Source organism: Streptomyces viridochromogenes DSM 40736, from assembly GCF_000158955.1.
GTDB lineage: Bacteria > Actinomycetota > Actinomycetes > Streptomycetales > Streptomycetaceae > Streptomyces > Streptomyces venetus.
Genome location: NZ_GG657757.1, coordinates 3,001,190 through 3,053,664, shown reverse-complemented (window position 1 = coordinate 3,053,664; position 52,475 = coordinate 3,001,190). Strand labels below are relative to the sequence as shown.

The window sequence follows — 52,475 nt, the reverse complement described above, 5'->3', positions numbered from 1 at the left end:
TGCTGGACCTGCCCCGGTGCCTGGGCCCGGGGCGTGGCCGGTGTGTCCGGTCGCCGGCCGTCGTTTCCCGGTCCGGCCCGGGGCCTGTGTCCCGGTCGTGGGCGAGGCTTCCGGGGCGCGGTCGTCCTGTCGGTCCTGCCCCGGCGTCGGTGTCTGGGGCGTGCCCGGCGTCGGTGTCAGGGGCGTGCCCGGCGTCCGGGTCCGGGGCGTGCCCGGTGTGCCCGGTCGGGGGTCGTCCTGCCCGGCCCGGCCCGGTACGCGTACCTCCGTCGCCCCCGACGGGGACAGCCGGCCGACGGTCCGCCAGCCCTCGCCCGGCACACGCAGTTGCACACTGCCCTCGGTGCCGGGGTCGGTGAGGACCGTCACGGCGGTCAGGTCCCGGGGGTGCGGGAAGCGCAGGGTGCGGCCGTCGCCCGGGTCGCCGGGGTTCGGGGGCGGCTCGTGGTGGATGCCCGACCAGGCCGCGTACGCCTTCTGCGCCTGCCGCAGGAACGGGTCCAGCACATCCGTGCCGACCTCGACCGGTGCCGGTTCCAGCCGGGCCCGCAGCGTGCCGAGCCTGCGGTACGCCGTCCAGGCCGCCGCCTTGTCGCCGGCGCGCTGCGCGTCCAGCATCTCGAGCGCGGCCATGCCCGCCTCGCCGTAGCGGGACAGCTGCTCGGCCCAGGGGGCGACCTCGGAGCCGAGGCCGGTGCCCGTCAGCCGCCGGGGCAGCTCGCGCAGCACGGTGAACGCCTCGCGCAGCCGCCGCCCGGCGTCACCGTCCGTCCCCGCTCCGCCCGTCGTACGGGCCCGCCAGTACGCCTCCGTCAGCGGGCGCAGATACGCGGACTCCTCACCGCCGAGCACCGACGACGCGTCGTTCCCGGCGAGCGCGGCCAGGGCCTCCTCGCGGTGCCGGTCCCCGCCCGCGAGGTCGGTGATCGCGGCCCGCCAGGACTCCCCGGGACGGTAGGCGCGCGGGTTCCAGGCGTAGTCGGCGGCGGTGAACAGCGGGATGCGGGACGCCTCCGGCTGCTGCATCGCGTTGGCGAGCAGGGCGGCCGAGCCGGAGGCCACGGCCGGTTCGCGGCCCTGGTAGGGGCCGAGGAAGATCCGGTCCGGCTCGTAGTCGTTGACCGGGTAGTTGTCCATCGTGACCAGCGGATGCCCGAACGCCTTCCGCGCGCCGGCCAGTTCGCCGCCCGTGATGGTGCGGGGCACCACCCCGACACCCGTCCAGGCCACCTCGACCTCGGCGTCCAGAGCGTCCGCGAGGGCCCGCCGGTAGTCGGTCGAGCCGTCCTCGTAGTACTCGGTCGGCATCAGGGACAGGGCCGCGGCGCCGGGATGCCGTTCCGCCAGGTGCCGGGTCACCGCGTTCGCCACCCGGGCCTGGGCCCGCGCGGCGGCCCGCGGGCCGGAGCCGAACCGGTCGGCGTCCGCGCCGCAGTGCCACTCGCTGTAGCTGACGTCCTGGAACTGGAGCTGGAAGGCCCGGAAGCCCAGCGCCCACATCGCGTCGAGCTTGCGCGTCAGCGCGCGCACGTCGGCATCCGAGGCGAAGCACATCGCCTGGCCCGGAGCCACCGCCCAGCCGAGGGTGACGTGGTTGCGGCGCGCCCGCTCGGCCAGCTCCCGGAACTCGGCCCGCTCCCGCGCCGGGTACGGCTCCCGCCAGCGCGCCTGCCGGTACAGGTCGTCGCTCGGGGCGTACAGATAGCGGTTCTGCTTGGTGCGCCCCATGAAGTCGAGCTGCCCCAGCCGCTCCCCGTGCGTCCACGCGGGGCCGTAGAAGCCCTCGGTGATGCCGCGCACGGCGGTGCCGGGCCAGTCGCGTACGACGGCCGCTGCCAGGGTGCCGTCGGGGCGCAGGAGCTGCCGCAGCGTCTGCACCGCGTGGAACAGTCCGTCCTGGCCGGTGCCGGTGAGGGAGACGCCGCCCGTGCCCACGGACAGCTCGTACCCCCCGGAGGGGAGGGCGTGCCGGTCGCCCCGGCGCACCGGTTGCGTCGACGCGCGCACCGTCAGCGCTCCCGGCCGCCGCTCGGCGGAGTCGGTGATCCTGCGGGCCCCGGCCTCGCGCAGCAGCTCGCGCAGGGCCTCGACGGCGTAGGGGTCGGCCCGGGGGCCGGTGATCAGGGCGACCTCGTCCGGCACCGCGACCGGGGCGCCGTTCCCGCGCAGGGACTGCGGCCGCGGCCAGACGGAGAGGTCCGGCCCGGCGCTGTCGGGGGTGGGCGTCGCGGTCCTGCCCGGGGCGGGCGGAGCTCCCACCGCGGCGGGCGGGATGCCGAGGCTTCCGGCGACGACGGCGACCGCGAGAGCCGCTGCCCGCTTCCCACGCCTCAGTCCCACAGGCCCCCTCCTGATGTGTTCGACCGGGAGAACGAGCCCACCACCCGTCGGTGAAAGTGTCAACGGGAGTGGCCGGTGTGGCCGATTTGTCGGATTCTGGAGGAAGTGGAGGGGAGTGGAATGTGAACAGAAGCACGATGTTCGGCCTGGGGCGTCTGTCCTCGCCTCGACTGGGTAGGGCTGCGATAACCCGTCGAACGATGAACCAGGCAAGGAGGCCCCCGTGGCTGCGATGACTTTCCTTCCGCTCCCGGCCCCGTCCAAACCCGTGGCGGACACGTCCGCCGACCTCGACCCGCACTACGACGATCCCCGCTACGACGACCCGCACTACTGCGTCTTCAGCGCCGAGAGCACCTGCGCCGAGCCCCCGCTGACCAGCGAGCCCCCGCTGCCCGACGCCGAGCCCCTCACCAGTGAACCGCCGCTCGCCGAATTCGCCCCCCTGACCAGCGAGCCCTCCGCCTTCGTCCCGGACTACATGAGGTCCTAGGGGGCCTGGATGACCGCATCCGGGCCGGCCGAACCGCCCTTTGAGGACCTGTCCCGCCTCGCCGACCTGTACGGCGTCGCCACTTCCTACAGTCCCTCCCCGGACCGTTCGGTCCCGGCCTCGGCCACCGCGGTCACCCTCACCCTCGCCGCTCTCGGTGTGGACGCGAGCACGCCCGGCGCCGTCCGCGCCGCGCTCGCCGCCCGGGAGCGGGAACTGGGCGCACGACTGCTGCCGCCCACGGTGGTCGGCTGGGGCTCCGGCCCCCCGGCCGCCCTGGCCGCGCTCCCCGACGGCACCCGGCTGCGCGTCGACACCGAGCAGGGCGAGACACACACCTCCGCCGAGCGGCTCCCGCCGGGCGTCCACCGCCTGACCGCCACCGCCCCCGACGGCCGCACGGCCACCGCCCACCTGATCGTCGCCCCGCCCCGTCTGCCCGCCGCCACCGCCCGCTCGCACGGACTCCTCGTCCAGCTGTACTCCCTCCTGTCCCGCCGTTCCTGGGGCATGGGCGACCTCGGCGACCTCGCGGAGCTGGCCGGCTGGGCCGGGAGGTCGCTCGGCGCCGGGTTCGTCCAGGTCAACCCGCTGCACGCCGCCGTGCCCGGCGCGCCCACCGATCCCTCCCCGTACCGCCCCTCCTCACGCCGCTTCCCCGACCCCGTGCACCTGCGGATCGAGGAGATCCCCGAATACGCCTACGTCGAGGACCACGAGCGGCTGCACGCCCTGCGGGAGGGGGCCGGCCGGCTGCGTGAGGCGGTGCTGGAGGAGGGCGCGCTGATCGACCGGGACGCCGTGTGGAAACTCAAGCGGGAGGCGCTGGAGCTGCTGTGCGAGGTGCCGCTCGGCCCCGGCAGGCGCGCCGCCTACTGCGACTTCCTCGCCGGGCAGGGCCAGGCCCTGGAGGACCACGCCACCTGGTGCGCGCTCGCCGAGGTGCACGGCTCGGACTGGCACCGCTGGCCGACCGGTCTGCGTGACCCCCGCTCGCCCGACGTCGCCCGTGCCCGGTCCGGCCTCATGGACCGGGTCGACTTCTGGACGCGGCTCGCCTGGCTCACCGACACCCAGCTGACCGCCGCGCAGCGCGCGGGCCGCGAGGCCGGGATGCGGGTCGGGATCGTGCACGACCTCGCGGTCGGCGTGCACCCCGGCGGCGCCGACGCCTGGGCGCAACAGGAGTACTTCGCCGCCGGGATGTCGGTGGGCGCCCCACCGGACGCCTTCAACGCACGCGGCCAGGACTGGGGCCTGCCGCCCTGGCGCCCCGACCGCCTGGCCGCCTCGGGCTACGCCCCGTTCCGCGAACTGCTCCGCGCCCTGTTCCGCTACGCCGGAGCCCTGCGCATCGACCACGTCATGGGCCTGTTCCGCCTGTGGTGGGTCCCCGAGGGGCATCCGCCCACGGAGGGCACCTACGTCCGCTACGACGCCGAGGCCATGCTCGCGGTCCTCGTCCTGGAGGCCTCCCGGGCCGGGGCCCTGGTGATCGGCGAGGACCTGGGCACCGTCGAACCCGGCGTCCGCGAAAAGCTGCGCGAACGCGGAGTGCTCGGCACGTCCGTGCTGTGGTTCGAACGCGACTGGGAGGGCGACGGCCGCCCCCTGCCCCCCGGCAGCTGGCGCTCCGACTGCCTGGCCACCGCCACCACCCACGACCTGCCCTCCACGGCCGCCCGCCTCACCGGCGAGCACGTCGAACTCCGCGACCGCCTCGGCCTGCTGACCCGCCCCCTGGCGGAGGAGCGCGCCGAGGCCGCCGCCGACACGGGGGAGTGGCTGGCCCTGCTCAACAGCCTCGGTCTGCTGGACGGCGGCACAGGCGGCACCGACCCGTCCTCGGAGGAGGCGGAGATCCAGGCCGTCCACCGCTTCCTGCTCCGCACCCCGGCCCGCATGATCGGCGTCTGGCTCCCGGACGGGGTGGGCGACCGCCGCCCGCAGAACCTCCCGGGCACGTGGGACCAGTACCCGAACTGGCGCCTGCCGATCGCGGACGCGCAGGGACGTCCCGTGACGCTGGAGGACCTGGCGGCATCGTCGCGGCTGTACGCGCTGATGGGTGTGCTCAGGGACGGCGGCGCGTGAGGCGAGGGCTTCGCCGGACTCCTTACGGCACCCCGGACGCGCGTCCCCACACGGCGTTGGATATTTTTGGCACCGTGGACAAGAAGAACGCCCTGCGCGCCGGCGCCCTGGCAGCCGGTACGACGCTGATGATGCTGCTCCTGTCGTCGCCCGCCTCCGCGCTCACGCGCGACGACGGTGACGACCCCGGTACGGGCCTGAGCGTCATCGAGACGCTGGGCCTCTTCGTCTTTCTGCCGATCGTGCTGTACCTGGTCATCGCCGGTCTGGTGATGGTCGGCGACAAGTCGCACAAGAAGAAGGACCCGACCAGCTCCAACATCACGACCAAGGCCGGAGCGCAGGCTGACGTCAAGGCCTGACCAGCGTTCCTCTTCGAGGGCGTCGTCGCGGTCACCGCGGCGGCGCCCTCGGTGTTTCAGAGCCGCTCCGTCCCCGCCAGCAGATCCCGCAGCAGGTCGGCCAACTCCCCGGGCCGCTCCCCCTCAAGGGCGGACAGCGCCTCCGTCTGGACGGCCAGACCGGCGACCACCGCCCCGTCGATGACGCGCAGTCCCTCCTCGGTGAGCGTCACCTGAAGGCCCCGCCGGTCGTGCGGGTCGGGGGAGCGGCGCAGGAGCCCGGCCCGCTCCAGCTTGTCCAGCCGCCCGGTCATCCCGCCCGTGGTCAGCATGAGCGTCTCCGACAGCCGTCGGGGCGAGAGCGTGTAGGGCTCGCCCGAGCGGCGCAGGGTCGCCAGCACGTCGAACTCGCCCGTGGCGATTCCGAACCGCCCGTACGTGTGCTCCAGGCGGCTCCCGATGGCCCGGGAGAGCCGGTGGATCCGGCCGAAGACCTCCATCGCCCGGGTGTCGAGCTCGGGCCGTACCGCCGCCCACTGGTCGATGATCGCGTCGACGGGATCCCTGCGTTGGTCGACGGTGTCCCTGCGCTGCTCACGGCTCTCGCTCATGCCCCGAGTATCCAGCCCCACTTGGTCACCCGCAAGAAAGTAGCTTGACGGAAAGTTGCTTAGCGCTAAGCTACTTTCTGCCGACCTACTTTGAAGGGTGTCTCCCATGGCCGTCTCCCGCCCGGCTCTCATCGCCCTCACCGCCCTCGCCCCCGTCTCCTGGGGCACGACCTACGCGCTCACCACCGAGTTCCTCCCGGCCGACCGCCCCCTGTTCACCGGGCTGATGCGCGCGCTGCCCGCCGGTCTGCTGCTGCTCGCCCTGAGCCGGGTGCTGCCACGCGGTGCCTGGTGGTGGAAGGCGGCGGTGCTCGGCGCGCTGAACATCGGCGCCTTCTTCCCGCTGCTGTTCCTCTCCGCGTACCGCCTGCCCGGCGGCATGGCGGCGGTCGTCGGCTCGGCCGGGCCGCTGTTCGTCGCCGGCCTCTCGGCGCTGCTGCTCGGGCAGCGGCCGACCCGGCGCACCCTGCTCACCGGGGCCGTGGCCGCGTTCGGCGTCAGCCTCGTCGTCCTGCGGGCGGCCGGGGCGCTCGACGCGCTCGGTGTGCTGGCGGCCGTCGCGGCCACCGCGTCGATGTCGACCGGCACCGTGCTCACCCAGCGGTGGGGCAGGCCCGAGGGCGTCGGCCCGCTGGCCCTCACCGGCTGGCAGCTGACCGCCGGCGGCCTGCTCATCGCGCCCCTCGCCCTCCTCGTCGAGGGCGCGCCACCGGCCCTGGACGCCCGGGCGGCCGGCGGTTACCTCTACCTCGCCGTCGCGAACACGGCGGTCGCCTACTGGCTGTGGTTCCGCGGCATCGGCCGCCTCACCGCCACCCAGGTCACCTTCCTCGGCCCGCTCTCCCCGCTCACCGCGGCCGTCGTCGGCTGGGCGGCGCTCGGCCAGGCGCTCACGCCCGTGCAACTGGTGGGCATGGGACTGGCGTTCGGGGCGACGGTGGCGGGACAGTTCACGACTCGGGAGGCACGCGTCGTCAGGTTCACCCGAAGGAACCCCCTCGACCGTGCGACGGACCTGACGGACACCGCACCGCGACGGTAGCCCCCCCGAGAACACCGACCGCCGAAGGGCAAGGACAAGGACAGGGGACAAAGGACAGGAGACAAAGGATAGGGGCGCCCGGCAAGTCGCCGGGCGCCCCTTCATGAGCGTGCGGTCGGCTACTCCGCAGCCGCGTCCGCCCGCTGGGCCCGCAGGGCGCGCTCCACGCCCGCCCGGGACTCCGAGACCAGCCGCCGCAGGGCCGCGTTCGGCTCGGCCGAGCTCAGCCAGGCGTCCGTCTTGTCCAGGGTCTCCTGCGAGACCTGGATCGTCGGGTAGAGGCCGACGGCGATCTGCTGGGCCATCTCGTGGGAGCGGGACTCCCAGATGTCCTTGACCACTTCGAAGTACCGGTCCGTGTACGGGGCGAGCAGCTCACGCTGGTCGGTCTGGACGAAGCCGCCGATCACGGCCTGCTGCACGGCGTTCGGGAGCTTGTCGGAGTCGACGACCGACGCCCACGCCTCCGCCTTGGCCTCCGGGGTCGGACGGGCCGCGCGGGCCGTGGCGGCGTGACGCTCACCGGCGGCCGTCCGGTCACGCTCGTACTCGCCCGCGATCTCCGCCTCGTCGAACCGGCCGACCGCGGCGAGTCGCTGCACGAACGACCACCGCAGCTCCGTGTCGACGACCAGACCCTCGATGGTCTGCGAGCCGTCCAGCAGCGCGTCCAGCACGTCCAGCTGCTCGGGCGTGCGGGCCGTCGCGGCGAACGCGCGCGCCCACGCCAGCTGGTGGTCGCCGCCCGGCGCCGCCGCCCGCAGGTGGGCCAGCGTCGCGTCCGTCCAGCGGGCCAGCAGCGCCTCCCGGGCGGCCGGGTCGGCGTACAGGTCGATCGCCAGCTTCACCTGGCGGTGCAGCGACTGCACGACACCGATGTCGGACTCCTTGCCGATGCCCGAGAGCACCAGGGACAGGTAGTCGCGGGTCGCGAGCTCGGCGTCGCGCGTCATGTCCCAGGCCGACGCCCAGCACAGGGCGCGGGGCAGGGACCACTCGAAGTCGCCCAGGTGCTCCGTCACGAAGGCCAGGGACTGCTCGTCCAGGCGGACCTTCGCGTACGACAGGTCGTCGTCGTTGAGCAGGACCACGGCCGGGCGGGGCCTGCCCACCAGCTGCGGCACGGCGGTCAGCTCGCCGTCCACGTCCAGCTCGACACGCTCCCGGCGGACCACCTTGCCGCTCGCGTCGTCGAGTTCGTACAGGCCCACGGCGATGCGGTGCGGCCGCAGCGTCGGCTCGCCCTTGGCGCCGGCGGGCAGGGCCGGGGCCTCCTGACGGATGCCGAAGGAGGTGATGACACCGTCCGCGTCCGTCTCGATCTCCGGGCGCAGCACGTTGATGCCGGCCGTCTGCAGCCACTTCTCCGACCACGTCTTCAGATCGCGCCCGGAGGTCTCCTCCAGCGCGCCCAGCAGGTCGGACAGCCGTGTGTTGCCGTAGGCGTGGCGCTTGAAGTAGGCCTGCACGCCCCGGAAGAACTCGTCCATGCCGACATAGGCGACGAGCTGCTTCAGGACGCTGGCGCCCTTGGCGTACGTGATGCCGTCGAAGTTGACCAGGACGTCGTCCAGGTCCCGGATCTCCGCCATGATCGGATGGGTGGACGGCAGCTGGTCCTGCCGGTACGCCCAGGTCTTCATGGAGTTGGCGAAGGTGGTCCACGCGTGCGGCCACCGGCTCCCCGGCGCGTGCGCCTGGCAGGCGATCGAGGTGTACGTGGCGAACGACTCGTTCAGCCACAGGTCGTTCCACCACTCCATGGTCACGAGGTCGCCGAACCACATGTGGGCCAGCTCGTGCAGGATGGTCTCCGCGCGCACCTCGTACGCCGCGTCCGTCACCTTCGACCGGAACACGTACTGGTCGCGGATGGTCACCGCGCCCGCGTTCTCCATCGCGCCCGCGTTGAACTCCGGCACGAACAGCTGGTCGTACTTCTTGAACGGGTACGTGTAGTCGAACTTCTCCTGGAACCACTCGAAGCCCTGCCGGGTCACCTCGAAGATGGCGTCCGAGTCGAGGTACTCCGCGAGCGAGGGACGGCAGTAGATGCCGAGCGGGACGGACTGGCCGTCCTTCTCGTACACGCTGTGCACCGAGTGGTACGGGCCGACGATCAGCGCCGTGATGTACGACGAGATGCGCGGCGTCGGCTCGAAGACCCAGACGTTGTCCTGGGGCTCCGGGGTGGGCGAGTTGGAGACGACGGTCCAGCCCTCCGGCGCCTTCACGGTGAACTGGAAGGTCGCCTTGAGGTCCGGCTGCTCGAAGCTCGCGAACACCCGGCGGGCGTCCGGCACCTCGAACTGGGTGTAGAGGTACGCCTGGTCGTCGACCGGGTCGACGAAACGGTGCAGGCCCTCACCGGTGTTGGTGTAGGCGCAGTCGGCGACCACCCGCAGGATGTTGCGGCCCTGGAGCAGGCCGCGCAGGGCGATCCGGGAGTCCGCGAAGATCTCGGCGGGGTCGAGGGAGTCCCCGTTCAGGGTCACCTCGTGCACCGCCGGGGCCACCAGGTCGATGAACGACTCCGCCCCGTTCTCGGCGCCGGCCTCCGCCGTGACGTCGAAGCGCACCGTGGTCACGGACCGGTAGGTGCCGCCCTCCTGCGCGCCGGAGAGGTCGAGTTCGATCTCGTACGAGTCAACGGCGAGCAGCTTCGCCCGCTGCTGCGCCTCCTCGCGGGTCAGGTTTGTGCCAGGCACGCGGTCATCTCCTCGGTATGGGTGGGTTGCGCCATCTTTCCACGGCGGCCTCGCCTCAGGCGACGACCTGGGCGTCTTCTAGGGATACCCCTCGGGAGGCGAGTGCCCGGCGGAACGCCACGTCGTACGGGCCGGACGCCCGGGGGAGAGCGACGTCCGGAACCCGCCGGTGATCCCGTCCCGCGCGCGCGAGCCTGAAGCCATGAAGACGACGACGTACACAGCCCGCCCCATCGCCCCGCCCGCCCTGAAGGAACTCCGCGAGACGGACGACGCGGGCCGCCCGACCTCCCCGTTCACCGACACCGAGGGCGGCGCCCCGCTCCGCTGCTGCCTGCGCCGCAGCGCACCGGGCGAACGCATCGCCCTGGTCTCGTACGCCCCACTGCGCCGCTGGGCGGCCGAACAGGGCGTCGACCCGGGCGCCTACGACGAACAGGGCCCCGTCTTCATCCACGCCGAGGAGTGCGCGGGCCCGGACACCGACGCCCTCCCCTTCACCGACAACCACCGCACGGTCCGCCGCTACTCGGCCGACGGGCATATCCTGGGCGGACGGCTGGTCGAGGACCCCGCCGCCTTCGACGAGGCCTTCACAGAAGCATTCGACGACCCGGCCGTGGAGCTCGTCCACGTCCGGGCCGTCGAGTACGGCTGCTTCTACTACGAGGTGCGCAGGCGCTAGCCCTTCAGCTCCGCCGCCACCAGCTCCGCGATCTGGACCGCGTTCAGCGCGGCGCCCTTGCGGAGGTTGTCGTTGGAGAGGAACAGGGCCAGGCCGTTCTCCACCGTCTCGTCGCGGCGGATGCGGCCCACGTAGGACGGGTCCTTGCCGGCGGCCTGGAGCGGGGTGGGGATGTCGGTGAGGACGACGCCCGGGGCGTCGGCCAGCAGCTCCGTCGCGCGCTCCGGGGAGATCGGGCGGGCGAAGCGGGCGTTGACCTGCAGCGAGTGGCCGGAGAAGACCGGGACGCGCACGCAGGTGCCGGAGACCTTCAGCTCGGGGATCTCCAGGATCTTGCGGGACTCGTTGCGGAGCTTCTGCTCCTCGTCGGTCTCGTTCAGGCCGTCGTCGACGATGCTGCCCGCCATCGGCAGCACGTTGAAGGCGATGGGGCGCTTGTAGACGCCCGGCTCGGGGAAGTCGACGGCCTCGCCGTCATGCGTGAGCTTGTCGGCGTCGGCGACGACCTTCTGCGCCTGCCCGTGCAGCTCGGCCACGCCCGCGAGACCGGAGCCGGACACCGCCTGGTAGGTGGCGACGACCAGGGCCTCCAGGCCGGCCTCGTCGTGCAGCGGACGCAGCACCGGCATGGCGGCCATCGTCGTGCAGTTCGGGTTGGCGATGATGCCCTTGGGGCGGTTCTTGATCGCGTGCGGGTTGACTTCGGAGACGACGAGGGGGACCTCCGGGTGCTTGCGCCACGCGGAGGAGTTGTCGATCACCACGGGGCCCTGGGAGGCGACCTTCTCGGCCAGCGCCTTGGACGTGGCACCGCCCGCGGAGAACAGCACGATGTCCAGGCCGGTGTAGTCGGCGGTGGACGCGTCCTCCACCGTCACGCCGTCCAGCTGCGAGCCCGCGGAACGGGCCGAGGCGAACAGGCGCAGCTCGGTGACCGGGAAGTTCCGTTCCGTGAGGATCCTGCGCATGACCGTGCCCACCTGTCCGGTGGCTCCGACGATTCCGACCCTCACGGTGACTCCCTCTCCTGCGTCTCTTCACGTGCTCGTTGCTTGGCCGAGGCTTTTCCATCATGCGGCCGACCACGGCCCGTCTGTCCACTTCTTTCACCGGTCTGCCCGGCCAGTGGGACGACGGGTCCCGCTCCATGGTTGCGGACGTCCGGTGTCCACCCCCGCTGAGCTGGAGGAATTCGTTCCCCGGGGGTCATGGGCCGCAAGGTCGCCTGCCCCTGTTGCTCTCGGCCACACGGGAGTGTGACGTACGCCTCGATCACTCCGTCGGAAAAAGGACCGAACGTTCCGGGCGGTGCCGGCGTCGTAGGAGAAACACGGCGAGGGGGGTGGCTTGTGCTGCTGCGCGGAAGGGCCCGGCGGGCCCGGGAGACGCCGCGGGACGGTACCGGCGACGATCCGCTGGAGACGGCTGATCCGTTGGAGGCGGCCGACCCACCGGACGCGGCTGATCCGCTGGACGCGGCACAGGAACGCCGGGTGCGGGCGGTGCTCGCGCTGGGCGGGGTGCCGCAGGCGGACCTGCCGGACGGGGTGCAGCAGGTCCGCCTGCGGCTGCTGGAGCGGGCCGCGAGCGGGCGGGAGGCGCCGCGGGACGTCTCGGCGTGGGCCGCGGTCGTCGCCTCCAACCTCGCCATGGACTGGCACCGGGCCAAACGCCGCCAGGAGCGCCTCGGGGAGCGGCTGGCAGCCCTGCGCCAACACGAGCACCCCTCCGGCGAGGACACCAGCGTGCTCTCCGTCGCCGTCGCCCAGGGCCTGGACGAGCTGCCCGACGCCCAGCGCCAGGTGGTCGTGCTGCGCTTCTACGCCGACCTGCCGGTCCGCTCCATCGCCGAGCAGCTCGGCGTCCCGGAGGGCACGGTCAAGAGCAGACTCCACACGGCGGTACGAGCTCTGCGCACCCGCCTGCACGAGGACGAGGTGGTGTGACATGACCGCCGAGCACGACAAGGGCGAGCACGACAAGGACGAGCACGGCGAGGCCGCGCTGCTGGCGGTGATCACCGGCGAAGTGCCACCGGACGATGCCCTCGCGGACGACGCCTTCATGGCCGAGTACCGCTCCGCGACCGCGGACGTGGCGCTGCTGCGCGAACATCTGGGCCTCATCGGGCAGACACTCGCCGAGCCCGAGCAGATCCGTGAGCCGGTCCGGGAGCCGGTCCGTGAGCCGGTCCCGGGGCCGGTCCCGGGGCCGGTCACCGGACCCGGGGCCGACGGCGCCTCCGTGACGCCGCTGTCCGCGCGCCGCACCCGGCCCGGGCCCCTGGCCGTGGCCGTGAAGGGCCTCGTCGCGGCCGTCGGGGCCAGTCTCGTCATCGGCATGGGATGGCTCGTGGTCCAGAGCGACGGCATGGGGGGCGGGGCCGATCAAGGCGGGTCGGCCGCCTCCGACAGTTCCGCGAGCCGGTCGCGGACCGACGAGGAATCCAAGCTCGGACACGCCGGGTACCTCGCCTGCGCCCGGATCGTCGTCGAGGGCACCGTCGCCGGGATCGAGGCCCTCCCCGGTACCGGCCAGGACCGGATCACCCTCGACGTGGCGCGCTGGTACAAGCCCGACAAGGGCCGGAAGCGGGTCACCTTCCCCATGGAGAGCGGCGCCGAGCCCCGGCTCCGCGCCGGTGACCGGGTTCTCGTCGGCATCTCCGGCGGGCAGGCGGAGCCCGACATGTGGGCGACGGGGGAGAAGGAGATCGTCCGTGACCGGGCGTGGATCACCGCAGCCCTGCCGGAGTCCCGCACGCTGCCCTGCCCGCAGGACCGATGAGAAAGGGCGGGCGCCCGTACGGACGCCCGCCCTCACCTGCTGTGGCCGTCGGTTACGGCACGACCTTCTCGATCTTCACGCTGCCCAGGCCCGCGACCGTGCCGCGCGCGTTGACCAGCTGCACCTGGCCGAAGAACTCGCGTCCCTCGGGGGCCGCCGCCGTGGCGGTGACGCTGCCCGAGAACGTCGCCGAGTCGCCCGTACCGAGCTTCACCGGCGCCGACCCGTCGACCGAGACACTGCCGAGGGTGGGAGCGAAGAACACGTCCCGGTAGTCGTACGCGGTCGTGCCGGCCGGCACCGCGTAGCCGACGACCTTGATCGTGTACGTGCCGGCGGCCGGGGACGGCACGGAGACCGACTCCTCCGAGTCACCGTCGGCGGAGCTGCCCACCTGTGTGCCGGCGGCGTTGTAGACCGCCAGATCCAGGTCGGCCGCGGCGTCCGAGACACCGCCGATGGCGACGTCCAGTGACTTGGCGCCCGCGGGCACCTCGACCGTGGTGCTCTGCGTCTCGCCCTGCTTGATCGACGGACGGGTCGCCTTCGCCGAACCGAGCGGGCCGCCGACGAGCTTGCCGTCGATCGCCGCGAAGCCGTTCGTCACCTTCCAGGAGGCGGCGGCCGGGGTGCCGACCTTCGCCTCGGGCACGGTCACGGTCTCCGGGTCGAAGGCCGCGCCGAGCACGGCGACGTCCAGCTGGTACGGGTTGTCGAGCAGCGGCGACGTACGGCGCGACTCGACCTCGATCTCCCACACGCCCGGCTGCGGGTCCGCGTACGAACGCAGGTCGGGGCGGCAGGTGTTGGCCGTGTTGGTGTAGTTCGGGTAGCAGTTGATCGTCGACGTCGGGTCGGACGGGACGCCGTACGGGTGGATGGAGATGAACCGGGTCTGGCTCTTGTCCTTCAGCCCGCTCATCGCGACCTCGAGCGACTTGGCGCCCTCGGGGACGGTGACGAAGTAGTGCTGGGTGCTGTTGCGCTGCACCGAACCCGACGCGGAGTAGGTGTACTTCAGCGGCGCCGAGACCACGACCGTGTTGAGGACCTGCTTGTCGATGCCCTCGGTCCGCGGGTCGTCGACCTCCAGGATCGCGCTCTTGATGCCCGCGGACTTCGGGGCCGCCTGGACCTTGACGGTCACCGGCTGGTTCAGCGGCAGCTTCACCTCGTCCGAGCCGACGATCCGGAACGTGCCGCCCGCGTTGTTCTCGAGGTGCAGCTCGTGCCGGATCGCCTTGTCGGCGCCGGACGTACGGGTGAGGGTGACCTCGTACGTCTTCTTCTGGCCGGCCTTCAGACCGCCCTCGCGGTCGTAGATGCCGGTGCCGTGGCCCGGGGTCTTCAGGAACTGGTCGATCGCGGTGTCGACCGGCGCCTTGACCGTGTAGTCGTGGGCGGTCGCGTCGTCGCGGATCGAGTCCCAGGCGTCCTCGATGTTCATGAGGCCCGCGCCCTCCTCGTACGCCTGCACACCCTTGATGTGGTCGGCGGTCGAGGTGAGGGCCGTGCGCAGGGTCGCCGGCGTGAGGTCGATCTTCTTCTGCTTCGCGGCCGACAGGAGCAGCGCCGAGGCGCCGGTGGCCTGCGGGGAGGCCATCGAGGTGCCCTGGAGCATCGAGTAGCCGGCCGGCAGGGAGTAGCCCGCCTCGGCGACCGGGGACCCCGGCAGCCAGGTCTGCGTGGTGTTGATCGCCGCGCCCGGGGCGACCAGGGTCGGCGTGAAGCCGCCGTCCTCACGCGGGCCGCGCGAGGAGAACGGCATCAGCGCGTACTTCTTCTCCACGACCGAGCCGTAGTTGGCGGCCCAGGTCTCCTTGGAGACGGACGCGCCGACCGAGATGACCTTCTCGGCCAGGGCCGGGTCACCGATGGTGTTGGCGCCGGGGCCGGAGTTGCCCGCGGAGATCACCAGCTGCACGCCGTAGGTGTCGATGAGGCGCGTGTACAGCTCGGCGCGCGCGTTGTTGCCGTCGTTCAGCGCCGGCAGGCCGCCGATGGACATGTTGACGATGTCGACGCCGCGCTTGGTGACGAGGTCGATCATGCCCTCGGTGAGGGCGACGTTGGTGCAGCCGCCGGACCAGGTGCAGGCGCGCGAGGAGACCAGCTTGGCGCCCGGAGCGGCACCGTTCATCCGCCCGCCGAACAGGCCGTTGGCGGCGGTGATGCCGGCGACGTGCGTGCCGTGCTCGGACTCGATGACGCCGATGTTGACGAAGTCGGACTTCTTGCCGACCCAGGAGCCGCCCAGCGGGTCCATCGGGACGTCCTTGCGGATCTCCACGACGAACGGCTGCCGCTCGGCGACGTCGGTCTTCGGGTCGTCGGTGCCGAAGTACCCGACCTGGTGGCCGTCCTTGTACGGCTTCATCGGGGCGTCGTCGCCGAAGTCGAAGTTGTTGTTCAGGTCGACCCGGACCGTGCCGGCCGCCGCGTCGTACAGCACGCCCCAGGCGTCGGTGGTGTCGCCGTCGCGGTTGGCGTCGCCCTTCGCGTCGCCGCCGGTGGTGTACGACTCCTTGAAGACGCTGACGGCGTACGAGCCCGACGGTGCCTTCCACGACTGGCCCTGGTAGGTGAACGCCGGGCCGGACACGGCCGTCACCATCGGGCGCCAGGTGTTGTCGCTGTCGACGATCGGGTCGGTCGCCGTCACCCAGTCGACGATCTTCCGCTCGCCGGTCGTGGTCTTCTGCAGCGCCGGGTGGCCGAGGTCCACGCCGGAGTCCAGGATGCCGATGGTGACACCGCGGCCGTCCGCCTTCGGGTGGTCCTCGACGAAGTCGACCGCGCCCGTCTCGAAGGAGGGGTTGTACGGGTTCTCGGCCGGGGTCTTCTTGCCCGGCGCCGGGTACGTGCCCGTCGCCTTGGCGCCCTCGGCGGTGTCCGCGCCCGGCGCCGGGTCGTCCAGCGGGATCTCCTCGCGCAGGTCGATGCCGTGCACGGAGGAGAGCTTGGCGGCGGCGGCGATCGCCGAGTCCGCCTTGGCCGTCGGGACGGTGGCGCGGACGTAGCCCAGCTTGTCGTCGGCCCGGCCCACCGAGCCGCCCTTGACCGCGTCCAGCTGCCCGGCGACCTGCTCGGTCTTCCCGGGCGCGGTGGCGATCATCATGGTGACGGTCTTGTCGCCGTCGGCCTTGGCCTCCGCGAGCAGGTCCGCGTCGTCCGAACCGAGCTTGTGGTGCGCGGACTTGACGTCGGCGTCGAACGGTGCGGACGCGCCCGGCTCGTCGGCGGAGAAGGCCAGGGGGACCGGTCCGGCCGCGGAGAGCGCGGCGACGAGCCCGGCGGCCACGGCTATGCGCGCCGCCCGTCTCCGGCTCGATATCGGATCACGCTGGGAGCTGTGGGTCATCGGCATCCCTTGCAGGTAAAGGAACGAGCGGGAAGCGACCGGGACCGATCGGCCCTGGTCGCGACGGTCCGGTACGCGAGCCCGGACGATCGCACAGCTTTGCGCACGGTGGGGTTCTTTGGGGAGGGTTGACCGAACCGAAATGGATGTATGGGGAAAACCCCCGATGCGTTTTGCGGGCATCGGTCCAGAAGGCGGCGAAATCGGGTAACGTCCCGGAGTGAGACAGAAGTTGAGGGTGGCGGCCTACGCCATATGTGTCCGTGACGGACAGATCCTGCTCGCCCGTTCCCCCGCCGCCGACGGCACCCCCGAGTGGGTCGTCCCCGGCGGCGGCATGGAACACGGCGAGGACCCCTACGACACCGTGCGCCGGGAGGTCGAGGAGGAGACCGGCTACCGCATCGAGGTCGCCGGACTGCTCGGCGTGAACTCCTCCCGCCACACCTTCCGCGACCGGTTCGGACGCCCCGTCGACCACCACAGCGTCCGGTTCGTCTACGAGGGCCGCATCATCGGCGGCGAACTCCGCAACGAGGTCGGCGGCTCCACCGACCTCGCCGCCTGGCAGGACCTGGACGCGGTGCCCGGACTGGTCCGGATCCGGCTGGTCGACATCGCCCTGCGCATGTGGCGGGAGCGGCCGGTCACCGGACGGCTCACCGACGCCGTGGAAGAAGAAGCAGTGGAATAGCTGCGACTACCCCGGAAAATGAACACCGCGTGACCGACTCCCGGACGTTCCAGGAGCGGCCGACGACGCGCAGGGTCATCCAAGATCCACGTACGGTGATCGGCGCTGCGCGTTGCCGCGTCGTTTACGCGCAGGTCATTCCCGGTGCCAACGATCCAGTAAGAGCGGGACGTTCGCACGTCGAACGCCCCGCGACCACTGCCGACGCGTTCGTACTCGGGGAGAGAAAGCGCATGTCGCGCACACGCTCAGTCGCCGGCTCCGGCCAGGGCATCCACCGTCGTTCCGTCCTCGCCGCCTCCGGAGCGGTCGCCCTCTCCGCGGGCGTCGGCTACGCCCTGCGGCCCAGCGACAGCCAGGCCGCCACGACGACCAAGGAGGCCACCGAGGCCGTCGCCGCCTCCTCGCGCCAAGCGCCCGCCGCGCCCCTGGCCCCCTACACCAAGGGCACGACCGTGGCCTCGGTCGCCACCCCGCGCAGCGGCTCCGGCTACCGGCGCCTGGGCGACGGACCCGGCTGGCAGCGGGTCGTACGCTCCGACCTGGCCGCGCCCAAGTCCGGCCGCACCGGACGCCGTACCGCCCTCGCCGCGTTCGTGCAACTCACCGACCTCCACATCATCGACGCCCAGCACCCGCTGCGTCTGGAGTACCTCCGCTCGGCCGACATACACGCCTGGCGGCCGCACGAGGCCCTCACCGTGCAGGGCGCCATCGCGCTGGTGGAGCGGATCAACGCCCTCCGGGGCGCCCCCGTCACCGGTTCTCCGCTGCACTTCGCCATGACCACCGGCGACAACACGGACAACAACGCCAAGTCCGAGCTGGAGTGGTTCCTGAAGATCATGAGCGGCGGGCGCATCACCCCCAACACCGGGGACCCGCGCCAGTACGAGGGCGTCCAGAACAGCGGCCTCAAGCAGTACTGGCAGCCCGACGCCGCCCTCCGCGACAGCGACAAGCAGGTCGGCTTCCCGCACCTCGACGGCTTCCTCAAGGCCGCCGTCCGCGAGGTCCGCAGCCCCGGCCTCAACCTGCCCTGGTACTCCACGGTCGGCAACCACGACTCCCTGCCGATGGGCTGCTACGCCTCGCACGGCGACTCCTACCTCACCGAACTCGCCGTCGGCGGCAAGAAACTGATGAACGTCTCCGCGGCCGAGGCGCAGCGGCTGCTGACCCTCATCAAGAACGCCGGCGACCCCAAGGGCGTCAGCTACCACGACTTCCTCAAGTCCCACGCCCGCGCGATGCGTTCGGTCACCCCCGACGAGAGCCGCGCCCCCTTCACCCCCGCCGAGTACCTCAGGGCGCACCTGAACCCGGCCTACCAGGGCGTCGGCCCGGCCGGCCACGGCTACTCCTCCGCGAACCTCGACGCGGGCACCCAGTACTACGCCTTCCGCATCTCCGACGACGTCATCGGCATCAGCCTCGACACCACCGACGCGGGCGGCCACTACGAGGGGTCCATCGGCACGGCCCAGTTGAAGTGGCTGGAGCGGACCCTGAAGGAGAACAAGGACTCCCACGCGGTGATCTTCAGCCATCACACCAGCAAGACGATGACGAACACCCGCCGCGACCCGGCCCGCCCGGGCGAGCGCCGCCACACCGGCCAGGAGGTCCTCGCCCTGCTCGGCGGCCACCGCAACGTGCTCGCCTGGGTGAACGGCCACATCCACAAGAACGTCATCACCCCGCACTCCACGTCGAGCGGCGGCTCCTTCTGGGAGATCTCCACGGCGTCCCACGTCGACTACCCCCAGCTCGCCCGGATCATCGAGCTGACCGACAACAAGGACGGCACGATCTCCCTGTTCACCACCCTCGTGGAGTCCTCCGCCCCGCACCGCACGGACTTCTCCGACCTCTCCCAGACCGGCCTCGCGGCCCTCTACCGCGAGCTGTCCCTCAACGCCCCCGGCGCGAAGGCGAACCTCGGCGGCGACCCGAAGGACCGCAACACCGAGCTGGTCCTGAAGAAGGGCTGAATCCGGCTCAACCGGCCGGGGGCGATCAACCCCCGGCCGTGCGGTCGAGGTCCCTCCCCGCGACACAGCTCCTTGGGACAGGTGACTGGGGGAAACGGGGACATGAAGAGACACGGACGCACGATCCTGACGGCGGCGACCGCGGTGGCACTGTCGGCGGCCCTGGCGGGCCCGGCCCTGGCGGCGGCCCCTGCCCATACCTCCGGCGGCCATGACGGGACCCGGCAGGCGGTGCGGGCCGCGGTCGTAGGCGGCGTGCCCGGCGTGGTCGCGCGGGTCCAGCGGGGACACGGGACGTGGGCGGCCACGGCCGGCGTCGGCAACCTGGAAACGGGCAAGCCGCGCTCGACGCGTGACCACTACCGCGTCGCCAGCATCACCAAGACGTTCGTCGCCACCGTCGTCCTGCAACTGGAGGCGGAGGGACGGCTGTCGCTCGACGACACGGTGGAGAAGTGGCTGCCGGGCGTGGTGCACGGCAACGGCCACGACGGCAGCCGCATCACCCTCCGTCAGCTCCTCAACCACACCAGCGGCATCTTCGACGTCACGGCGGACGAGGACGTCCAGCGCGCCTACTTCACGGAAGACGGCTTCTACCGGGTCCGCTACGACACGGTGACACCCGAGCGGATCCTCGGCATCGCCATGTCCCACGAGCCGGACTTCGAGCCGGGCACCTCCTGGAACTACTCGAACACCAACTACGTCCTGGCCGGGATGCTGATCGAGAAGGTCACGGGCCACCCGTACGGCGACGAGATCCGGCGCCGCATCATCAACCCCCTGCACCTGGAGGAGACCTCGGTCCCCGGGACGCGGGCCACCCTGCCCCGCCCCAGCAGCCGTGCCTACTCCAAGCTGGCCAGGACGGCGACGGGCCCGACGTACGACGTCACGGAACTCAACCCGTCCATCGCCGGCGCCTCCGGCGAGATGATCTCCGACTCGGCGGACCTCAACCGCTTCTACAGCGCCCTGCTGCGGGGCCGGCTGCTCCCTCCCGAGCAGCTGAAGGAGATGAGGACCACCGTCCCGACGAAGGAGAACGAGGCCTACGGCCTGGGTCTGCGGTCCTACGAACTGAGCTGCGGCACCACCGTCTGGGGCCACGGCGGCGACATCCACGGCTCCCACTCCAAGGCCCTCACCACCGCCGACGGCCGCCACTCCCTCGCCCTCAACTTCAACGGCGACTGGACGGGGGACAGCGACGCGATCGTCGAGGCGGAGTTCTGCGGCAAGTAGCGCCCCCATGACACGAGGCGGGGCCACCGGCATCCCCGGTGGTCCCGCCTCTCCCCTTCTCGTCGCGCCCCGGTCCGTCACTACCGGGGCAGTGCCACGACATGCGCGGCGGGGTCGCGGTCGGACGATGCCATCAGGGCTGTGCGGATCACCGTGGCCTGCTGTTCCATGTAGTCGCGGAGCTTCCTGGGCGTGATGTGGACGACCGTGATGCCGAGGCGCTCCAGGTGCTCGCGCTTGCGGGTGTACTCGGACCAGACGGTGTCGTCGGCCTGGCGGGGTGCCCGTGTGTCCAGTTCCAGTGCCACCGCCTGCTCGGGCCAGTAGGCGTCCAGTCCACCGAGGTAGGGCCCGCCGGGCAGGCGCAGGTCCACGTTCCACAGCGGGTCGGGCAGGTCGTACTCCCGGACCATGCGGTACAGGCGGTCCTCCGCGCGGGCCCGGCCCTCGGCCAGCAAGGACTCCACCGCGTCCACCACGTGCGGGCGGCTCAGCAGCCGCGCCTGGTTCAGTTCCCGTACGACCGCGGCCGCCTCGCAGTGGGCGCCGCGCACCGCCTCCGTCATCAGCCGGCGCACGACACCGGCGTCCTGGAGTTCCGCCACCGCGTCGGCCAGCGCGCGGGCGACCGGCGCCACCGGCAGGCCCGTGACCTGCTCGGGGGCGGGCAGTGCGGTGCCTCGGACGACGCGTGCGCAGCCGGCCGAGCGGAGCCGGCGCATGCGCGGGACCAGGACGTCGATCGCGTCCAGGGACGGCAGCGGGGGAGTGGAGGAGAAGCCGTGCAGCGTCAGCGCGGCCAGGCCCGTGATCATCGCGTCCGGGTAGGCGGGGGCGGGTGACTCGCCCGCCCCGGGCTGGGTGGGGACCCCGGTGCCGCGCTCCCGCGCCGCGTACATCAGCACCGCGTGCAGCCGCTCCTCGCTGGTCGGCGGCCCCGGGTGGAGCAGGACGACGCCCGGGAGGAACAACTGCCAGGGTCCGCCGGCGCGGCACTGCTCGTTCGTCCGGGCCGTCGGGACGCCGTGTGCGTGGAGCTGCGTGACCGTCATCACCCGGGGCCGGCCGTGGCCGGACAGGTCGTGCAGCGGGCGGGGGGAGAGCGGGGTGTTGTGGTTCATGACCCGGAATTTCCCGCGCCCGATCCCTTCTTTAACCGCTGTTACACGCCCGTCGACAAATGCGGACAAGCGCGCGCTAAAGGACGCATGTTCGGGTGCCGAAAACCCCTGGTCCATCCGGGTGCGGGCCAGGGGTTACGGCTGTGATTGCCTGAATTCAGTAACGGTGACGGAGCCTCAGATCCTTGGCCAGAGCTGTCAGTTCGCCGTCGCGTCGCACGCCTGGCCCCGCAGGGCGCGCGCCAGATCGTCCCGGGCCTCCAGCACCAGGCGGCGCAGAGCCGGGGCGGCCTCGCGGTGGGACTCCAGCCACGCGTCCGTGGCGTCGAGCGTCGCCGGGGACTGCTGGAGCGACGGGAAGAGGCCCTGCACCACGTGCATCCCGATCTGGATCGACCGTGTGGACCAGATCCGCTCGATCGCCGCGAAGTACCTGTCCGCGTACGGGGCGAGCAACTCCCGCTGCGAGCCCTGGACGAAGCCCGAGATGGTCGCCTCGACCATGGCGTTGGACAGCGCGTCCGACTCCACGACCTGCGCCCAGGCCTGGGCCTTGACCGACTCCGACGGGCGGGCCGCCAGGCAGCGCACCTGGTGGCGCTTGCCCGAGGCCGTGTCGTCCCTGGCCAGCTCCTCGGCCAGCGCCTTCTCGTCCACCGCCCCGTGTGCGGCCAGCGGCTCCAGGAACACCCAGCGCAGCTCCTGGTCCAGGTCGAGCCCCTCGACCGACGCGGTGCCCGTCAGCAGATCCCGCAGCAGCCCGAAGTCGGCCTCGGCGGTGGCCGTCCGGGCGAAGAAACGCGCCCAGGCCAGCTGGTGCTCGCTGCCCGGCTCGGCCGCGTACAGCTCGCGCCGCGCGCCCTCGGCGAGCAACCGGCCGCCGGTCTCCCGCCAGTCGTCCGCCGCGTAGTGCGTGAGGGCCGACTCGGCCCACGCGTGCAGCATCTGAAGGACGCCGATCCCGGACTCGCGGCCCGCGAAGCGCAGCACCAGGTCCACGAACCGCCGCGCCGGGAGCAGCGCGTCGCGCGTCATGTTCCACAGCGCCGACCAGCACAGGGCGCGCGCCAGCGGATCCGTGACCGAGCCCAGGTGTTCACTCAGCGTCGCCAGCGAGGTCTCGTCGAAGCGGATCTTGCAGTAGGTGAGGTCGTCGTCGTTGACCAGGACCAGGTCGGGGGCGTCGGCGCCCGCCAGGTCCGCCACGACCGTCCGGGCGCCGTCGACGTCCGTCTCGGTGCGCGCGTACCGCTCGACCGTCCCCGCTTCCGTCACCCGGTACAGACCCACCGCGACCCGGTGCGGCCGGAGTTCGGGATGCGACTCGGCGGCCTCCTGCACGACGGCCAGCTCCTCGACGCGGCCGTCCGCGCCCAGCAGCACCTGCGGCGTCAGCGCGTTCACGCCGGCCGTCTGGAGCCAGGAGCGCGCCCAGCCGCTGAGGTCCCGGCCGCTGGTCTCCGCCAGCACCGACAGCAGGTCACCGAGGCGCGTGTTGCCGTACGCGTGCCGCTTGAAGTAACGCCGGGCGCCCTCCAGGAACGCGTCCTCGCCGACATAGGCGACGAGTTGCTTCAGCACCGACGCGCCCTTGGCGTACGTGATGCCGTCGAAGTTCAGCTTGGCGTCCTGCAGGTCGCGGATGTCCGCCGTGACGGGATGCGTGGAGGGCAGCTGGTCGGCGCGGTAGGCCCACGCCTTGCGGCGGTTGGCGAAGGTGACCCAGCCGTTCTTGAAGCGGGTGGCGCCGACCAGCGAGAACGTCCCCATGAAGTCCGCGAACGACTCCTTCAGCCACAGGTCGTCCCACCACTCCATGGTGACCAGGTCGCCGAACCACATGTGCGCCATCTCGTGCAGCACGACGTTGGCCCGGCCCTCGTAGGACGCCTGCGTCACCTTCCCGCGGAAGATGAACTCCTCCCGGAACGTCACCAGACCCGGGTTCTCCATCGCGCCGAGGTTGTACTCGGGCACGAACGCCTGGTCGTACTTCCCGAACGGGTACGGGAAGTCGAAGTGGTCGTGGAAGAAGTCCAGGCCCTGCTTGGTCACCAGGAACACGTCGTCGGCGTCGAAGTGGGGCGCGAGGCCCTTGCGGCACAGGGCGCCGAGCGGGATCTCCAGCGTCGTGCCGTCCGCGAAGGTGCGGGAGTACGAGTCCGTCACGTAGTGGTACGGACCCGCCACCACACAGGTGATGTACGTCGAGATCGGCTTGGTCTCGGCGAACCGCCACACCCCGTCGGCCCGCTCGCCGGCCCCGTTGCTCCACACCGTCCAGCCCTCCGGGGCCCGCACCTCGAAGCGGTACGGCGCCTTGAGGTCGGGCTGCTCGAAGCCCGCGAAGACCCGCCGGGAGTCGGCCGGCTCGTACTGGGTGTACAGGTACACCTCGCCGTCCTCGGGGTCGACGAAGCGGTGCAGGCCCTCGCCGGTGCGGGAGTAGGCGCACTGGGCGTCGACGACCAGCTCGTTGTCGGCGGCCAGGTCCTCCAGGGCGATCCGGGAGCCGTCGAAGACCTCTCCGGGGTCCAGATCACGGCCGTTGAGTGAGATGGACGTCACACTCGGCGCGATCAGGTCGGCGAAGCTGCTCGCGCCGGGCTCGTTGCAGCGGAACCGGACGGTCGTGACGGACCGGAACGTGCGGGGCCCGTCGGTGTCGTCCTCCCCGACCGCGGACCGCAGGTCGAGGGACACCTCGTACCCGTCGACGCCGATCAGGGCGGCCCGCTCCCGGGCCTCGTCGCGGGACAGATTCTCACCGGGCACGGGCAGCACTCCTCGGTCGTCGGATACGGCTGAGCAGCACCGATCCTGCCACGTGCCCCTGACGCGGGGGAGCCGGGAATGAGCGGGACGAGCGGCGGCGTTCCCCGGAGAAACGGTTTCCTCATGAGGAGAGACATGTCGGACAAGACCCCGGTCGACTTCTGGTTCGACCCGCTGTGCCCCTGGGCGTGGATGACCTCCCGTTGGGTGCTGGAGGTGGAGAAGGTCAGGGACATCGAGGTCCGCTGGCATGTCATGAGCCTCGCCGTCCTCAACGAGGACAAGCTCGACCAGCTGCCCGAGGAGTACCGGGACCTGCTGGAGACCAAGGCGTGGGGCCCGGTCCGCGTCGTCATCGCCGCACAGGAGGAGCACGGCGCCGAGGTGCTCGGTGACCTCTACACCGCGCTCGGCACCCGCTTCCACAACCAGGGCGAGGGCCCGACGAAGGAGGCCGTCGCCGGCGCGCTGAAGGACGCCGGCCTGCCCGAGTCCCTCCTCGACCACTGGGACGCCACCCCCTACGAGCCGCAGCTGCGCGCCTCCCACAAGGAGGGCATCGACAAGGTCGGCCAGGAGGTCGGCACCCCGGTCATCGCCGTCCCCGGCGCCGACGGCGAGCAGCTCGCCTTCTTCGGCCCGGTCGTCACCCCGGCCCCGCAGGGCGAGGAGGCCGCCCGCCTCTGGGACGGCACCCTCGCCGTGGCCTCGGTCCCCGGCTTCTACGAGATCAAGCGCACACGCACGAAGGGCCCGGACTTCAGCAACCTCTAGGACTCACTCGGCGACGGCGGGCTCCTCCCGGAACCTCTCCGGCAGGAGGCCGCCGCCGTCCGTGTGCAGATAGGGCTGGTACCAGAGGCAGCCCCGCACGGTGCAGCGCCAGAGGTTGTCCACGTAGTGGCGGGGGTCCTTCCGCTCCTCACGGACCGCCGCCCGCTCCTCCTCGTTGAGCTTCCGGAAGTCCTGCATGGTGCCGCATGTCCGGCAGGCTCTGCGAATCATCAGCCCCTCCTCGCCATCACCGCCAAGTCGGGGAAGTCGGTCACCACGGCGTCGACTCCCCAGCGGTAGTACAGCGCGTACTCGGCGAACGCGTCCCCGAAATCGTTCGCTCCGCTCCCGTGCCGGAACTCCGCGGGCAGGAACTGGTTCTCCGCCCGGAAGGTGTACGGACCGATCCGCAGCCCCGCCGCATGCGCGTCCGCGACGAGGGAGCCGCCGGCGACCGACGACTTGTCCGGGCCGATCCACTCCGCGTACTCGGCGATCTCCGCCAGACCCGCCGGCGTCATCATGTCCCGGTAGGCCGTCGAGGGCAGGTCGTACGGCCCGCCCGTCGTGCCCAGCGCCTGCCACAGCGGTACTCCCAGCCCCGCCATACGCTTCAGACTGGTCGGCTCGAAGGACTGGACGACGCACTCGCGCCGGCCGAGCCGGTTGCGGCGGATCGCGGCCGCGAGCTTCGGCTCCAGCGGCAGGCCGATCGAGCGGAAGTACGTGGGGTGCTTGGTCTCCGGGAAGACGGCGACCGTCCGGCCGTACGTCCGCGACAGCCGCCGCGCCAGGTCCACCACCTCCTGGAACGTCATGACCTCCTCGCGACCGTCGAAGACGGTGTTCCGGTTGCGGACCGCGGGCAGCCGCTCCACCGCCCGCAGGGTCTTCAGCTCGGCCAGCGTGAAGTCCTCCGTGAACCAGCCGGTGACCGTCCTGCCGTCGACCGTCTTCGTCGTGCGGCGGTCCGCGAACTCCGGGTGCCGTGCCACGTCGGTCGTCTGGGAGATCTCGTTCTCGTGCCGGACCACCAGCACGTGGTCCTTCGTCGGCACCAGGTCGGGTTCGATCCAGTCGGCGCCCGTCTGCACGGCGTACGTGTACGAGGCCGCCGTGTGCTCCGGGCGCCAGCCGGCCGCGCCGCGGTGGCCGATGACGACCGGGCCGCCCGTGCGGGGCCCGGCCGCCGCCGGGGTGGCCGTGGCCGCTCCGGCGGTCCCCGCGGCCGCCGCGAGCAGGAGAGATCTCCGTCCGAGCTGCATGTGACTCCCTTTCTCCTTCTTTCACGAAGCTTCAGGGCGTGGAGGGGTTCAGGCTCGTGTCCGGGCCCGCGCCTGCGTCAGCCGGGCCAGGTGCTCCTCGTAGCCTTCGGCGTAGAGGGCCGCCCGGCCCGGGTCCGGCTCGACGACCGCCGTCGGCCGCGTCCACTGAGCCGCGTCCAGGCCCACCCCGTACCGCTCGGCCGCCGCCAGGACCGCGCCCCGCGCGCCCACCTCGCCCTCGACCACCCGCAGCGGCCGGCCGAGCACGTCCGCCAGCAGCCGCATCCAGGCGGGGCTTCGGGTACCGCCGCCGCACACGGCCAGCGCACCGGTCAGCCCGGCCGCCTCCAGGCAGTGCCGGGCGGCGTAGCCGATGCCCTCGCAGGTGGCGCGGACCAGGTCACCCCGGGTCGACTCCAGGGAGACCCCGGTGAGTTCGGCGCGCAGCCGTGGCTCGACGAAGGGGGCGCGTTCCCCGGAGGGCGCGAAGTAGGGCAGCACGCGGACGCCGTTCGCGCCCGGCGGGGTCTTCGCGAGCAGGGCGTCGACCTCGTCGTGCCGCACCCCCGTCGTCGACAGCACCCAGTCCAGGGCCGCCGTACCCACCATCGCGGGCATGGCGCGCAGCCAGTGACCGGGCCGGTCCGTGGAGATGTACAGGCCGGCCGGTTCGCCGGTCAGGTCCAGCTCGGTCGTGGCCACCAGGCTGGCCAGGCAGGTGCCGAGGATCAGCAGGCCGTCCCCCGGGGCCGTCACCCCGGCGCCCAGCGCGCAGGCCGGCAGGTCGTACGGGCCGTTCGCGATCCGGGTGCCGGACGGCAGGCCCTCCCCCAGGGCCTCGGCGGTGGCGAGCGGGTCGCTGACCGGGGCGAGCAGACCGCGCCGGTGCGTGAGGCCCAGCAACTCCACGACCCGGTTGTCGTAGGTCCGGGTACGCGGGTCCAGGAAGGGCATCGAGGCGTCCGACACGTCGGTCGTCGGGCCCGCGCCCGTCAGCCGCTGGAACACCATGTCCTTGCAGTACAGGGCGGCTTTCGCGGCGTCCAGGGCCTTCGGTTCGTTGCTGTCCAGCCAGGCCAGCAGCGGTCCCGGGCAGCCCGGGAACATCGCGCTCCCGGTGCGCCGGAACACCGTCTCGAACGTGCCGTCCGACAGCCACCGGTCGACCAGTTCGTGCGCCCGGCCGTCCATCCAGGAGGCCGCGGGCCGCACGGGCCGCCCCTCGCCGTCGACCAGCCACACCCCGTCGCCCTGCCCCGTGAGACCGGCGAGCTCGACCGCCTCCGGGACGCGCTCCGTGACCTCCCCGAGCACGGCGACGACCGCCCCGTACACCTCGTCCATGTCCTGCTCGACGACCCCGCCGTGCAGCGACAGGCCCACCGGCCGGGACGCCACGGCCAGTTGACGGCCCGTGGGGTCGAAGGCCGCCGCCTTGACCATGGACGTGCCCACATCGATACCGACGTACATGCGGCTCCCTCCGGTCCTCAGGTCAGACAGTGCGCGAGCGGCTCGCCGCGCACCCAGCGGCCCACCTCTTCGGCGGCGATGCGGGCCGCCTTCTCCGCGACCGCGCGTGAGGCGCCCCCCAGATGGGGGGTGAGCACCACACGGTCGGAGAGCCCCGGCAGCCGGGAGCCGGCCGGCAGCGGCTCCCGCTCGTACGTGTCGAGCGCCGCCGCCGAGACCTGACCGCTCGCCAGCGCGTCGCACAGCGCGTCCTCGTCCAGCAGCGGCCCACGCGCCACGTTCACCACCACCGCGCCGGACGGCAGCAGCCCCAGTTCCCGGGCGCCGATCAGGCCCCGGGTCTCGGGGGTGAGCCGGGCGTGCAGGGTGATCACCTGGGAGCGGCGCAGCAGTTCGTCCAGCGAGGTCACGCGCAGTCCGTGGATCTCGCCGTGCACATACGGGTCGTACACCATCACCCGCGCCCCGAACGCGCACAGCACCCGGGCGACCCGGCTGCCGACGGCCCCGTATCCGACGAGCCCGACAGGCAGGTCCTCCAGCTCCAGACCGCTCTGCTCGTACGTGTAGTACGTCGCCCCCTCCCAGCTGCCCTGCCGGGCGAGCGGGTCGTGGGCCTGGGGGATGCGGCGCAGGGCCGACAGCATCAGGCCGACGGTGAACTCGGCGGTGGCGGCGGCGTTGCGGCCCGGCGCGAAGCACACCCGCACGTCACGGTTCTTGGCCGCGTCCAGGTTGACGTTCACCGGTCCGCCCCGGCAGACCACGACCAGCCTCAGGTCCGGGCAGGCGGCGAGGACCCGTTCGGTCACCGGCCCCATCTGCGTGACCAGGACCTGCGCCCCGGCCAGCGCCTCGATCATCTCGTCCTCGGCGTCACTGGCCTCCTGCACCTCGGCGACCGGCCCGAACGGCTCCAGGGGCCAGCCGAGTTTCACCTCCCTGACGTCGGCCCGCTCCACCTCGTGCGCCACCGCCCGGCTGATCAGCGACGGCAGCACGAAGTGGTCACCGGCGGCCACGACTCGCACGCTGTTATCGGAGGTCATCGCAGGGCTTCTCCTGTCTCGGAGTCGAAGACATGGGTGTGCTGGGGATCGGCCGCGACCCGGACGCGCTCGTCGTGGGCGAGCCGCACCTCGGGGTCGGTGAGGACGAGCAGATGCCGTTCGACCCCGTCCAGGGCGAGGGTCGCCAGGCCCGCCTCCAGGAGCGGCTCGTGGGCGACGACCCGGGCGGGCAGACCGCCCTCGGCGGTGAGCCGGACGTCCTCCGGGCGGATCCCGACCACCACCTCCCGGCCCTCCTCCACCGGCACGGGCAGGGCGATCCGCACCGGGCCGGAGAGACGGGCCTCGCCGTCGCCGGTGGCGATGCCGGGCAGCAGGGTGATCGCCGGTTCGCCGACGAAGTCCGCGACGAACACGTTGGCCGGGCTGTCGTAGATCTCGTAGGGGGTGCCGAGCTGCTGGATGACGCCGTCCTTCATCACGGCGATCCGGTCGGCGAGGGAGAGGGCCTCCTCCTGGTCGTGGGTGACCAGGATCGTGGTGTGGCCCAGGTCCTTCTGGATGCGTTTGAGTTCACGGCGGGTGGTGTCGCGCTGGGCCGCGTCCAGATGGGACAGCGGCTCGTCGAGGAGCAGCACGTCCGGCTCGCGGATCAGGGCCCGGGCCAGCGACACACGCTGCTTCTGACCGCTGGAGAGCCCTGCCGGACGGGCGTCGAGGAAGCCGGTGAGACCGACCCGTTCGGCGATCTCCTTCACCTTGCGGTCGACCTCGTCCCTGGAACCCCGGGCGGCCTTCTTGCGGGCCTTGAGCCCGAACGCCAGGTTCTCCGCGACCGACAGCGGCGGATACAGCGCGTAGTTCTCGAACGCGACCCCGATGTTGCGCTGCTGCGCCGGCCGGTCGACCACCGACGCCCCGCCGACGAGGATGTCCCCACCGGTCACCGACTCGAGACCGGCGATCATCCGCAGGGTCGTCGACTTGCCGCAGCCGGACGGCCCGAGCAGCCCGAGCAGCTCGCCTGAGCGCAGGCTCAGGTCGATGCCCCGGACGGCGTCGACCGCAGGCCGTCCCCGCGACCGGTACGTCTTACGGAGGTCACGCAGCTCCAGTCCGGTTCCCGTCATGGTCGCCCTTCTTCACGCAAACCTCGTAACGGACCTTGTGCTCGTCCAGATCCCGCAGTTCCTCCGGCGACGCCCCGTCGTCCACGAGGACCGTGTCGAAGCGGGACAGCGGGACGACCCGGTGCAGGGCGACCCGTCCGAGCTTGGTGTGGTCGATCAGCAGGACGTTCCGGGCGGCCGCATCGAGCATCGCCCGCTTCACCGACACGATGTGCTGCTCCTGGTGGTAGGCGTAGCCCCGGTGCACCGCCGACGTCGACGCGAAGCACAGGTCCACGCGCAGCTGCTCGACCGCCTCCACGCACGACACCCCCAGGAACGAGGAGTGCAGCGGGTCGTAGTCGCCGCCGAGCGCCATCAGGTGGATGCCCCGCTGGTCGGACAGCAGGTTGATCGCCTCCAGGAAATTGGTGACGACCGTCAGCGGCGTGACCTCGCCCGTACGCAGCCGTCTGGCTATCTCCAGCGTGGACGTGGAGTCGTCCAGCAGGATCGCCATGCCGGGCTCCACCATCCGCAGCGCGTGCTCGGCGACGGCGGCCTTCTCCGCCCGCATGGTCTTCAGGCGGTACTGCACGTTCGACTCGAAGACCCCCGACGGCTGCGCGGTCACCCCGCCCCGGAACTTCCGTACGATGCCCTGCCGTTCGAGCTCGTCGAGGTCCCGGTGGATGGTCATCAGGCTCACCCCGAACCGCTCGGCGAGCTCCGCCGCCGTCGCCGAACCGTCGGCCAGCACCTGCTCGGCCATGGCCGCCTGCCGCGCCGCGGGCCCCTGCTGTCCACCACTGCTGCTGCTCATCGCTCTGTCTCTATCCGTCGTCCCGGTCGCTCCGGCCGGTCGGCCTCGAACAGCAGCAGGTTCTCAGGCCGGACCACCAGCCGTACCGGATCGTCCGGACGAAGGCGCGCCGCGTCCGCCCGGGGGGCCACGAGCGACACCCGCCGCTCCCCGGTCCCGAGCCGGACGGTGACCTCCACGGACCGGCCGAGCACCTCGGTGACGTACACGGTGCCGGTCAGCTCGTGACCCGGGCCCCGCAGCGCGAGGTCCCGGGGGCGGAGGCCGACGAGGACGTCCGTGCCGGGGGTGGCCCGCGACCGGACCGGCAGCTCGACCCCGCCGTCCGACCGCACCCCGCTCTCCGTCACCACCCCGGGCAGCAGATTGATCCGGGGCCGCCCGAAGGCCCGGGCGACCTCGGTGTCGTAGGGCTGGTACCAGATCTCCTCCCGCGTGCCCGTCTGCACGATCCGCCCCTCCCGGACGACCCCGATCCGGTCGCCGAGCGCCAGTGCCTCGACCGAGTCGTGCGTGACGTACAGGGTGGTGGTGTGCCGCACCTCCCCGATCGCCTTCAGTTCGGCCCGCATCTGCTGGCGCAGCTTGGCGTCCAGGTGGGAGAGCGGCTCGTCGAGCAGGAAGGCCTTGGCCGGGCGGACCAGGACCCGCCCGAGCGCCACGCGTTGCCGCTGCCCGTTGGACAGCCGGCCCACGGGCCGGTCCAGCAGGGCGGAGATGCCGAGCAGTTCGGCGACCGCGCCGATCCGCTGCCGGGCCTCGGCGGCCGGGAGACGGTACCGGGGGGAGCGCAGGGGTGAGGCGAGGTTGTCGTAGACGGAGCGGTGCGGGTAGAGGGCGTAGCTCTCGAAGCACATCGCCACACCCCGGTCGTACGGCTCCACGCCCCGCATGTCCTCGCCGCCGAGCAGGACCGTGCCGGAGTCGGGCTGTTCGAGCCCGGCGACGGTCTTGAGCGTCGTCGTCTTGCCGGCTCCCGACGGGCCCAGCAGACAGAAGAACTCGCCTTCCCGCACCTCCAGTTCGAGTCCGTCGAGCGCGACGGTCTTCCCGTAGGTCTTCCGTATCCCGCTCAGCGTGATCATGACTTCACCGCCCCGAACGACAGGCCACGCACCAGATACCGCTGGATCGTCAGCGCGAGCAGCAGCGGCGGTACGACGGACACGAGCGCTGCGGCGGCCGTGAGGTTGTACTTGGGCCGGTCCCCGCCGAGGAAGGACAACGCGCCCACGGTCACCGTCTGGGCCTCGTTGGAGGTGAGGATCAGCGGGAAGACGAAGTTGTTCCAGGCGAAGATGAACGCCAGCAGCGACACGGCCGCGATGCCCGGCTTGACCAGCGGAAGGGCGACGCGGAAGAAGGCCTGCTTGCGGGTGTAGCCGTCCAGCAGGGCCGCCTGCTCCAGCTCGGGTGTGAGGTCGGCGAAGTAGGACCGCATGATCCACACGATGAGCGGCAGCGTCACCAGTTGCAGCACCCACACCATGCCGACGTACGTGTCGAACAGGCCGAGCTTCTGGTACAGCACGAACAGCGGGATGATCACGGTGAGTTCGGGCGCGAACCGGAACGACAGCAGCGTGAACATCAGGTTCTCCGAGCCCTTGAACCGCCACCGCGCCGAGGCGTACGCCGCCGGCAGCCCCACCACCAGGGACAGCACGACCGCCCCCACCGACACCACCAGGCTGTTGACGAAGAACCGCACGAACGGGATGCCCTCGCTGTCGCCGAGGACCGTGCGGTAGCCGTCCAGGGTGGGGGAGAAGGAGAAGTAGGTGGAGAAGAGCTGGTCGGTCGGCTTCAGCGACAGGATCACCATCCAGGCGATCGGGAACAGCGCGAAGACGAAGTAGAGGACGAGGGCGGCGTCGCACACCCACCCCGCCAGGCGTTTCCTCATGTGGTGACCTCCGCGGCCTTCCGCTGGATCTTCCCCAGGTGCTTCACCAGCACCATCGCGGCCAGGTACACCACGGCCCACAGCACGATCGTGTAGCTGATCCCGAAGGAGTACCGCTGGAAGCGGATGGCTTCGAGGTACGCCCGGATCTGCAGCACCACCGTCGAGTCACCCGGCCCGCCCTCCGTCAGGGCGTAGATGATGTCGAACACCTTCAGCGAGTCCATGAACCGGAAGATCACCGCGACCAGCACGTACGGCCACAGCATCGGCAGGGTCAGCCGCCGGAAGGTGTACCACCACCCCGCGCCGTCCACGGCCGCCGCCTCGAACGGGGAGGTGGGCAGCGACCGCAGACCGGCGAGGGCGAGGATCGCCACGAACGGCGTGTAGACCCACACGTCCACGGCGATCGACGACAGCAGGGCGCCCGTCGGCGTGTCCGTCCACTGCACCCCGCCGAGACCGAACGGTTTCAGCAGGTGGTTGACGACCCCGACCGACGGCTGGAGCATCAGCTTCCAGATGATCGCCGCGATCACGGGGGCGATCATCAGCGGCAGGATCAGGATCTTCTCCAGGACCCTGCCGACGAGCGTCGGCCGGTGCAGCAGCAGGGCGACGGCCACGCCGAGCACGGTCTCGACGAGCGCCGCCCCGACCGCGTACAGCACGGTCACCCACGCCGAGTTCCAGAAGGCCTCCTGCGTGAACACCGTCGAGTAGTTCTCGAACCGCACCATGTCCGGCTGCGGTTTGCTCGCCGAGAAGTCGAACAGCGTGTAGTACAGCCCGAGCCCGAACGGGTAGAGGATCCCGCAGGTCAGGAGCAGGGCGGGGACGATCAGGACGTACGGGCGCAGGGTGAGCCGCCACCCCATGGGCTAGCCCACCTTGCCGGCGAGGTCGTCCGCCAGCCCGTCCAGGACCGACTTCGCGCCCTTGCCGCCGTAGATCTCCTGGAGGGCCGCCGCCCAGCTGGTCGTCGCGTCGAAGAACTGCGCCTGCGGAGTGAACTGGATCTTCGTCTGGTCGACGACCGTCTCGAAGGTCTCCAGGAAGCCCGGCAGATGCTTCATCTTGTCCTTGTAGGCGGCGTCGTCCGCCACCGACTTGCGCACCGGGTCGATGTGGTTGTGGGTGATCGCGCTCTTGCGCAGGTGCTCCTTGCCGGTCGCCCACTGCAGGAACAGCCAACTGGCGCTCTTCTTCTTGCTCTTGGCGTTCATGCCGAGCGACCAGATCCACATGTTGGTGGCGAGCGAGCCGTCCGGGCCCTTCGGCCCGGGGTGGAAGGCGATCTTCCCCGAGGCGGGGCTGGCGCCCTTCACCGCCTGGAAGTAGGCGGCCGTGTCGGCGTCGAACAGCATCCCGGCCTTCTTCGCGCCCAGGTCGCTGGAGCACTGGTACCAGGTGTACGACGTCCAGGACGGCGGCCCGCCCCGCTTGACCATCCGCGCCCAGTCCTCGGTGAAGGCGACGGCCTCGGGGCTGTTCATGGCGGGGGTGAGCTTCCCGCCGTCGACCGTGAAGTCCTTCAGCCCGTTGCGGGCGTACATCGTCATGAAGCCCGGGTGGATGGTGGCCCAGCTCCTCGATCCGCGTACGGCGATCCCGTACATCCCGTCGTAGCCGGCGCCCGGCGCCTTGCGCTTGATGGTGCCGGCGAGTTCGGCCAGCTCGTCGAAGGACTCGGCGGGTTTCAGGCCGAGTCTGACGAACAGTTCGGTGTTGTAGGCGACGACGTTGGTCTCCCAGCCCCACGGCAGCGCGTACTGCCCGCCCTGGCCCAGCGGAGCGCCCGCCTTCAGCGACCACTGGTCGGCCTGGAGCAGGTTCGGGAAGAAGTCCGCCTGGTCCCACTCGGCGCCCGTCGCCGAGGAGTTGCGCATCCAGGGGCCGAGGTCCTCCAGCCAGCCCGGCGGCCCGTACTGCCACACCATGTACGCGCCCAGCATGAAGACGTCGTAGGAGGCCCGTCCGCTGGACAGGTCCACGGTGAGCTTGTCGAAGTAGTTGTCCTCGGGGAAGACGTCGTACTCGACCTTGATGCCGGTCCTCTCGGTGAAGGACTTCAGGTCGGCTATGAGGGCGTCGGTGTACGGGTGCTTGTTGAGCAGCGCCTTGACGGTGGTGCCCTTCTCCCGCTTCCAGTCGAAGGAGCCGGTGACGTCGTCCGCGGCGGAGCCGTCGCTCTTGCTGTCGTCCCCGCCGAACCCGGCACCGCAGGCCGTCAGCAGGGGCGCCGCGGCAGCCCCGGCGGCGAGCGCGAGGAACCTCCGGCGGTCGTGCACGTGCGTGTCCATCCGTACCTCCACGTGGGGGCTGGTTAACACGTCGAGTCGACTCGTTAACAGAGGGTGGAACGGCTGAAGTTGGGCGTCAATCCCTCGCGCACGGGAAAATATCGGGGCACAGTGAGAAGTTCACAGATCCGGCTGCGACGGCGTGGGAGGTTCCGGATGGTGGACGAGGGTGCGGGCGAGGGTGCGGGCTGGCTGGGCGTCGACCTGGGCACGCAGAGCGTCCGCGTGCTGCTCGTCACCGCCGACGGCACGGTTCTGGGCAGCGGCTCGGCCCCGCTGTCCGGGCGGCGGGACGGTGTGCGGCACGAGCAGGACCCGGTGCGGTGGTGGGCGGCGCTGCGCACGGCCTCCCGGGCGGCCCTCGGCTCCGTGCCCCCCGGCCTGCCGATCGGCGGCCTCGCGGTCTGCGGCACATCCGGCACGGTGCTGCTGACGGACGGTTCGGGACGGCCGGTGAGCCCCGCGCTGATGTACGACGACGGACGCGCGGCGAAGGAGGCGGCCCGGGCCCGGGAGGCGGGGCTCGCGGTCCAGGACACCTGGGCGCTGCCCAAGGCGCTGTGGCTGCTGCGGGAGTACGGCCCCGGCCTGCGCCTCGCCCACCAGCCCGACCTGATCATCGGCCGCCTCATCGGCGAGGTGCCCCCGGCCGACTCCAGCCACGCCCTCAAGACCGGCTACGACCTGCAAAGCGAGGCATGGCCGGAGGCGGCGCTGGCCCAACTCGGCGTCCCCGACCGCCTCCTGCCGGGCGTCGTACGCCCCGGCACACGCCTCGGCGAGGTGTGCGCGGCGGCCGCGGACGCCACCGGCGTCCCCGCCGGCACCCCCGTGTTCGCCGGGATGACGGACGGCTGCGCGGCGCAGATCGCCTCGGGCGCGCTGCGCCCCGGCTCCTGGAACTCGGTGCTCGGCACCACTCTGGTGCTGAAGGGCGCCGCCCGCGACCCCGTCCGGGACCCCACCGGCGTGGTCTACAACCACCGTGCCCCGGACGGCACCTGGCTGCCCGGCGGGGCGTCGAGCGTGGGCGCCGGAGCCCTCACGGCACGGTTCCCGGACGCCGACCCCGCCGCGATGGACGAGCGGGCCGCGGCCTTCGAACCGTCCCGGGCGGTCGCCTACCCGCTGGTGTCGACGGGGGAGCGGTTCCCGTTCCGGGCACCGGAGGCGACGCGGCTCGTCCTCGGTGAACCCGCGGACGACGCCGACCTGTGGGCCGCGCTGCTCCAGGGCGTCGGGTTCGCGGAACGCCTGTGCCTGGACTACCTGCACCACCTCGGCGCGCCCCTCGACGGCCCGCTCACCTTCACCGGCGGCGGCGCCCGCAGCCCGTACTGGAACCAACTCCGCACCGACATCCTGGGCCGCCCGGCCCGCGTCCCGGAGCAGACCGAACCGGCCCTGGGCATGGCCGCGTTGGCCGCCTACGGGGCGTCGGAGGCCGGAGCACTCGCGGACGTCGCCGAGCGCATGGTCCGCCTCCGCACGGTCGTCGAACCCCGCCCCGACCGCACAGCCCGCTACGCGGAGCCGTACGCCCGCCTCGTCGACGCCCTCCGGGAACGCGGCTGGCTGCCCGGACCCGTGGCGGAACACGCGCGGAGCCGTCTGCGCAGGGACACTGGGGAATCATGACCACCACCCTCCTGCTGGCCCGGCACGGGCAGACCGTCTGGCACGCCGAGAACCGGTACGCCGGCGTCAGCGACATCGATCTCACCGACACCGGCCGCGCCCAGGCCGAGGCCCTCGGCCGCTGGGCCGCCGCCCACCCCGTGGACGCGATCCGGACGTCCCCGCTGTCCCGGGCCGTCGCCACCGCCGACCCCGCCTGCCGCGCCCTGGGGCTCACCCCGCGGCTCGAACCGGACCTGCGCGAGTGCGACTTCGGCGTGGTCGAGGGCCGTACGCTCGCCGAGTTCGAGACGGAGGATCCGGAGTGGGCCGCGGCCTACCGCACCGACCCGGTGGCTCATTCCTTCCCGGGGGCCGAGGACCCGTCGGCCGCGGCGGCCCGGGCGATCCGCGCCCTGCGGGAGATCACCGCCGAGCATCCCGGCGGACGCGTCCTGGTCGTCGCCCACAACACCCTGCTGCGCCTCGTGCTGTGCACCCTGCTGTCGATCCCGGTCCGGGAGTACCGCAGGGTGTTCCCGAGGCTGCGGAACGCGGCGATCAGCGAACTGCGCATGAACCCCGACGGTTCCGCCGCACTCCTCTCACTCAACGTGCCGTGCGAGGTGGACGCGCCGTAGCACGATGGAGCCCGGCGCGGCGGCCTGGGCCGCCCGAAGCCCCACACACGGGAAGACCCCCGCGAGTCATGTCCTCGCGGGGGCCTCCTTCTTTCCGCCCGCCGCCGTGAAGGGTGAGAAGACGATCACGAGGCAGGACGCTCCGAGCGGCCTCAGGGGGCCAGCAGCAACACGTCCGCGCGGGACTTGGCGGCCTCGTAACGGCGGGCCACGTCCTGCCAGTTGACGACCTGCCACATCGCCTCGATGAAGTCGACCTTCTGGTTCTTGTACTGCAGGTAGAAGGCGTGCTCCCAGGCGTCGAAGACCAGGATCGGCGTCGAGCCCTGGCCGACGTTGCCCTGGTGGTCGTAGACCTGCTCCACGATCAGCCGCCCGCTCAGCGGCTCATAGGCGAGCACGCCCCAGCCGGACCCCTGCGTGGTCGCGGACGCCTTGGTCAACTGCGCCTTGAAGTTCGCGAACGCCCCGAACGACTCGGTGATCGCGTCCGCGAGCTCACCCACCCCGTCCCGCGCCAGCGGCTCCCCGCCACCGTCCTTCGGGCCGGTCATGTTCTGCCAGTAGATGCTGTGCAGGATGTGCCCGGAGAGATGGAACGCCAGATTCTTCTCCAGCCCGTTGATCGCCCCCCAGCTCTCCTTGTCCCGCGCCTCGGCCAACTGCTCCAACGTGTCGTTGGCCCCTTTCACATAGGCCGCGTGGTGCTTGTCGTGGTGCAGCTCGATGATCTCGGGACTGATCACGGGGGCGAGCGTGGAGTAGTCGTACGGGAGCTCGGGCAGCGTGTAGACGGGCATGGCAGGACCCCTTCGAACCTCTTATTGCAAGTTAATTGCAAGTGCAGGCTAGCAGCATCAAGGTCGCGGAGGTGGGAGGGTCGAAAGCGTTGCGTGAATGCGTTCGGCAGGCCCAAAGGAGGCGACCTACCATCGGTGGGAACGCGACAGGGGGATGCCGTGGGTCCGGAGATGGCCGAGCTCGCCAGAACGGCGGGTACGACGATGGTGACGCTGATGGCCACCCAGGCCTGGGAGTCCACCCGCGAGGGAGTTCTCACTCTCTGGCGGCGCTTCCAGCCCGACCGGGCCGAGACCGTGGGCGGTGAACTCGAGGCCACTCGCGAGGACCTGCTGCTCGCCCGCGAGTCGGAGACACCGACACCGAGGCCGAACTCACCGCCGAATGGCAGGCGAGGCTGCGCCGCCTCCTGGTGGCCCGGCCCGAGGTGGCCGACGAACTCCGGCGGATCCTCGCCGAGTTGAACCCCGAGCTCCCCCCGGCCCACACGACGGTGGAGGTCCGGCTGCGCGCCGAGGCCTCCGGCAGCGGCCGCGTCTACCAGGCCGGCCGCGACCAGCACATCACCGAACGATGAGCGAACTCGGCGCCCGGGCCTCGGGGCAGGGGCGGATCTTCCAGACGTCCGGTGACCAGTACATCGAGGAGCACCACCATCACTACGGCGCCGGCGGTCAGCTCTTCGGGCCCCAGATCGTGCCACCGGCGACGCCGGGGTCGGCCGCCCCGGACTCCGTGCGCATGCCCCTCGTGGGCCGTGCGCCTGGCATCCTGCGCAACCGCGAGGAACTTCGCGAGGTCCTGGGAGCGGCCGTCGCCGGCCCCGGCGGTGACGTCCATGTCGTGCACGGCATGGGTGGCTGCGGCAAGACCGCACTGGCGTACTGGCTCTTCAACGAGGCGGTGCGCGAGCACGGCCGCGTCGGCTTCTGGGTCAACGCGTCCGAGTTGATGTCGCTGCGCGCCGGGATGCTGGCGGTGGCCGGCGACCGTGGTGCGCAGGCCGGTGAGCTCGCAGCCGCCGCGGCGGGCCGGCGCGCTGCCGCCGACCTCGTCTGGCACTACCTCGACCACTCCGCCGACCCCTGGCTTCTCGTCCTGGACAACGCCGACGATCCGACGGTCCTGGGGAGCGGTGCGTGGCTCCGGCCCAGCGGTCGCGGCACCGTACTGGTCACGACCCGCCATGCCACGTCGCCGCTGTGGCGGGGGCCGGGCGTGCACCGGCACGCCCTGGGCCTCCTGCCGTTGGAGGAGGCGGCCCAGGTGCTGTGCGACCTGGCGCCGGACGCGGGCGACGTGGAGTCGGCACGGAAGGTCGCCGAGCGCCTTGGCCGCCTGCCCCTCGCGCTCACACTCGCCGGGTCCCACCTTGCCCACCAACTTCTGGAGTCGTGGTCCATGGACGAGTACGACCGCAAGCTCGGCGAGGAGTCGACGGTGATCGTCGACAAGGGCGCGGCCGGGCGGGGCGGCAGCCAGTCCCGCCAACTGGTGGGCCGGACCTGGCAGCTGTCACTGGACGCGCTGGCCGGACAGGGGCTCCCCGAGGCGACGACGCTCCTGCGGCTGCTGTCGTTCCTGGCGGCGGACCCCGTGCCGCTGAGCGTGCTGCTGCCGGTCGCCCGTGCAGAGGTGACCCTCGGCGGACTGGAACCCGTCCTCGGGGCACAGCAGTTGGAACCGGCGCTGAAGGGGCTGATCGACCATTCGCTGACCGAACTGGTCAACGTGGACGGGGTGCGCTGCGTGCGGGCCCACGGAGTGCTGCTCGACAGCGTCGCCGCGGGAGTGCCGGACGACCGGCGGGCGGCCGTCGCGGAAGCGGCGGCTTCCCTCCTGGAGGCCGCCCTGCCCGAGGAGGGCGCCGACTCTCCCGAGAGTCGCCGCCGGCTCGCGCTGCTGGCCCCGCACGCGACGAGACTGCTCGCGGTGGCCGCGGACGAACGGACCGCGACCCTCGGGGTGCGGGTCCTGCGGCAGGTCTACGACTCGGGGGACTACGCGGCGGCACTGGCGCTCGCGCCCACGGTCGTCGAAGCAGTGCGGGGCGTCCTCGGCGCTGAGCACAGGCTGGTTCTGAACGCCCAGCACCTTCAGGGCACGGCACTGTTCCGGATGGGGCGGTTCGCCGAGGCCGAGGCGCTGCATCGCGGGGTGCTGGAACGCCGGGAGACCCTGCTGGGCGCCGAGGACGTGGACACGCTCCACAGCTGTGCCGCGCTCTCCCAGGCGCTCGATCTGCTCGACCGGGACGAGGAGGCCGAAAGCTGGGGCAGGCGGGCGCTGGACGGCTACCGGCGGACGCTGGGGGAGGACAGCGCGGAGGCCTTGTTCATCTGGTCCGGGCTGATCGAGATCCTGCCCCAGCTCGGCAAGGAACGGGAGTTCGCGCAGGAGGGCCTCGCGCTGGTCGAGGCCTGCGAGCGGGCCCTGGGGCCGGACCATCCCACGACGGTGCTGGCCCGGCACGACTACGCCGGTGGCCTGTTCGAGTTCGGCCGCCATGAGGAGGCCGAACCCATGGCCCGCCAGGTGCTGGCGGACCGGATCCGGCTCCAGGGCCCGGACCATCCCCTCACTCTGTCGGCCACGTCCCTCACCGCACGGATCACCCACGGTCTGGGCAGGATCGACGACGCCGTCCGGATGATGAAGGAGCTGTCCGAACACCGGGCGCGGGTGCTCGGCCACGAGCACCCGTTCGCCGAACACGACCGGGCCTGGGTCGCCGCCTGGCAGGCCGAGGCCCGGGGCTGATCAGCCCTGGGCCCTGGCGCGCGCCCTCTGCCAGGCGTACCCCACGGCCGCCAGCGCCAGCGTCATGCCGCCCGTCGAGTACAGCTGCACCCGGGTGTCCGGCTCGCGGGCCATCAGGACGAAGACCGTGACCATGCCGGCCAGGGCGATCCAGGTCAGCCACGGGAACGCCCACATGCGGACGACGAGCTTGTCGGGGGCCTCGTGCTCCAGGCGGCGGCGCAGGCGCAGCTGGGAGACGGCGATGAAGATCCAGACGACCAGGATCACCGCGCCGATCATGTTCAGCAGCCAGGCGAAGACGTCGTTCGGGCGCCAGTAGCTCAGCAGCACGCAGAGGAAGCCGAAGACCGAGGAGGCCAGCACGGCGATCCGCGGTACCCCGCCGGAGACCCGGCCCAGCGCCTTCGGGCCCTGGCCGCGGTGCACCAGCGAGTAGGCGATGCGGGAGGCGCCGTAGACGTTGGCGTTCATGGCGGACAGCAGGGCCACCAGCACGACCACGTTCATCAGCTGGCCGGCGCCGGGGATGCCGAGCTCGTCGAGGGCGGCGACGTACGGGCCCTTCTCGACGACCTCCTTGGAGTCCCAGGGGACCAGCGTGACGATGACGGCCATCGAGCCGACGTAGAACAGCGCGATGCGCCACATCGCCGTACGGACCGCGCTCGCCACACCCTTGACGGGGTTCTCCGACTCGGCCGCCGCGATGGTGACCGTCTCCAGGCCGCCGTAGGCGAAGACCGAGGCGAGCAGGCCGATGACCAGGCCCTCGCCGCCGTTCGGCATGAAGTCGTCGAGGTGGCTCGCGCCCGGCGAGTCCGTGCCGGGCAGGACGCCGGCGATCGCCAGGATGCCGAGCACCAGGAACAGGGTGATCGCGCCGACCTTCAGGGCGGCGAACCAGAACTCGAACTCCCCGAAGTTCTTCACGGCCGCGAGGTTCGTGCCGCAGAAGACGACCATGAACAGCGCCACCCACACCCACTCCGGGGTGCCCGGCAGCCAGCCGCTGACGATCTTCGCGGCGCCGATGCCCTCCAGGCCGACGGCCGTGCAGAGCAGGACCCAGAAGGACCATCCGGCGGTGAACCCGGCCCAGGGGCCGATCGCCCGCTCCGCGTGCGCCGAGAACGACCCCGACGAGGGATACGCGGCCGACATCTCGCCGAGCATCCGCATCACCAGCATCACGAGGAGACCGGAGAGGGCGTAGGCGACCACGATCGACGGACCGGCGGCGGCGATGCCGGCACCGGAGCCGACGAACAGACCGGCGCCGATCACGCCACCGAGGGCGATCATCGACAGGTGGCGCTGCTTCAGGCCATGGGAGAGGGAGACGTCTTCCCGGTCGGGCGATGTCTCCGTGGTGGTGCTGGGCATGGGAGCGGTTCGTCCAATGCGTGAGAGGCGTGGATGGGCAAAAACGCCGACAGTCTCGGCTGCCTCTCCGCCGGAGCGAAGAGGCAGCCCAGCATATGGACGGTCGCGTAGCTCTCCGTGGCTACGCGGCGACCGGTGTGTAGTGCGAGGCGTCGCCCTCGATGACGTAGCTCTCCTTACCCTCGATCCCGACGGGGATGTCCCCCGCGACCGTGACCCGGTGCAGGCGGCGCGGCCGGCCGTCGTAGTTGTCGACGGCGTAGTGCTGGGTGATCCGGTTGTCGAACAAGACGAGCTGGTTCGGCGACCATCGGTGCCGCAGGATGTTCTCCGGCCGGGTGACGTACGCCTGGAGCAGGTCGAGGATCTTGCGGGACTCGCCGGGCGAGAGGCCCACGATGCGCTGGGCGAAGCCGCCGATGAACAGGCCGCGCTCGCCGGTCAGCGGGTGGACGCGCACCACCGGGTGGACCGTGCGGTACTTGATCGAGGTGAACTGGGCGCGCCGGGCGGCCTGCTCGTCGTCGACGGACTCCTCGGGGACGGCGTAGTCGTAGTCGTTGGTGTGCTCGGCCCACAGCGTGTCGGCGAGGCTGCGCAGCGAATCGGGCAGGTTCCGGTAGGCGGCGGCCGAGCTGGCGATCAGCGTCTCGCCGCCGTAGGGCGGGACCGTGATGCTGCGCAGGCTGCTGGCCTGCGGCGGGTTGAGGACGAAGGTGACGTCGGTGTGCCAGTGGTTGGCGGCCCGGCCGCCCTCGCTGTCGACGGGCAGGACGTTCGGGGCGCCGTCGACGGCGGGCACCGTCGGGTGGGCGGTGGTGATGTCACCGAAGTGACGGACGAAGGCCTGCTGGCCGGCGTCGTCCAGGCCCTCCGCGTCGAAGACGAGGGCCTTGTGGGCGTTGAGCGCCTCACGCAGGGCGGTGTACGTCTCCTCGTCGAGGGGCCGGGTGATGTCGACGCCCTCGACTCGGGCGCCGATGTTCGCGGTGACCTTGTGGATCTCGATGGCCATGACGGGTTCCTTCCGTATCAGACGAGAGCGGGGGCGAGGACGTGCTGGTTGGCGGGGCGCGGGAGGCCGTAGCGCTCCCGCAGGGTCCGGCGCGAGTCGCCGTACTCGGTGCGGAGCAGGCCCCGGGCGCGCAGGATCGGGACGACGTGCTCGACGAAGGCCTCCAGGCCGGACGGCAGCACCGCGGGCATGATGTTGAAGCCGTCGGCGGCGCCCGACTCGAACCAGAGCTGGATCGTGTCGGCGACCTGCTCGGGCGTCCCGGCGAAGGTGAGGTGCCCGCGTCCGCCGCCGAGCCGTCCGATGAGCTGTCGCACGGTGAGCCGGTCGCGCCGGGCCAGCTCGACGACGAGCGTGTACCGGCTCTTGGCGCCCTCGACGGCGCTCTCCGGCGGCAGGTCGGAGGGGAGCGGGCCGTCCAGATCCAGGGTTCCCGGGGCCAGTTGCAGCAGCCGCTCCAGGTGGTTCACTCCGTGCGTGTGCACGATGTGGTCCTCCAGGACCTGTTCGTTCGCCCGCGCCTCGGCCTCCGTCGAGCCGATCACCGGGACGATGCCCGGCAGCACCTTGATGTGGTCGGCGTCGCGGCCGGCCGCGACCGTCCGGGACTTGAGGTCGGCGTAGAAGGCCCGCGCGTCCTCGACGGTCTGCTGGGCGGTGAACACCGCCTCCGCGTACCGTGCGGCGAACCGCTTGCCGTCCTCGGAGGAGCCGGCCTGCACCAGCAGGGGATAACCCTGGGGCGTACGGGGCACGTTGAGCGCCCCCTCGACGCTGAAGTAGCGGCCCTTGTGCCGCGGCGGGTGGATCTTCGCGTCGTCGCCCCACAAGCCCGCCGCCTTGTCGGCGACGATCGCGTCGTCCTCCCAGCTGTCCCACAGCTTCAGCGCCACGTCGAGGAACTCGGCGGCCCGCGCGTACCGCTCGGCGTGCGCCGGCTCGGCGTCCAGACCGAAGTTGCGGGCGGCCTCGGCACCGGCGGTGGTGACGATGTTCCAGCCCGCCCGGCCGCCGCTGATGTGGTCCAGCGTGGCGAACTTGCGGGCCAGGTTGTACGGCGAGTTGTACGAGGTGGAGGCCGTGGCGATCAGGCCGATGTGCTCGGTGGCCGTGGCCAGGGCGGTCAGCAGCGTGATCGGCTCCAATGCTCCGGCGGGCCGCTGGGCCACACTGCTCCACAACTGCGGGCCGTCGGCGAGGAACAGCGAGTCGAAGGTGCCGCGCTCGGCGATCCGGGCGAGCCGCACGTAGTGGGCCAGGTCCACGTGGGCGTACGGGTCGCTCTCCGGCAGTCGCCACGACGCCTCGTGGTGGCCGGTGGTCATCAGGAACGCGTTGAGGTGCAGCTGTCTGCGGGTCATCGGTGGTCCTCCGTGACACCGAGCGCGGCCAGCAGCCGCTCCCGGTACTCGCCGAGCAGGGGATCGCGGTACGACCGGGGGTGCGCGCGGTCGATGGTGAGGTCGAGGCCGATCCGGCCCTGGTCGAGGACGAGCACCCGGTCGGCGAGCACGATCGCCTCGTCCACGTCATGGGTGACCAGCAGCACCGAGGGCCGGTGGCGCTCCCACAGCTCCCTGAGCAGGCCGTGCATCCGGATCCGGGTGAGCGCGTCCAGCGCCCCGAACGGCTCGTCGGCCAGCAGCAGTTCCGGCTCGCGCACGAGGGACCGGGCCAGGGCGGCACGCTGGGCCTCCCCGCCGGACAGTTCGCCCGGCCAGGCCCGCTCGCGACCCTTCAGCCCCACCTCTTCCAGGGCCTCACGGCCGCGCCGCTCGGCGTCCTTTCCGTCGAGTCCCAGCAGGACGTTGGCGAGCACCCGCCGCCAGGGCAGCAGCCGGGAGTCCTGGAAGACCACCGACACCCGCTCCGGGGCGCTGAGCTGCCCGCTGCCGGTGACGCCGTGGTCGAGTCCGGCGATCGCCCGCAGCAGCGTGCTCTTGCCGGAGCCGCTGTGCCCGAGCAGGGCCGTGAGCTGTCCGGCCGGCAGATCGAGGTCGATGCCGTCGAGGACCGTGCGGCCCTCGAACGACCGGGTCAGGCCCCGCAGCTGGACGGCGGGCCGGGTCAGCTGCTCAGTGTGCGGCGCCATGACAGCACCCTCCGTTCGATGATGCGGACCGCGCTGTCGGAGAGGAGGCCGAAGACGCCGTAGACGACCAGGCCGACGAGGATGACGTCCGTCTGGCCGTAGTTCTGCGCCTGGAACATCATGTAGCCGAGGCCGCTGGTGGCGTTGATCTGCTCCAGCACCACCAGGCCCAGCCAGGAGCCGGTCACGCCGAGCCGCAGCCCGACGAAGAACCCGGGCAGGGCGCCGGGGATGACGACCTGCCGGATGAACTGGACCTTCGACAGGTCCTGGACCTCGGCCAGTTCGACGAACCGGCTGTCGATGCCGGACAGCGCGGCGTGCGTGTTGAGGTAGATCGGGATGTAGACGACGATCGCGATGATGGCGATCTTGAAGGTCTCGCCGATGCCCAGCCAGAGGATGAACAGCGGGATCAGGCCCAGGGTGGGGATCGCCCGGTTGAGGTTGACCGTGCCGTCGATCAGCGCCTCGCCGGTCCGGGTGAGCCCGGACGCCAGCGCGAGAAGGATCCCCCCGGTCAGACCGATGGCGAAGCCGGTGGCCGCGCGCTGCAGCGAGGTCAGGATGTCGTCCGGCAGCGTGCCCGCGTCCCACAGACGGCTGCCCGTCTCCAGCACCGTCCACGGCGCCGGGATCGCGCTCGGGTCGAGCAGTCCGGCCGCGGAGGCGACGACCCACAGGGCGAGGACGACGGCGGGCCCGATGAGCCGGGTGGTGGGCAGCCGCCTGCCCGGGGCCAGTCGCCGGCGCCTGCGCACCTGGCGGGCCTCCTCGACGGGGGCGAGCGGCGCGGCGGCGGTCGTGTGCGTGGTCGTGGTCGTGTGCGTGGTCACGATGGTCACCTCCGGTACTCCGCGGGTACGGCCTTCGCCGCGAGGGACTCGAATCGGTGGTCGAAGAGCTCGGAGACGTCGAACTTCTTCACGAAGCCGCCCTCCGCGAGCAGATCGGCGGTCTCCTGCTCCCACTCGATCGCCTCGTCCCAGCGCGGCGGGAACAGCGGCTTGTTGGCCAGCGCGGTGATCCCCTTCGCCTGGGCCAGGGTCAGGTTCTGCGTGCCGACGTAGAACTGCTCGTTCCACTCGTCGGGGTGCTCGTACGTCCACACCGCGCTCTTCGCCCAGTACGGGATGTACGCGGCGACCGCGGCGGCCTTCGCCTTGTCGTTCAGCACCGAGACCGGCGCCCACAGCAGGTTGAGCAGGTCCACCACATCCGTCTTGATGGTCCGGGCGGACTTGTACTGCGCCAGGTACGCGGGCGCCTGCGTGTTGCCGAGCGGGGCGATGTCCACCTGCCCGGACTGCAGGGCCGTGAGGAACTGGTTGCTGGTCAGCGGCACCAGCTCCACATCGTCGTACGCGAGACCGGCCTTCTTCAGCGCCCGCAGCAGCACGACGCCCTGGGCCTGCCCCTGGGAGAACGCCAGCCGCTTGCCCTTGAAGTCGGCGACCTCACGGATGTCGCTGCCGGGCTTGGTGGCGAAAAGGTAGTTGGGCTTGCGGGTGATGTTGATTGCGACGATCTTCGCGTCGAATCCCTGGAAGTGCGCCTGGATCGGGGGAACACCCGCGTTGTTGGCGACCTCCAGCGACTTCGCGCGGAAAGCGTTGATGACATCGGGGCCCGCGCCGATGTTCAGCCAGTTGGACACCTTGAACGGCAGGTCATGGAACCCGGCCAGCTTGAACTGGAGTTGCTGCGCGTTCTGGAACGAGGCGATCTTCAGGCTCGTACCGGCGGGAACCTTGGAGGCCAGAGGAGCGTCGGACGCCGCCTCGGCCGCGGCGCTGTTGTCCGCGCAGCCGCTCAGTCCGGCCGCAGCGGCCGTCACGCCGAGCAGTGAGGTCAGGAACAGACGCCGGTCGACACCGGGCACGGAGGGCGAAGGCATGGGAGGACTCCCTGGAGATGGAAGGCGGAACAGCACGCGGAATTCCGGGCAGGAAAAAAACCGGGCAGGGGAATTCACGTGAATTTCACACGGGAAGGAGAAGGCGCTCCGTGAACGGGCGCCGGGGGCGCGTCAACGGGTCAGCAACAGAGAGTGCGACAGCTCGTGAGCGGGGTCATGAACAGGATGTTCCCGGCCATACACCACTCCTGTCAACATTCCGAGTTTCTGAATTAAATGACCTCAGGTGACGCGCCCAGCGGATCGCGATAGAGCACGTCGAGCGCCACCGAACCACCCGCCACGGCCAGGACGGAATCCGGGAAACTGATCGGTGACACGGTCGCGGCGCGGCCGGTTTCGACCTCTTCGCGCAACGCGGCCAGACAGTCCTCCCGGTACATGACCCCGATCTCCGTCACGACCACCCGCTCCGGGTTGAGCACGTCGAGCAGCAGCCCCACCGCACGCCCGACCCTCCGCGACCGCTCCAGCAACAGCCGTACGGCCACCGGGTCACCGGCCGCGGCGGCGCCGACCACGTGCATGGGGTTCACTCCGTCGACGACCCCCGCCTCACGGGCCTGCCGGCACAGCGTCCGCTCGCTCAACTCTTCCTGGAGGCAGCCCACCCGGCCGCAGTCGCAGCTCTCCGTGCCGCCCGGCACGGGCAGATGGGCGATGGCCCCGGCCTGGGAGCGCGGCCCGTGGTGCACCTCGTCGTTGGTGGCGAACGCCGCGTCCACCACGTTCCCCGCGAACAGGTGCAGCACGCTGCGGCTGCCCCGGGCCCCGCCGAACAGGCGCTCCGCGTTGACCAGCGCCCGCGCGTGCCCGTCCACATGGACCGGCAGCCCGGTGTGCCCGCCGAGCACCTCCCGCACCGGCACCTCGCGCCAGCCCAGCAGGGGATGCTCGACGACGGTGCCCGAGTCCCGGTCCACCCAGCCGCCCGCCGCGAAACCGACGCCCAGCGCCGTGCTGCCGGGAGCCCCGGCGAGCAGCGCCCTCAGCCCGTCGGCGGCCCGGGCCAGCACCTGTGCGGGCTCGGTGCCTTCGTGTTTCACCTCGCGCCGGGCCACCACCCGCCCGCGCAGATCCAGCAGCGCGACCGTGGTGTACGGCACCGCCACGTGCACTCCGCCGACCACGAACCGGGAGTCGTCCAGGTCGACCGGCAGATGCGGTCGCCCCACGCCTCTGGACCGGCGCAGCACGGCGGACTCGCGAATGAGCCCCAACTCGGCGAACCGGGCACAGTAGTCGGTCACCGACGCCGGCGACAGGCCGGTCAGCCGGGCGATGGTGCTGCGCGCGACCGGTCCGTGCTCCAGCACGGACCGCAGGACGACACTGGCGCTGGTGCGGCGCCGGTCGCTGTCGGCGACACGGGGAATGGGGGACGTCAGAAGGGGAGCCGCGGTACGGGGCATGGGAGTCTTCCTGGGGCCGGTCCGACACTGCGCCGTCTCGATCGGCGAGCCGGATCCGCTCCGCCCCGCCTCACACCGGGCGGCGACAGGTGGCCGTGCCCTGGCGCCGCAGGTCGACGTAGCGACGCGACGAGAAGTACCGGGCCTGGGCAACCATGTCCGCGACGCTAGCAAAACGGCCCGAGGCTGCCCAGACGGTGACCGACGGGCGAGACGGCGCACAGGGCGCCTTTGGCGGGAACCGACAGATACCCCTCGGCCCGACTCCGGTGCCGCACGCCACCTCACCACAGTGACTGGCGTCACGCCGCGCTCGGTGTAGGGCCCACCCTTTGTCCGGAGCCGACCAACAGCCGGTTCGCGCCTTTGTCGACCGCTGACGGTGATCGGGGCGCGGACGCTGGGATAGCGTCACGGTGTCCCACCGGCCCTCACCCTCGCGGAGTCCCCATGAGCACCGCTGCCGCCACACCCGTTCGCACCGGACAGGTCCTCGCCGACCTGATCCCCGCCTCCCGTGTCCGGGACGCGGCCCTCGTGCTCGGTGGCGCCGCGCTCACCGGCGTCGCCGCCCAGATCGCCGTGCCCGTGCCGGGCTCCCCGGTGCCGGTGACCGGACAGACCTTCGCCGCGCTGCTCGTCGGCACGGCCCTCGGCGCCGGCCGCGGCTTCCTCTCGCTCGCGCTGTACGCCGTGGCCGGCCTCGCCGGCATGCCGTGGTTCGCGTCCGCCACCTCCGGTGTCGCGCCGTCCTTCGGCTACATCCTCGGCATGATCCTGGCCTCCACCGTGGTGGGCGCCCTGGCCCGCCGCGGCGCCGACCGCTCGGTGTGGCGCATGGCGGGCACGATGCTGGTGGGCGAGGCGATCATCTACGCCATCGGCGTGCCCTACCTGGCCCTCGCCACCGGCATGTCGGCCGCCGCCGCGATCGCGGCCGGCTTCACGCCGTTCCTGATCGGCGACGCGCTCAAGGCCGCGCTGGCCATGGGAGTCCTGCCGACGGCCTGGAAGTTCGCGAACAAGCGCTGACGTCGCAGACGTCGCTGAGGCCCGCCGGGGAGTGGTTCCCCGGCGGGCCTCTCGCGTGTGCTCAGACCATGTGTGGGCTCAGCACACCGGGGGCCGAATCAGCCCTCCTGCCGCACCGGCCGCCGCCGCTGCGACCACCACATTCCGGCCGCGCCCGCCGCGAGCAGCGTGGCGCCGGCCGCGCCCAACGGCAGCAGATCACGGGCCGGACCGGTCTTCGGCAGTTCCTTGCGGCCCGGCGACTTGGGCTTGTCGGGAGAGACGGGCTCGTTGTCGGTGCCGAGCAGCAGGGGCGTGGCCGGGGCGTCCGGCGACGGGTTGGTCGTGCCGAACGGCACCGGGCCCTGCTGCCAGAACGTCTTCTTCCCGTCGCTCGTCTGGACGGGCAGGCAGATCTTCCCGGTCTTGCCCAGGTCGTATGTCGCGTCGACGGCGTACGACTTCGACTTACCGGCGGCGAGATTGTCGATCGGGCAGCTGAAACCGCTGTTCGAACCCTCCGGAAGATTGATCTCGGCTATAGCCGAGCAGCCCTGGACGTTCTTGACGGTGAGTCCGTCGAAACCGACGACCAGAAGCCTGATCTTGCCGCTGTCCTTGCTCCCCTCGTTCTTCACCGTGGCGGTGAGTGCCGTCTTTTCGGAATCGTTGTCGACCGAGATCCTCCCGGGCAGCAGCGTGGTCAGCTTCACCCCCGCCGGTGCCTCGTCAACGACCTTTCCTCCCTTGCCGCTTGCGGGCCCTTCGTCTTCCGCGCCGGCGGTTCCGGAAAGGATCACCAGTGCCGAGAAAGATGCGGCCACCAGCGATCCCGCGACCGCCGCCATGCGACGAGAACTCATGTTCGTCCCCCCTTGCGTCCCCCTGGACTGCGCCTGAATTCGCAGCACTGAAAGAGGTACCACAAGATTTCCCCGCACTATCCTGGTACGGCACGAAGTGTGACCGTTGTGTTTCAGTGGGAGCCGGTCGCGGCGTCGTGGAGGGGGTGCAGCGGATTGCCGGGGAATACGAACAGCGGCGGTGTTCCAGGGATATTGGTGGCGGGGCGCTATCGGCTGGTCGAAAGTATCGGCCAGGGGGGAATGGGGCGGGTGTGGCGAGCCGCCGACGAAATACTCGACCGGCAGGTCGCCGTCAAGGAAATGCGTATCGACGGCCTGGACGCCGAGGACAGTGGGACGCGCCGTGAACGCACCCTGCGCGAGGCCAGGGCCACCGCCCGGATCGACCATCCCAACGTCGTACGGGTCTACGACGTGGTCGACGAAGGCGAACGCCTGTGGATCGTCATGGAGTTGGTCGCCGGCCGTTCCCTCGAACGGATCCTCGCGCGGGAAGGCCCGCTGAGCCCCCGCGAGACGGCGCGGATCGGGCTCGGGCTGGTCGCGGCGCTGCGGCAGGTCCACGCGGGGGGAGTGCTGCACCGGGACATCAAGCCCGGGAACGTGTTGGTCGAGAACGAGGGAGGGGCGGCCGGATCCCGACGGGGGAGAGGCCCGGTTTCCGGCCAGGGCCCGGGACCACGTCCGGCTGAACGGCGAGTCGTCCTCACGGACTTCGGCATCGCCGCGATCCAGGACGCCAAGGCGCTCACCATGGTCGGCATGCTGGTCGGCTCGCCCGACTACATGGCGCCCGAGCGCATCTCCGGCCACCCGCAGGGCCCGCCCTCCGATGTCTGGTCCCTCGGCGCGACGCTCTGCGCGGCCCTCGGCGGCCGTTCCCCCTTCGCCCGCGAGACCACGCTGGCGACCCTGCACGCGGTGCTGTACGAGGAGCCCGAACTCCCCGCCGCGTCGGGCCCGTTGCGCGGCATCCTCACCGCCCTCCTGGCGAAGGACCCGTCGGCCCGCCCCGGCTTGGAGGACCTGGAAACGGCCCTGGAACCGGTGGCGTTCCCGGAGCCGGTCGTGGTGCGGCAGCCCCCTCGGCCACCTGTTCCCCAGGACCCCCGCCGACCGGCCCCCGTCCGGGGAACGGCACCACAGCAGCACCCGGACAACCCGGCACCCACACCCGCCGCTGCCACCCCCCGCCCCAGCCCCGTCTCCCTGGCCCGGGCCCAGGCGGCGACCGAGGGCCGACCCCACCCCACACCCACACCCACACCCACCACGATGCCGCCGGGCGAACTCCCGGGCCCCGTCGCACCGGCCGCCTCCCGCCCCCGCGCGGGCCACCGCCGTACGGTGCTCGCCGCCGTGGCGGCCACGGTCGCGACAGCCGGTGCCGTCGTGGGGATCCTGCTGGCGACGCAGTCGGGCCCACCGGGCGACGACGAGCCCCGCGCAGGCTCCTCGGCGTCGGCCCCGCCCACCACCGGCTCCACCTCCACCCACTCCACCCCCACCCCCTCACCCACCGTCGAGGGCACCACCAGGCCGCGGAGCCTGCCGCCCGGCGCGCACCGGGAAGCCGGTGGGTTCGCCTGGGCGACACCGGACGGCTGGCGCAGGGACGTGAAGACGGGCGCGGAGGTGCACTACACCTCCCCGGACGGCGCGCAGGAACTGGTCGGCAAGTCGTCGCTGGCCCGCGGCGACCTGCTGGAGACCTGGCAGACCTCGGAACGCAACGCCCACCAGGGCGAGAACTACCGCAAGATCCGCCTGGAGGAGACGACGTTCCGCGGCTACCCGGCGGTGGTCTGGGAGTACACGTTCACGCTGAAGGGCGTCGGCTGGCACGCCCGGCTGCTCGGATTCAACGTGGGCGGCACGTCGTACCAGGTCAACACCTGGTACGAGGCGAGTGTCGAAACGGCGGCCCTGGCCACGTACGAGCGGGTGAAGGACAGCTTCACCGTGCTGTAGGAGTCGCTCGGGAAAAAGGAGGGGG

Annotated in this window: 42 protein-coding genes and 1 pseudogene; 17 read left to right on the top strand and 26 right to left on the bottom strand. The window is 71.7% G+C overall.

The window, feature by feature from the left end:
- Positions 1 to 2,340 (bottom strand): beta-N-acetylglucosaminidase domain-containing protein (locus SSQG_RS13320; RefSeq protein ID WP_244299115.1); only part of this gene is annotated, 2,340 nt, incomplete at its 3' end.
- Between the two features lie 223 nt (positions 2,341 to 2,563).
- On the opposite strand from SSQG_RS13320, the gene SSQG_RS13315 reads away from it, so the two are divergent.
- The 3 genes from SSQG_RS13315 (at position 2,564) to SSQG_RS13305 (ending at position 5,289) form a co-directional block, all read left to right on the top strand.
- The gene (locus tag SSQG_RS13315; protein ID WP_003990286.1) at positions 2,564 to 2,833 is read left to right on the top strand and encodes a hypothetical protein; all 270 of its coding nucleotides are present in this window, start codon (positions 2,564 to 2,566) and stop codon (positions 2,831 to 2,833) included.
- Between the two features lie 9 nt (positions 2,834 to 2,842).
- A complete protein-coding gene (gene malQ / locus SSQG_RS13310; protein WP_003990285.1) occupies positions 2,843 to 4,927 on the top strand; it encodes a 4-alpha-glucanotransferase in 2,085 nt (694 codons plus the stop codon).
- Between the two features lie 74 nt (positions 4,928 to 5,001).
- Positions 5,002 to 5,289, top strand: coding sequence for a hypothetical protein (locus SSQG_RS13305; protein ID WP_039932602.1), 288 nt, complete (start codon positions 5,002 to 5,004; stop codon positions 5,287 to 5,289).
- Between the two features lie 56 nt (positions 5,290 to 5,345).
- On the opposite strand, the gene SSQG_RS13300 is transcribed toward SSQG_RS13305, so the two are convergent.
- On the bottom strand, positions 5,346 to 5,879 hold the full coding sequence (locus tag SSQG_RS13300) for a MarR family winged helix-turn-helix transcriptional regulator (RefSeq protein WP_003990283.1): 534 nt from the start codon (positions 5,877 to 5,879) through the stop codon (positions 5,346 to 5,348).
- Positions 5,880 to 5,985: 106 nt separating this feature from the next.
- On the opposite strand from SSQG_RS13300, the gene SSQG_RS13295 reads away from it, so the two are divergent.
- Positions 5,986 to 6,921 (top strand): EamA family transporter, encoded by a 936-nt coding sequence (locus SSQG_RS13295; RefSeq protein WP_039932600.1) that lies wholly within the window; start codon positions 5,986 to 5,988, stop codon positions 6,919 to 6,921.
- A gap of 119 nt (positions 6,922 to 7,040) precedes the next feature.
- Here the strand turns inward: SSQG_RS13295 and pepN (SSQG_RS13290) are convergent, their stop codons facing one another.
- Positions 7,041 to 9,629 carry an aminopeptidase N gene (gene pepN / locus SSQG_RS13290; RefSeq protein ID WP_003990281.1) on the bottom strand — a complete coding sequence of 863 codons (2,589 nt, stop codon included), beginning with the start codon at positions 9,627 to 9,629 and terminating at the stop codon, positions 7,041 to 7,043.
- Between the two features lie 202 nt (positions 9,630 to 9,831).
- Here pepN (SSQG_RS13290) and SSQG_RS13285 point away from each other — a divergent pair, with 202 nt between their 5' ends.
- A complete protein-coding gene (locus SSQG_RS13285) occupies positions 9,832 to 10,314 on the top strand; it encodes a DUF1203 domain-containing protein (RefSeq protein ID WP_039932598.1) in 483 nt (160 codons plus the stop codon).
- Here SSQG_RS13285 and SSQG_RS13280 read toward each other — a convergent pair.
- Entirely contained in the window at positions 10,311 to 11,327 is a 1,017-nt protein-coding gene (locus SSQG_RS13280; RefSeq protein WP_003990279.1) for an aspartate-semialdehyde dehydrogenase, read from the bottom strand. The two genes, SSQG_RS13285 and SSQG_RS13280, sit on opposite strands and share 4 nt — an antisense overlap.
- A 339-nt stretch (positions 11,328 to 11,666) precedes the next feature.
- On the opposite strand from SSQG_RS13280, the gene SSQG_RS13275 reads away from it, so the two are divergent.
- Complete coding sequence (locus tag SSQG_RS13275; RefSeq protein ID WP_039935026.1) at positions 11,667 to 12,260, top strand: sigma-70 family RNA polymerase sigma factor; 594 nt, start codon at positions 11,667 to 11,669, stop codon at positions 12,258 to 12,260.
- Position 12,261: 1 nt separating this feature from the next.
- Positions 12,262 to 13,101, top strand: a complete 840-nt coding sequence (locus SSQG_RS13270) for a hypothetical protein (protein WP_003990277.1) — start codon at positions 12,262 to 12,264, stop codon at positions 13,099 to 13,101.
- A 52-nt stretch (positions 13,102 to 13,153) separates the two neighbouring features.
- On the opposite strand, the gene SSQG_RS13265 is transcribed toward SSQG_RS13270, so the two are convergent.
- Entirely contained in the window at positions 13,154 to 16,462 is a 3,309-nt protein-coding gene (locus tag SSQG_RS13265; RefSeq protein ID WP_003990276.1) for a S8 family serine peptidase, read from the bottom strand.
- A gap of 220 nt (positions 16,463 to 16,682) precedes the next feature.
- Here SSQG_RS13265 and SSQG_RS13260 point away from each other — a divergent pair, with 220 nt between their 5' ends.
- The 3 genes from SSQG_RS13260 (at position 16,683) to SSQG_RS13250 (ending at position 20,398) form a co-directional block, all read left to right on the top strand.
- Positions 16,683 to 17,156 carry an NUDIX hydrolase gene (locus SSQG_RS13260; RefSeq protein WP_244299113.1) on the top strand — a complete coding sequence of 158 codons (474 nt, stop codon included), beginning with the start codon at positions 16,683 to 16,685 and terminating at the stop codon, positions 17,154 to 17,156.
- Between the two features lie 233 nt (positions 17,157 to 17,389).
- Positions 17,390 to 19,150 (top strand): TIGR03767 family metallophosphoesterase, encoded by a 1,761-nt coding sequence (locus tag SSQG_RS13255; protein ID WP_003990274.1) that lies wholly within the window; start codon positions 17,390 to 17,392, stop codon positions 19,148 to 19,150.
- Positions 19,151 to 19,252: 102 nt separating this feature from the next.
- Positions 19,253 to 20,398: a serine hydrolase domain-containing protein gene (locus SSQG_RS13250; protein ID WP_039932595.1), complete on the top strand. Its 1,146-nt coding sequence runs from the start codon at positions 19,253 to 19,255 to the stop codon at positions 20,396 to 20,398.
- A gap of 80 nt (positions 20,399 to 20,478) precedes the next feature.
- Here SSQG_RS13250 and SSQG_RS13245 read toward each other — a convergent pair whose 3' ends face one another.
- Both SSQG_RS13245 and pepN (SSQG_RS13240) read right to left on the bottom strand, forming a co-directional pair.
- Positions 20,479 to 21,519: a hypothetical protein gene (locus tag SSQG_RS13245; protein WP_003990272.1), complete on the bottom strand. Its 1,041-nt coding sequence runs from the start codon at positions 21,517 to 21,519 to the stop codon at positions 20,479 to 20,481.
- A gap of 198 nt (positions 21,520 to 21,717) precedes the next feature.
- Positions 21,718 to 24,294, bottom strand: coding sequence for an aminopeptidase N (gene pepN / locus SSQG_RS13240; RefSeq protein WP_039932594.1), 2,577 nt, complete (start codon positions 24,292 to 24,294; stop codon positions 21,718 to 21,720).
- Positions 24,295 to 24,429: 135 nt separating this feature from the next.
- Here pepN (SSQG_RS13240) and SSQG_RS13235 point away from each other — a divergent pair, with 135 nt between their 5' ends.
- Positions 24,430 to 25,068 (top strand): DsbA family protein, encoded by a 639-nt coding sequence (locus SSQG_RS13235; protein WP_003990270.1) that lies wholly within the window; start codon positions 24,430 to 24,432, stop codon positions 25,066 to 25,068.
- Positions 25,069 to 25,071: 3 nt separating this feature from the next.
- On the opposite strand, the gene SSQG_RS13230 is transcribed toward SSQG_RS13235, so the two are convergent.
- Genes SSQG_RS13230 through SSQG_RS13185 form a run of 10 tightly spaced genes read right to left on the bottom strand, consistent with a single transcriptional unit; the run spans position 25,072 to position 34,960 of the window.
- Entirely contained in the window at positions 25,072 to 25,299 is a 228-nt protein-coding gene (locus SSQG_RS13230; RefSeq protein ID WP_003990269.1) for a hypothetical protein, read from the bottom strand.
- On the bottom strand, positions 25,299 to 26,333 hold the full coding sequence (locus tag SSQG_RS13225; RefSeq protein ID WP_003990268.1) for a glycerophosphodiester phosphodiesterase family protein: 1,035 nt from the start codon (positions 26,331 to 26,333) through the stop codon (positions 25,299 to 25,301). The genes SSQG_RS13230 and SSQG_RS13225 overlap by 1 nt, the downstream gene beginning before the upstream one ends.
- Before the next feature lie 48 nt (positions 26,334 to 26,381).
- On the bottom strand, positions 26,382 to 27,806 hold the full coding sequence (locus SSQG_RS13220; protein WP_039932593.1) for an FGGY-family carbohydrate kinase: 1,425 nt from the start codon (positions 27,804 to 27,806) through the stop codon (positions 26,382 to 26,384).
- A gap of 17 nt (positions 27,807 to 27,823) precedes the next feature.
- Positions 27,824 to 28,855, bottom strand: coding sequence for a 2-hydroxyacid dehydrogenase (locus SSQG_RS13215; RefSeq protein WP_003990266.1), 1,032 nt, complete (start codon positions 28,853 to 28,855; stop codon positions 27,824 to 27,826).
- Positions 28,852 to 29,946 carry an ABC transporter ATP-binding protein gene (locus tag SSQG_RS13210; RefSeq protein ID WP_003990265.1) on the bottom strand — a complete coding sequence of 365 codons (1,095 nt, stop codon included), beginning with the start codon at positions 29,944 to 29,946 and terminating at the stop codon, positions 28,852 to 28,854. Before SSQG_RS13210 ends, SSQG_RS13215 begins: the two co-directional genes overlap by 4 nt.
- Positions 29,918 to 30,748, bottom strand: coding sequence for a DeoR/GlpR family DNA-binding transcription regulator (locus tag SSQG_RS13205; protein ID WP_003990264.1), 831 nt, complete (start codon positions 30,746 to 30,748; stop codon positions 29,918 to 29,920). The genes SSQG_RS13210 and SSQG_RS13205 overlap by 29 nt, the downstream gene beginning before the upstream one ends.
- On the bottom strand, positions 30,745 to 31,833 hold the full coding sequence (locus tag SSQG_RS13200) for an ABC transporter ATP-binding protein (RefSeq protein WP_003990263.1): 1,089 nt from the start codon (positions 31,831 to 31,833) through the stop codon (positions 30,745 to 30,747). The genes SSQG_RS13205 and SSQG_RS13200 overlap by 4 nt, the downstream gene beginning before the upstream one ends.
- On the bottom strand, positions 31,830 to 32,654 hold the full coding sequence (locus tag SSQG_RS13195) for a carbohydrate ABC transporter permease (RefSeq protein WP_039932590.1): 825 nt from the start codon (positions 32,652 to 32,654) through the stop codon (positions 31,830 to 31,832). Before SSQG_RS13195 ends, SSQG_RS13200 begins: the two co-directional genes overlap by 4 nt.
- Positions 32,651 to 33,535 (bottom strand): carbohydrate ABC transporter permease, encoded by an 885-nt coding sequence (locus tag SSQG_RS13190; RefSeq protein ID WP_003990261.1) that lies wholly within the window; start codon positions 33,533 to 33,535, stop codon positions 32,651 to 32,653. Before SSQG_RS13190 ends, SSQG_RS13195 begins: the two co-directional genes overlap by 4 nt.
- A gap of 3 nt (positions 33,536 to 33,538) precedes the next feature.
- Positions 33,539 to 34,960 (bottom strand): ABC transporter substrate-binding protein, encoded by a 1,422-nt coding sequence (locus tag SSQG_RS13185; RefSeq protein ID WP_039932587.1) that lies wholly within the window; start codon positions 34,958 to 34,960, stop codon positions 33,539 to 33,541.
- Between the two features lie 156 nt (positions 34,961 to 35,116).
- Between SSQG_RS13185 and SSQG_RS13180 the strand changes: the two genes are divergently transcribed.
- Both SSQG_RS13180 and SSQG_RS13175 read left to right on the top strand, forming a co-directional pair.
- Positions 35,117 to 36,598 carry an FGGY-family carbohydrate kinase gene (locus tag SSQG_RS13180; RefSeq protein WP_039932584.1) on the top strand — a complete coding sequence of 494 codons (1,482 nt, stop codon included), beginning with the start codon at positions 35,117 to 35,119 and terminating at the stop codon, positions 36,596 to 36,598.
- Entirely contained in the window at positions 36,595 to 37,218 is a 624-nt protein-coding gene (locus tag SSQG_RS13175) for a histidine phosphatase family protein (protein ID WP_039932581.1), read from the top strand. Before SSQG_RS13180 ends, SSQG_RS13175 begins: the two co-directional genes overlap by 4 nt.
- A 152-nt stretch (positions 37,219 to 37,370) precedes the next feature.
- Here SSQG_RS13175 and SSQG_RS13170 read toward each other — a convergent pair whose 3' ends face one another.
- Positions 37,371 to 38,018 (bottom strand): superoxide dismutase, encoded by a 648-nt coding sequence (locus SSQG_RS13170; RefSeq protein ID WP_003990257.1) that lies wholly within the window; start codon positions 38,016 to 38,018, stop codon positions 37,371 to 37,373.
- A 171-nt stretch (positions 38,019 to 38,189) separates the two neighbouring features.
- On the opposite strand from SSQG_RS13170, the pseudogene SSQG_RS40925 reads away from it, so the two are divergent.
- Positions 38,190 to 38,596, top strand: a pseudogene (locus SSQG_RS40925) (hypothetical protein).
- A complete protein-coding gene (locus SSQG_RS13160) occupies positions 38,593 to 40,779 on the top strand; it encodes a tetratricopeptide repeat protein (RefSeq protein WP_039932578.1) in 2,187 nt (728 codons plus the stop codon). The pseudogene SSQG_RS40925 and the gene SSQG_RS13160 overlap by 4 nt, the downstream one beginning before the upstream one ends.
- Here SSQG_RS13160 and SSQG_RS13155 read toward each other — a convergent pair whose 3' ends face one another.
- The 7 genes from SSQG_RS13155 to SSQG_RS13125 form a co-directional block, all read right to left on the bottom strand.
- Complete coding sequence (locus SSQG_RS13155; RefSeq protein ID WP_003990254.1) at positions 40,780 to 42,165, bottom strand: amino acid permease; 1,386 nt, start codon at positions 42,163 to 42,165, stop codon at positions 40,780 to 40,782. It abuts the gene before it with no gap.
- 121 nt (positions 42,166 to 42,286) lie between these two features.
- Entirely contained in the window at positions 42,287 to 43,180 is an 894-nt protein-coding gene (locus tag SSQG_RS13150) for a TauD/TfdA dioxygenase family protein (protein WP_003990253.1), read from the bottom strand.
- Positions 43,181 to 43,197: 17 nt separating this feature from the next.
- Positions 43,198 to 44,541, bottom strand: coding sequence for an LLM class flavin-dependent oxidoreductase (locus SSQG_RS13145; protein WP_003990252.1), 1,344 nt, complete (start codon positions 44,539 to 44,541; stop codon positions 43,198 to 43,200).
- Positions 44,538 to 45,272 (bottom strand): ABC transporter ATP-binding protein, encoded by a 735-nt coding sequence (locus SSQG_RS13140; RefSeq protein WP_003990251.1) that lies wholly within the window; start codon positions 45,270 to 45,272, stop codon positions 44,538 to 44,540. Before SSQG_RS13140 ends, SSQG_RS13145 begins: the two co-directional genes overlap by 4 nt.
- Positions 45,248 to 46,108 (bottom strand): ABC transporter permease, encoded by an 861-nt coding sequence (locus SSQG_RS13135; RefSeq protein WP_003990250.1) that lies wholly within the window; start codon positions 46,106 to 46,108, stop codon positions 45,248 to 45,250. The genes SSQG_RS13140 and SSQG_RS13135 overlap by 25 nt, the downstream gene beginning before the upstream one ends.
- A gap of 5 nt (positions 46,109 to 46,113) precedes the next feature.
- Positions 46,114 to 47,169 carry an ABC transporter substrate-binding protein gene (locus SSQG_RS13130; protein ID WP_039932575.1) on the bottom strand — a complete coding sequence of 352 codons (1,056 nt, stop codon included), beginning with the start codon at positions 47,167 to 47,169 and terminating at the stop codon, positions 46,114 to 46,116.
- Between the two features lie 233 nt (positions 47,170 to 47,402).
- Positions 47,403 to 48,602, bottom strand: coding sequence for an ROK family transcriptional regulator (locus tag SSQG_RS13125; RefSeq protein ID WP_003990248.1), 1,200 nt, complete (start codon positions 48,600 to 48,602; stop codon positions 47,403 to 47,405).
- Between the two features lie 450 nt (positions 48,603 to 49,052).
- On the opposite strand from SSQG_RS13125, the gene SSQG_RS13120 reads away from it, so the two are divergent.
- The gene (locus tag SSQG_RS13120) at positions 49,053 to 49,634 is read left to right on the top strand and encodes a biotin transporter BioY (protein WP_039932571.1); all 582 of its coding nucleotides are present in this window, start codon (positions 49,053 to 49,055) and stop codon (positions 49,632 to 49,634) included.
- A gap of 98 nt (positions 49,635 to 49,732) precedes the next feature.
- Here the strand turns inward: SSQG_RS13120 and SSQG_RS13115 are convergent, their stop codons facing one another.
- A complete protein-coding gene (locus SSQG_RS13115) occupies positions 49,733 to 50,476 on the bottom strand; it encodes an LPXTG cell wall anchor domain-containing protein (RefSeq protein WP_039932569.1) in 744 nt (247 codons plus the stop codon).
- 243 nt (positions 50,477 to 50,719) lie between these two features.
- Here SSQG_RS13115 and SSQG_RS13110 point away from each other — a divergent pair, with 243 nt between their 5' ends.
- On the top strand, positions 50,720 to 52,450 hold the full coding sequence (locus tag SSQG_RS13110; RefSeq protein ID WP_039932567.1) for a serine/threonine-protein kinase: 1,731 nt from the start codon (positions 50,720 to 50,722) through the stop codon (positions 52,448 to 52,450).
- Positions 52,451 to 52,475 lie beyond the last annotated feature (25 nt).

Coding starts and splice junctions, on each gene's coding strand:
- malQ (WP_003990285.1), top strand. CDS start 2,843: ATGACCGCATCCGGGCCGGCCGAACCGCCCTTTGAGGACCTGTCCCGC.
- SSQG_RS13300 (WP_003990283.1), bottom strand. CDS start 5,879: ATGAGCGAGAGCCGTGAGCAGCGCAGGGACACCGTCGACCAACGCAGG.
- SSQG_RS13295 (WP_039932600.1), top strand. CDS start 5,986: ATGGCCGTCTCCCGCCCGGCTCTCATCGCCCTCACCGCCCTCGCCCCC.
- SSQG_RS13285 (WP_039932598.1), top strand. CDS start 9,832: ATGAAGACGACGACGTACACAGCCCGCCCCATCGCCCCGCCCGCCCTG.
- SSQG_RS13270 (WP_003990277.1), top strand. CDS start 12,262: ATGACCGCCGAGCACGACAAGGGCGAGCACGACAAGGACGAGCACGGC.
- SSQG_RS13265 (WP_003990276.1), bottom strand. CDS start 16,462: ATGACCCACAGCTCCCAGCGTGATCCGATATCGAGCCGGAGACGGGCG.
- SSQG_RS13255 (WP_003990274.1), top strand. CDS start 17,390: ATGTCGCGCACACGCTCAGTCGCCGGCTCCGGCCAGGGCATCCACCGT.
- SSQG_RS13250 (WP_039932595.1), top strand. CDS start 19,253: ATGAAGAGACACGGACGCACGATCCTGACGGCGGCGACCGCGGTGGCA.
- SSQG_RS13245 (WP_003990272.1), bottom strand. CDS start 21,519: ATGAACCACAACACCCCGCTCTCCCCCCGCCCGCTGCACGACCTGTCC.
- SSQG_RS13235 (WP_003990270.1), top strand. CDS start 24,430: ATGTCGGACAAGACCCCGGTCGACTTCTGGTTCGACCCGCTGTGCCCC.
- SSQG_RS13230 (WP_003990269.1), bottom strand. CDS start 25,299: ATGATTCGCAGAGCCTGCCGGACATGCGGCACCATGCAGGACTTCCGG.
- SSQG_RS13225 (WP_003990268.1), bottom strand. CDS start 26,333: ATGCAGCTCGGACGGAGATCTCTCCTGCTCGCGGCGGCCGCGGGGACC.
- SSQG_RS13220 (WP_039932593.1), bottom strand. CDS start 27,806: ATGTACGTCGGTATCGATGTGGGCACGTCCATGGTCAAGGCGGCGGCC.
- SSQG_RS13215 (WP_003990266.1), bottom strand. CDS start 28,855: ATGACCTCCGATAACAGCGTGCGAGTCGTGGCCGCCGGTGACCACTTC.
- SSQG_RS13210 (WP_003990265.1), bottom strand. CDS start 29,946: ATGACGGGAACCGGACTGGAGCTGCGTGACCTCCGTAAGACGTACCGG.
- SSQG_RS13205 (WP_003990264.1), bottom strand. CDS start 30,748: ATGAGCAGCAGCAGTGGTGGACAGCAGGGGCCCGCGGCGCGGCAGGCG.
- SSQG_RS13200 (WP_003990263.1), bottom strand. CDS start 31,833: ATGATCACGCTGAGCGGGATACGGAAGACCTACGGGAAGACCGTCGCG.
- SSQG_RS13195 (WP_039932590.1), bottom strand. CDS start 32,654: ATGAGGAAACGCCTGGCGGGGTGGGTGTGCGACGCCGCCCTCGTCCTC.
- SSQG_RS13190 (WP_003990261.1), bottom strand. CDS start 33,535: ATGGGGTGGCGGCTCACCCTGCGCCCGTACGTCCTGATCGTCCCCGCC.
- SSQG_RS13185 (WP_039932587.1), bottom strand. CDS start 34,960: ATGGACACGCACGTGCACGACCGCCGGAGGTTCCTCGCGCTCGCCGCC.
- SSQG_RS13180 (WP_039932584.1), top strand. CDS start 35,117: ATGGTGGACGAGGGTGCGGGCGAGGGTGCGGGCTGGCTGGGCGTCGAC.
- SSQG_RS13175 (WP_039932581.1), top strand. CDS start 36,595: ATGACCACCACCCTCCTGCTGGCCCGGCACGGGCAGACCGTCTGGCAC.
- SSQG_RS13170 (WP_003990257.1), bottom strand. CDS start 38,018: ATGCCCGTCTACACGCTGCCCGAGCTCCCGTACGACTACTCCACGCTC.
- SSQG_RS13160 (WP_039932578.1), top strand. CDS start 38,593: ATGAGCGAACTCGGCGCCCGGGCCTCGGGGCAGGGGCGGATCTTCCAG.
- SSQG_RS13155 (WP_003990254.1), bottom strand. CDS start 42,165: ATGCCCAGCACCACCACGGAGACATCGCCCGACCGGGAAGACGTCTCC.
- SSQG_RS13150 (WP_003990253.1), bottom strand. CDS start 43,180: ATGGCCATCGAGATCCACAAGGTCACCGCGAACATCGGCGCCCGAGTC.
- SSQG_RS13145 (WP_003990252.1), bottom strand. CDS start 44,541: ATGACCCGCAGACAGCTGCACCTCAACGCGTTCCTGATGACCACCGGC.
- SSQG_RS13140 (WP_003990251.1), bottom strand. CDS start 45,272: ATGGCGCCGCACACTGAGCAGCTGACCCGGCCCGCCGTCCAGCTGCGG.
- SSQG_RS13130 (WP_039932575.1), bottom strand. CDS start 47,169: ATGCCTTCGCCCTCCGTGCCCGGTGTCGACCGGCGTCTGTTCCTGACC.
- SSQG_RS13125 (WP_003990248.1), bottom strand. CDS start 48,602: ATGCCCCGTACCGCGGCTCCCCTTCTGACGTCCCCCATTCCCCGTGTC.
- SSQG_RS13120 (WP_039932571.1), top strand. CDS start 49,053: ATGAGCACCGCTGCCGCCACACCCGTTCGCACCGGACAGGTCCTCGCC.
- SSQG_RS13115 (WP_039932569.1), bottom strand. CDS start 50,476: ATGAGTTCTCGTCGCATGGCGGCGGTCGCGGGATCGCTGGTGGCCGCA.
- SSQG_RS13110 (WP_039932567.1), top strand. CDS start 50,720: ATGGGGCGGGTGTGGCGAGCCGCCGACGAAATACTCGACCGGCAGGTC.